General features: G+C 70.1%; 53 protein-coding genes and 1 tRNA gene (2 of these 54 cut by a window edge). 17 read left to right on the top strand and 37 right to left on the bottom strand.

The features are described from left to right. Both WFJ36_RS11085 and WFJ36_RS11090 read left to right on the top strand, forming a co-directional pair. Positions 1-223, top strand: partial view of a YihY/virulence factor BrkB family protein gene (locus tag WFJ36_RS11085; RefSeq protein ID WP_336643296.1) — the 3' end only. 983 nt of this gene lie to the left of the window's left edge; only the last 223 of its 1,206 coding nucleotides appear in the window; its start codon lies off the left edge, out of view; it ends in the stop codon at positions 221-223. Positions 224-232: 9 nt separating this feature from the next. Further along, entirely contained in the window at positions 233-1,072 is an 840-nt protein-coding gene (locus WFJ36_RS11090) for an exodeoxyribonuclease III (protein WP_025105653.1), read from the top strand. Here WFJ36_RS11090 and WFJ36_RS11095 read toward each other — a convergent pair. Then, positions 1,066-1,731: a DUF4166 domain-containing protein gene (locus WFJ36_RS11095; protein ID WP_292790006.1), complete on the bottom strand. Its 666-nt coding sequence runs from the start codon at positions 1,729-1,731 to the stop codon at positions 1,066-1,068. The two genes, WFJ36_RS11090 and WFJ36_RS11095, sit on opposite strands and share 7 nt — an antisense overlap. Positions 1,732-1,793: 62 nt before the next feature. On the opposite strand from WFJ36_RS11095, the gene trpS reads away from it, so the two are divergent. Next, entirely contained in the window at positions 1,794-2,798 is a 1,005-nt protein-coding gene (gene trpS, locus WFJ36_RS11100) for a tryptophan--tRNA ligase (RefSeq protein WP_336643297.1), read from the top strand. 26 nt (positions 2,799-2,824) lie between these two features. Continuing rightward, the gene (locus WFJ36_RS11105; protein WP_292790010.1) at positions 2,825-3,466 is read left to right on the top strand and encodes a hypothetical protein; all 642 of its coding nucleotides are present in this window, start codon (positions 2,825-2,827) and stop codon (positions 3,464-3,466) included. A 21-nt stretch (positions 3,467-3,487) separates the two neighbouring features. Here the strand turns inward: WFJ36_RS11105 and pth are convergent, their stop codons facing one another. Together pth and WFJ36_RS11115 are read right to left on the bottom strand one after the other, a co-directional pair. Beyond that, complete coding sequence (gene pth, locus WFJ36_RS11110; protein WP_025105649.1) at positions 3,488-4,069, bottom strand: aminoacyl-tRNA hydrolase; 582 nt, start codon at positions 4,067-4,069, stop codon at positions 3,488-3,490. Between the two features lie 96 nt (positions 4,070-4,165). Further along, positions 4,166-4,783, bottom strand: a complete 618-nt coding sequence (locus WFJ36_RS11115) for a 50S ribosomal protein L25/general stress protein Ctc (RefSeq protein ID WP_292790012.1) — start codon at positions 4,781-4,783, stop codon at positions 4,166-4,168. Between the two features lie 225 nt (positions 4,784-5,008). Here WFJ36_RS11115 and WFJ36_RS11120 point away from each other — a divergent pair, with 225 nt between their 5' ends. Further along, positions 5,009-5,134, top strand: coding sequence for a hypothetical protein (locus WFJ36_RS11120; protein WP_255218687.1), 126 nt, complete (start codon positions 5,009-5,011; stop codon positions 5,132-5,134). On the opposite strand, the gene WFJ36_RS11125 is transcribed toward WFJ36_RS11120, so the two are convergent. Then, positions 5,119-5,643: a gluconokinase gene (locus WFJ36_RS11125; protein WP_071329649.1), complete on the bottom strand. Its 525-nt coding sequence runs from the start codon at positions 5,641-5,643 to the stop codon at positions 5,119-5,121. The two genes, WFJ36_RS11120 and WFJ36_RS11125, sit on opposite strands and share 16 nt — an antisense overlap. A gap of 19 nt (positions 5,644-5,662) precedes the next feature. Then, the gene (locus WFJ36_RS11130; protein WP_336643298.1) at positions 5,663-6,721 is read right to left on the bottom strand and encodes a D-2-hydroxyacid dehydrogenase; all 1,059 of its coding nucleotides are present in this window, start codon (positions 6,719-6,721) and stop codon (positions 5,663-5,665) included. A gap of 163 nt (positions 6,722-6,884) precedes the next feature. Between WFJ36_RS11130 and gndA the strand changes: the two genes are divergently transcribed. Continuing rightward, positions 6,885-8,339 (top strand): NADP-dependent phosphogluconate dehydrogenase, encoded by a 1,455-nt coding sequence (gene gndA / locus WFJ36_RS11135; protein ID WP_071329647.1) that lies wholly within the window; start codon positions 6,885-6,887, stop codon positions 8,337-8,339. 51 nt (positions 8,340-8,390) lie between these two features. Here the strand turns inward: gndA and WFJ36_RS11140 are convergent, their stop codons facing one another. After that, positions 8,391-9,641 carry an FAD-binding oxidoreductase gene (locus tag WFJ36_RS11140; protein WP_336643299.1) on the bottom strand — a complete coding sequence of 417 codons (1,251 nt, stop codon included), beginning with the start codon at positions 9,639-9,641 and terminating at the stop codon, positions 8,391-8,393. 103 nt (positions 9,642-9,744) lie between these two features. Here WFJ36_RS11140 and WFJ36_RS11145 point away from each other — a divergent pair, with 103 nt between their 5' ends. Further along, positions 9,745-10,473: a response regulator transcription factor gene (locus tag WFJ36_RS11145; protein WP_025105641.1), complete on the top strand. Its 729-nt coding sequence runs from the start codon at positions 9,745-9,747 to the stop codon at positions 10,471-10,473. Between the two features lie 26 nt (positions 10,474-10,499). Continuing rightward, on the top strand, positions 10,500-11,990 hold the full coding sequence (locus WFJ36_RS11150) for a sensor histidine kinase (protein ID WP_336643300.1): 1,491 nt from the start codon (positions 10,500-10,502) through the stop codon (positions 11,988-11,990). A 658-nt stretch (positions 11,991-12,648) separates the two neighbouring features. Here the strand turns inward: WFJ36_RS11150 and WFJ36_RS11155 are convergent. The 6 genes from WFJ36_RS11155 to WFJ36_RS11180 form a co-directional block, all read right to left on the bottom strand. After that, positions 12,649-14,223 (bottom strand): FAD-dependent oxidoreductase, encoded by a 1,575-nt coding sequence (locus WFJ36_RS11155; protein ID WP_336643301.1) that lies wholly within the window; start codon positions 14,221-14,223, stop codon positions 12,649-12,651. Further along, a complete protein-coding gene (locus WFJ36_RS11160; RefSeq protein ID WP_336643302.1) occupies positions 14,220-15,113 on the bottom strand; it encodes an FAD:protein FMN transferase in 894 nt (297 codons plus the stop codon). Before WFJ36_RS11160 ends, WFJ36_RS11155 begins: the two co-directional genes overlap by 4 nt. 15 nt (positions 15,114-15,128) lie before the next feature. Continuing rightward, positions 15,129-15,605: an FMN-binding protein gene (locus WFJ36_RS11165; protein ID WP_071329730.1), complete on the bottom strand. Its 477-nt coding sequence runs from the start codon at positions 15,603-15,605 to the stop codon at positions 15,129-15,131. 92 nt (positions 15,606-15,697) lie between these two features. Next, positions 15,698-16,732 (bottom strand): ribose-phosphate diphosphokinase, encoded by a 1,035-nt coding sequence (locus WFJ36_RS11170; protein WP_071329643.1) that lies wholly within the window; start codon positions 16,730-16,732, stop codon positions 15,698-15,700. A 7-nt stretch (positions 16,733-16,739) separates the two neighbouring features. Beyond that, complete coding sequence (gene glmU, locus WFJ36_RS11175) at positions 16,740-18,170, bottom strand: bifunctional UDP-N-acetylglucosamine diphosphorylase/glucosamine-1-phosphate N-acetyltransferase GlmU (RefSeq protein WP_292790029.1); 1,431 nt, start codon at positions 18,168-18,170, stop codon at positions 16,740-16,742. Position 18,171: 1 nt separating this feature from the next. Continuing rightward, positions 18,172-18,243 (bottom strand) — tRNA-Gln (locus WFJ36_RS11180). A gap of 56 nt (positions 18,244-18,299) precedes the next feature. Here WFJ36_RS11180 and WFJ36_RS11185 point away from each other — a divergent pair. Next, on the top strand, positions 18,300-18,875 hold the full coding sequence (locus WFJ36_RS11185) for a GNAT family N-acetyltransferase (RefSeq protein ID WP_336643303.1): 576 nt from the start codon (positions 18,300-18,302) through the stop codon (positions 18,873-18,875). Further along, entirely contained in the window at positions 18,872-19,366 is a 495-nt protein-coding gene (locus tag WFJ36_RS11190; protein ID WP_025105633.1) for a MarR family winged helix-turn-helix transcriptional regulator, read from the top strand. The genes WFJ36_RS11185 and WFJ36_RS11190 overlap by 4 nt, the downstream gene beginning before the upstream one ends. Before the next feature lie 183 nt (positions 19,367-19,549). Here the strand turns inward: WFJ36_RS11190 and WFJ36_RS11195 are convergent, their stop codons facing one another. After that, a complete protein-coding gene (locus WFJ36_RS11195) occupies positions 19,550-20,020 on the bottom strand; it encodes an RrF2 family transcriptional regulator (RefSeq protein ID WP_071329640.1) in 471 nt (156 codons plus the stop codon). A 63-nt stretch (positions 20,021-20,083) separates the two neighbouring features. Here WFJ36_RS11195 and WFJ36_RS11200 point away from each other — a divergent pair, with 63 nt between their 5' ends. Both WFJ36_RS11200 and WFJ36_RS11205 read left to right on the top strand, forming a co-directional pair. Next, positions 20,084-20,833: an SDR family oxidoreductase gene (locus WFJ36_RS11200; RefSeq protein ID WP_336643304.1), complete on the top strand. Its 750-nt coding sequence runs from the start codon at positions 20,084-20,086 to the stop codon at positions 20,831-20,833. 344 nt (positions 20,834-21,177) lie between these two features. Further along, the gene (locus WFJ36_RS11205; RefSeq protein ID WP_336643305.1) at positions 21,178-22,101 is read left to right on the top strand and encodes a pseudouridine synthase; all 924 of its coding nucleotides are present in this window, start codon (positions 21,178-21,180) and stop codon (positions 22,099-22,101) included. Between the two features lie 6 nt (positions 22,102-22,107). Here the strand turns inward: WFJ36_RS11205 and WFJ36_RS11210 are convergent, their stop codons facing one another. The 3 genes from WFJ36_RS11210 to WFJ36_RS11220 form a co-directional block, all read right to left on the bottom strand. Then, the gene (locus WFJ36_RS11210; protein WP_021198776.1) at positions 22,108-22,767 is read right to left on the bottom strand and encodes a methionine ABC transporter permease; all 660 of its coding nucleotides are present in this window, start codon (positions 22,765-22,767) and stop codon (positions 22,108-22,110) included. After that, complete coding sequence (locus tag WFJ36_RS11215) at positions 22,767-23,810, bottom strand: methionine ABC transporter ATP-binding protein (RefSeq protein WP_071329637.1); 1,044 nt, start codon at positions 23,808-23,810, stop codon at positions 22,767-22,769. Before WFJ36_RS11215 ends, WFJ36_RS11210 begins: the two co-directional genes overlap by 1 nt. A gap of 98 nt (positions 23,811-23,908) precedes the next feature. Continuing rightward, the gene (locus WFJ36_RS11220; protein WP_071329636.1) at positions 23,909-24,814 is read right to left on the bottom strand and encodes a MetQ/NlpA family ABC transporter substrate-binding protein; all 906 of its coding nucleotides are present in this window, start codon (positions 24,812-24,814) and stop codon (positions 23,909-23,911) included. A 263-nt stretch (positions 24,815-25,077) separates the two neighbouring features. On the opposite strand from WFJ36_RS11220, the gene WFJ36_RS11225 reads away from it, so the two are divergent. Then, a complete protein-coding gene (locus WFJ36_RS11225) occupies positions 25,078-25,707 on the top strand; it encodes a hypothetical protein (RefSeq protein WP_336643306.1) in 630 nt (209 codons plus the stop codon). 108 nt (positions 25,708-25,815) lie between these two features. Here WFJ36_RS11225 and WFJ36_RS11230 read toward each other — a convergent pair whose 3' ends face one another. From WFJ36_RS11230 to WFJ36_RS11240, 3 genes are read right to left on the bottom strand one after another with little or no spacing between them, the layout of a single operon-like run. Further along, entirely contained in the window at positions 25,816-27,600 is a 1,785-nt protein-coding gene (locus WFJ36_RS11230; RefSeq protein ID WP_336643307.1) for a Na+/H+ antiporter, read from the bottom strand. Positions 27,601-27,639: 39 nt separating this feature from the next. Continuing rightward, on the bottom strand, positions 27,640-29,490 hold the full coding sequence (locus tag WFJ36_RS11235; protein WP_336643308.1) for an ABC-F family ATP-binding cassette domain-containing protein: 1,851 nt from the start codon (positions 29,488-29,490) through the stop codon (positions 27,640-27,642). A 42-nt stretch (positions 29,491-29,532) separates the two neighbouring features. Next, on the bottom strand, positions 29,533-30,297 hold the full coding sequence (locus WFJ36_RS11240) for an alpha/beta fold hydrolase (RefSeq protein WP_336643309.1): 765 nt from the start codon (positions 30,295-30,297) through the stop codon (positions 29,533-29,535). A gap of 102 nt (positions 30,298-30,399) precedes the next feature. Between WFJ36_RS11240 and WFJ36_RS11245 the strand changes: the two genes are divergently transcribed. Both WFJ36_RS11245 and WFJ36_RS11250 read left to right on the top strand, forming a co-directional pair. Further along, positions 30,400-31,758: an HNH endonuclease signature motif containing protein gene (locus tag WFJ36_RS11245; protein ID WP_336643310.1), complete on the top strand. Its 1,359-nt coding sequence runs from the start codon at positions 30,400-30,402 to the stop codon at positions 31,756-31,758. A gap of 269 nt (positions 31,759-32,027) precedes the next feature. Beyond that, positions 32,028-33,248 carry a Cmx/CmrA family chloramphenicol efflux MFS transporter gene (locus WFJ36_RS11250; protein ID WP_336643311.1) on the top strand — a complete coding sequence of 407 codons (1,221 nt, stop codon included), beginning with the start codon at positions 32,028-32,030 and terminating at the stop codon, positions 33,246-33,248. A 114-nt stretch (positions 33,249-33,362) separates the two neighbouring features. Here WFJ36_RS11250 and WFJ36_RS11255 read toward each other — a convergent pair whose 3' ends face one another. From WFJ36_RS11255 to rsmA, 7 genes are all read right to left on the bottom strand, one after another. Beyond that, entirely contained in the window at positions 33,363-34,481 is a 1,119-nt protein-coding gene (locus tag WFJ36_RS11255; RefSeq protein ID WP_292790046.1) for a substrate-binding domain-containing protein, read from the bottom strand. A 59-nt stretch (positions 34,482-34,540) separates the two neighbouring features. Then, on the bottom strand, positions 34,541-35,911 hold the full coding sequence (gene mmsB / locus WFJ36_RS11260) for a multiple monosaccharide ABC transporter permease (RefSeq protein ID WP_071329629.1): 1,371 nt from the start codon (positions 35,909-35,911) through the stop codon (positions 34,541-34,543). After that, on the bottom strand, positions 35,908-37,521 hold the full coding sequence (mmsA, locus tag WFJ36_RS11265) for a multiple monosaccharide ABC transporter ATP-binding protein (RefSeq protein WP_442927854.1): 1,614 nt from the start codon (positions 37,519-37,521) through the stop codon (positions 35,908-35,910). The genes mmsB and mmsA overlap by 4 nt, the downstream gene beginning before the upstream one ends. A 60-nt stretch (positions 37,522-37,581) precedes the next feature. Beyond that, positions 37,582-38,595 carry a LacI family DNA-binding transcriptional regulator gene (locus tag WFJ36_RS11270; RefSeq protein ID WP_083391805.1) on the bottom strand — a complete coding sequence of 338 codons (1,014 nt, stop codon included), beginning with the start codon at positions 38,593-38,595 and terminating at the stop codon, positions 37,582-37,584. Positions 38,596-38,715: 120 nt separating this feature from the next. Continuing rightward, positions 38,716-39,648, bottom strand: coding sequence for a 4-(cytidine 5'-diphospho)-2-C-methyl-D-erythritol kinase (locus WFJ36_RS11275; RefSeq protein WP_336643312.1), 933 nt, complete (start codon positions 39,646-39,648; stop codon positions 38,716-38,718). Between the two features lie 7 nt (positions 39,649-39,655). After that, the gene (mgrA, locus tag WFJ36_RS11280) at positions 39,656-40,723 is read right to left on the bottom strand and encodes an L-glyceraldehyde 3-phosphate reductase (RefSeq protein ID WP_060922917.1); all 1,068 of its coding nucleotides are present in this window, start codon (positions 40,721-40,723) and stop codon (positions 39,656-39,658) included. Positions 40,724-40,732: 9 nt separating this feature from the next. Next, positions 40,733-41,602 (bottom strand): 16S rRNA (adenine(1518)-N(6)/adenine(1519)-N(6))-dimethyltransferase RsmA, encoded by an 870-nt coding sequence (gene rsmA / locus WFJ36_RS11285; protein WP_071329626.1) that lies wholly within the window; start codon positions 41,600-41,602, stop codon positions 40,733-40,735. 27 nt (positions 41,603-41,629) lie between these two features. Here rsmA and WFJ36_RS11290 point away from each other — a divergent pair, with 27 nt between their 5' ends. Continuing rightward, positions 41,630-42,898, top strand: a complete 1,269-nt coding sequence (locus WFJ36_RS11290; protein WP_292790054.1) for an MFS transporter — start codon at positions 41,630-41,632, stop codon at positions 42,896-42,898. Here WFJ36_RS11290 and WFJ36_RS11295 read toward each other — a convergent pair. From WFJ36_RS11295 to rsmI, 10 genes are all read right to left on the bottom strand, one after another. Beyond that, positions 42,895-43,773: a TatD family hydrolase gene (locus WFJ36_RS11295; RefSeq protein ID WP_071329624.1), complete on the bottom strand. Its 879-nt coding sequence runs from the start codon at positions 43,771-43,773 to the stop codon at positions 42,895-42,897. The two genes, WFJ36_RS11290 and WFJ36_RS11295, sit on opposite strands and share 4 nt — an antisense overlap. A 17-nt stretch (positions 43,774-43,790) precedes the next feature. Beyond that, positions 43,791-45,368 (bottom strand): methionine--tRNA ligase, encoded by a 1,578-nt coding sequence (gene metG, locus WFJ36_RS11300; RefSeq protein WP_292790056.1) that lies wholly within the window; start codon positions 45,366-45,368, stop codon positions 43,791-43,793. A 49-nt stretch (positions 45,369-45,417) separates the two neighbouring features. Beyond that, positions 45,418-46,587, bottom strand: a complete 1,170-nt coding sequence (locus tag WFJ36_RS11305; protein ID WP_102209046.1) for a glycoside hydrolase family 1 protein — start codon at positions 46,585-46,587, stop codon at positions 45,418-45,420. Positions 46,588-46,626: 39 nt separating this feature from the next. After that, complete coding sequence (locus WFJ36_RS11310; protein WP_071329621.1) at positions 46,627-48,327, bottom strand: ABC transporter ATP-binding protein; 1,701 nt, start codon at positions 48,325-48,327, stop codon at positions 46,627-46,629. A 5-nt stretch (positions 48,328-48,332) separates the two neighbouring features. Beyond that, entirely contained in the window at positions 48,333-49,265 is a 933-nt protein-coding gene (locus WFJ36_RS11315) for an ABC transporter permease (protein WP_025105609.1), read from the bottom strand. Continuing rightward, on the bottom strand, positions 49,262-50,242 hold the full coding sequence (locus tag WFJ36_RS11320) for an ABC transporter permease (RefSeq protein ID WP_071329619.1): 981 nt from the start codon (positions 50,240-50,242) through the stop codon (positions 49,262-49,264). Before WFJ36_RS11320 ends, WFJ36_RS11315 begins: the two co-directional genes overlap by 4 nt. Continuing rightward, positions 50,239-51,903 (bottom strand): ABC transporter substrate-binding protein, encoded by a 1,665-nt coding sequence (locus WFJ36_RS11325; protein WP_071329618.1) that lies wholly within the window; start codon positions 51,901-51,903, stop codon positions 50,239-50,241. Before WFJ36_RS11325 ends, WFJ36_RS11320 begins: the two co-directional genes overlap by 4 nt. Before the next feature lie 156 nt (positions 51,904-52,059). After that, positions 52,060-53,154, bottom strand: a complete 1,095-nt coding sequence (locus WFJ36_RS11330) for a LacI family DNA-binding transcriptional regulator (protein WP_083391804.1) — start codon at positions 53,152-53,154, stop codon at positions 52,060-52,062. Between the two features lie 192 nt (positions 53,155-53,346). After that, entirely contained in the window at positions 53,347-54,003 is a 657-nt protein-coding gene (locus WFJ36_RS11335; protein ID WP_292790065.1) for a class I SAM-dependent DNA methyltransferase, read from the bottom strand. Positions 54,004-54,056: 53 nt separating this feature from the next. After that, entirely contained in the window at positions 54,057-54,878 is an 822-nt protein-coding gene (gene rsmI, locus WFJ36_RS11340; RefSeq protein WP_292790067.1) for a 16S rRNA (cytidine(1402)-2'-O)-methyltransferase, read from the bottom strand. A gap of 83 nt (positions 54,879-54,961) precedes the next feature. Between rsmI and WFJ36_RS11345 the strand changes: the two genes are divergently transcribed. After that, the gene (locus WFJ36_RS11345) at positions 54,962-56,515 is read left to right on the top strand and encodes a dolichyl-phosphate-mannose--protein mannosyltransferase (protein ID WP_292790069.1); all 1,554 of its coding nucleotides are present in this window, start codon (positions 54,962-54,964) and stop codon (positions 56,513-56,515) included. 34 nt (positions 56,516-56,549) lie between these two features. Here WFJ36_RS11345 and WFJ36_RS11350 read toward each other — a convergent pair whose 3' ends face one another. Further along, positions 56,550-56,731, bottom strand: the 3' portion of a protein-coding gene (locus tag WFJ36_RS11350; protein ID WP_025105602.1) for an Lrp/AsnC family transcriptional regulator. The gene runs 298 nt beyond the window's last position; only the last 182 of its 480 coding nucleotides appear in the window; its start codon lies off the right edge, out of view; it ends in the stop codon at positions 56,550-56,552.

Consider the following 56,731-nt stretch of genomic DNA (forward strand, 5'->3'; position numbering starts at 1 on the left):
CTCCGCCGCACGGATCCGACTGCGCGACGCCCGGGCCGCGCGCGACGAGGCCCCGTGGTACCGGAGCTGGGCCGCCGGGCACGCCGTCCGCGTGGCGGAGGACGAGGTCGCACGGTTGGAGGCCTCCGCTCCCCCGCCCGCACCGCCGACCTCCCCTCTCGCGCAGCGCCTGCTCTCCGAGCTCGACCGCCGTCAGAACCGCGATGTCGGCGGTGCTCGTTAGGCTGGAGGAATGCCTCACCTGCGTATCGCCTCGGTCAACGTCAACGGGATCCGGGCGGCCGCCCGCAACGGGATGAGCACGTGGCTGGACGCCGCGGACATCGACATCCTCACCCTCCAGGAGGTACGCGGGCAGGACGAGCACATCGAGGCCGCCCTCCCCGGCTGGACCTTCGTGCACGACGAGGCCACGGCCAAGGGGCGCGCGGGCGTCGCGATCGCCAGCCGCCTCCCCGCGCTCGCCTCGCGGGCGGACTTCGGCCCGGAGGACTTCGACTCCAAGGGCCGCTGGATCGAGGCCGACTTCCTGATCGGCGACCGTCCGCTCACCGTCGTCAGCGCCTATGTGCACTCCGGCGAGGCCGACACCCCGAAGCAGGACGAGAAGTGGAAGTTCCTCGACGCGTTCGAGGCTCGACTGGCGAGCCTGAACACCGACGGCGCCCTCGCCCTCGTCACCGGCGACCTCAACGTGGGGCACCGAGAGCTCGACATCAAGAACTGGCGCGGCAACCGCACCAAGGCCGGCTTCCTGCCGCGCGAGCGCGCCTACTTTGATCGCTTCCTCGGTGAGGCGGGGACGTCGGTCACCGGCGTCGACGGCTCGGTCGGCACGGGCCTGGGCTGGGTCGACGTCGGACGCCGTTTCCACGGCGAGGTGGACGGGCCCTACACCTGGTGGTCCATGCGCGGGAAGGCCTTCGACAACGACTCGGGCTGGCGCATCGACTACCACCTGGCCACGCCCGCTCTCGCCGAGCGCGTGCAGGCGTATCACGTGGCCCGTGCGGCCGCGTACGACCAGCGCTGGAGCGACCACGCTCCGGTCGTCGTCGACTACACCTACTGACCCGGTTCCGGCCGCTCGGAGGGCGACGGCGGCGACTCCCGGTACCATCCGCGGTACTCCAGCACGGTGCCGAGCACCGGGTTCACGGCGCGCATGTCGATCGTGCGCCGGCGGTGCTCGGCGTCCCAGCCGTCGACGAGGTCCACGCACACGCCGAGCGGTCTCGGCAGAGCGAACCGCCGCCCGAACAGCCGCAGGGCGACCCGGACGGTGCGCATCCGCAGGAAGCCCTCCGCCGTCACACTGCACTCCTCGATGAGCTCCACGCGGCCGCGGGCGCCGAGGAGATTCCGCACCAGCCCCGGCCGCACGCTCACCGTCAGCCGGTCCACGATCCGTGCGGTCCGCCCGGGGAAGAGGAACTCGCGCGTGGAGTCCAGCGTCGCGCGGCCCGTCGCCGCGCGCCCGGTCGTCGTGCGCAGCACGAACGGCACGTCCCGCCCTGATGTCGGCACCAGCAGGCCCGGTCCCACGATCGGACGCGCGAGGGCCGCCCAGTGGCCGAACCGGCTCCCCGCGACCGCGAACACCCCCTCCGCATGCCCCGTCGAGACGGGAGCACGGTACTGCGCGAGGATCTCTGGATGGAGACGCTCCGCCTCCGCGCCGAGCGCGTCGAGGAACACCTGTCCGCGTCTCAGGGGCATGCCGTCCGTCATGACGTCAGCGTAGGGGATGCGACGGCGCCGGGCACCGCGGCGCGGGCGCATAGGATTGACGGGTGAACAAGCCTCGCCTCTACTCCGGAATGCAGCCCTCCGCCGACTCCCTCCAGATCGGCAACTACATCGGCGCGCTCCTGCAGTGGCGGGAGCTCCAGACCTCGTACGACGCGTTCTTCTCCGTCGTCGACCTGCACGCCCTCACGGTCGCCCAGAACCCGGACGAACTGCGCGAGAAGACCCGTCGCACCGCTGCGCAGTACATCGCCGCGGGCATCGAGCCGTCGCAGTCGACGCTGTACGTGCAGTCGCACGTCCGTGCGCACGCCGAACTCGCCTGGATCCTCAGCACGATCACCGGCTTCGGCGAGGCCGGACGGATGACCCAGTTCAAGGACAAGTCGGCCCGCTACGGCGCCGACGCGACCAGCGTCGGCCTCTTCACCTACCCGGTGCTCATGGCGGCCGACATCCTGCTGTACCAGACCGATGTCGTGCCGGTCGGCGACGACCAGAAGCAGCACGTCGAGCTCACCCGCGACCTCGCAGAGCGCTTCAACTCGCGGTTCGGCGAGACCTTCACGGTGCCCGTCCCGGTCATCCAGAAGGAGACGGCGCGCATCTACGACCTGCAGAACCCGACGGCCAAGATGTCGAAGTCGGCCGAGAGCGACGCCGGCGTGCTGTGGATGCTCGACGACCCGGCGAAGTCGGCGAAGAAGATCATGCGCGCGGTGACCGACAACGAGGGCACCGTACGGTTCGATCGCGAGGCCAAGCCGGGCGTCTCGAACCTCCTGACCATCTACGCCGCGCTGACCGGACGTCAGATCCCCGCGATCGAGGACGAGTACGCGGGCCGCGGCTACGGCGACTTCAAGAAGGGCCTCGCCGAGGTCGTCGTCGAGGAGTTCGCTCCGGTGCGCAGCCGCGCCCTCGAGCTCCTCGACGACCCGGCAGAGCTGGACCGGATCCTCGCCGAGAACGCCGCCCGCGCCGACGCCGTGGCCGACCGCACGCTGTCCGACGTGTACGACCGCGTCGGACTGCTGCGCCGAGTGTGAGCCGCGGCCGACTCTAGGATGACATCGTGACCGATCCGCAGCTGCCCCCTCCGCCCGGCACCGTGCCGCCCCTGCCTCCGGCGACCTCGGTCCCGCAGGAGCCGGCGCCCGGCGCGATCCCGCCGCCCGCGTATCCGTCGGCGCCGCCGGCCGCTCCGGCACCGTACCAACCCGCCGGCGGGTACGGTCAGCCGGCACCCCCTGCCGCGCCGCCCGGGGCGTATCAGGTGCCTGTGGGCGGCTACGCGACACCGTCCGGCTCCTACACCGCACCGGATGCCGCGCCGAAGCCCTCAGGGTTCCTCGGCCTGCTGGCTCTGGGCCTCTCGATCCTCGCGGCCGTGGTCATGCCGATCATCGGCGGCGTCAGCGCGTTCGAGGTGGGCCGCCGCATCCCGCAGGGCATCAGCGGCTCCACGGGAGATCTCGGGTTCCTGTCCCCCGCGCGTGATCAGGTGCTGTGGACGGAGCTGTCCTTCTGGGCCGGGACGGTGCTCGGCATCGCCGCGATCGTGCTGGGGATCATCGCGATCCGCAGGAAGCAGGGGCGCGGAGCGGGCATCGCCGCGCTCATCGTCGCCGTCCTCGGCGCGATCATCTTCTTCGTCGCCGTCTTCACCGCTTTCGCCGTCGGCGGCGCGACGGGGTACGCCGCCTTCACGACCTGACGCGCGGCGCGCGCCGGAACCTCAGCGAGGGGCGTGGTGCTTCTGCTGCGCGGCGAGCAGCCCTTCGTCGACGAGGAGCTCGACCGCATCCGCCGCGTCCCCCACGAGCAGCGGCAAGTTGGCGCGCTCGTCCTTGCCGAACGGGGAGAGCACCCAGTCGGCGGGGTCCTGACGCCCCACCGGGCGACCGATGCCGACGCGCACCCGGGGGAAGTCCGGGCTCGTGAGCGCTCGTGCGATGTCGCGGACGCCATTGTGGCCGCCGTGGCCTCCCCCGGTCTTGAGCTTGACCGTGTCGAACGGGATGTCCAGCTCGTCGTGCACGACGACGACGTGATCGAGGGGGACGGAGTAGAACCGGGCGAGCGCCGCGACGGGCGTGCCCGAGACGTTCATGAACGTGTTCGGCTTCGCGAGCACGAGCTTGTCGGCGCCGGGGCGGAGCCAGGTCTCCACGACACGCGCGCCGCCCTTGTGCTCCCGGAAGCTCTCGCCGCGCCGAGCCGCGAGCTCGTCGACGACCATCTGGCCGATGTTGTGGCGGGTCGCCTCATAGCGGGGCCCGGGGTTGCCGAGACCGACCACAAGCCAGGTCGCTGCCATTCCTCGTCCTCTCTCGCCGGAGCCGTCACCCCGGTCAGGATACGACGGAGGGGACGCGATCCGATCGCGTCCCCTCCGTGATGAAGCAGGCGGAGATCACTCCGCGGCGGCCTCCTCGGACGCCTCGGCGGCACCCTCGGCGGACTCGCCCTCGGACTCCTCGTCCTCGACCGGAGCGGCCGGGACGGAGATGGCGACCACGAGGACCTCGGCGTCGGTGAGGAGCGTCGAGCCCTTCGGGAGGGTGACGTCGGCGGCGGTGATGTGCGCGCCCTCCTCGAGACCGTCGACCGAGACCTCGATGTTCTCGGGGATGTGCGTGGCCTCGGCCTCGACCTGGATGGTCGTGGCGTCGAGGTTGACGATGGTGCCGGGAGCCGGCTCGCCGGTCACGACGACGGGGACGTCGATGGCGACCTTCTCGCCCTTCTTCACGACCAGGAGGTCGATGTGCTCGATGATCTGGTGCACCGGGTCCTTCTGCACGTCCTTGACGAGCGCGAGCTGCGAGGTGCCCTCGATGTCGAGGTCGAGCAGCGCGTTGGCGCGACGGATGATCAGGGAGACCTGGTGACCCGGCAGCGCGACGTGCACGGGCTCGGTGCCGTGGCCGTAGATGACCGCGGGGATCTTGCCGGCGGCGCGCAGACGACGGGCGAAGCCCTTGCCGAAGCTGCTGCGCAGCTCGGCGTGGACCGTGGTGTCTTCAGACATGAGGTTCTCCTTCGGGGCACGCAGCGAAGGCGCCGCGCGGTGGTCTTGTAATTGTGGACTCGAACGCGGACGCGTGAGGAAAGCCACCGGGCTTGCTTCGCCGCGTCGATCACGGACGTTCGCGCACGCGCAGAAGCGTCCCTCGCCGAGGTACGACTCCATGGTACCGGATGACCCGATAGGCTGAGGACACCGGTCCCCTCTGCAGAAATTCGGAGTACCCCCATGCTCGACGCCGCGTTCCTCTCTCACGTCCTCCTCTGGGTGATCGGCGCCATGTCGCTGTGCGCCGCCGTCGCCACCGGGGCCGCCCTGTTCTCCCTCGGCCGCTCGGGCTACCGCAAGGACTGAGGCTCCCCCGGCGTTCCCGTCACCGCGGTGAGCGCCTTCCGGATCGCCGTCACTTCCTGCGCCAGCGGGAGCGCGGCATCGACCCGGACCCCGGACTCGTCGCCCGTCAGGGGCTCCCACGCCTCGAGCTGGGAATCGAGCAGCGAGGCCGGCATGAAGTGATCGGGCCGATCGCCGAGCCGTCGTGCGAGCGTCTCCCGCGCCACGCCGAGCTCGACGAAGACGGCCTCCGGCGCTTCCGCCCTGATGGCATCCCGGTAGCGCCGCCGCAGCGCGGAGCACGCGACGACGATGTGCGTCTCGGCGGCGAGGGTCCGTCCGACCACCCGCAGCCACGGCATCCGGTCGTCGTCGTCGAGGGCGATGCCCGCCGCCATCTTCTCGACGTTGGTCAGCGGATGCAGGTCGTCCCCATCCACGAAACGGGCCCCGAGGTCCTCGGCCAGCGCGGCCCCCACCGTCGACTTCCCGGAGCCGCTCGGCCCCATCACGACGATGCGCACGCTCATGCCGTCCTGCCGTCGATCCTCAGTAGAACTCGACCGTGTCGACCACGGCACGCAACTCGCGTCCGTCGAGCAGCCGGGTGGCGTTCTCGGCGAATCGCCGCGCGATGCGCTCCTCCTCCTTCGAGCTGAGCGCCGCGGTGTGCGGGCTGACGAGGACGCGGGGATGCGCCCACAGCGGGGACTCGGCGGGCAGCGGCTCCTGCTCGAACACATCCAGACCGGCGAAGCCGACGCGGCCGTCGTCGAGCGCGGAGAGCAACGCCGTCTCGTCGACCACGCTGCCGCGCCCGACGTTGGTGAGGATGACCCCGGGCTTCACCGCCCGCAGGACCTCCTCGCCGATGAGGTGCCTGGTCTGCTCCGTGCCGGGCAGCGTGACGACGATCGCGTCGACCTCCCCCACCGCGTCCACGAGTTCGTCCAGCGCGATGAGGCGATCGACGCCCTCGACCGGGCGGCCGGAGCGGCTGGTTCCCCACACCCGGGTGCCGAGAGCGTGGAACCGGCGGGCGCACTCCGCGCCGATGCCGCCGAGTCCGACGACCAGCACGGTCATCTCGTCGAGCTGGCGCATCTCCCAGCGATCGGGCCAGACGCGCCGATCCTGGTCCGTCCGCAGGCGCGGAAGGTCCTTCGCTCCGGCGAGCACAGCGAAGAGGGCGAACTCGGCGAGGGTGCCGCCGTGGACGCCGGCACTGGTGGTGAAGACGATGCGGTCGAGATCGGCCCGGTCGAGCCCCGCCGCCTTCACGGTGCTGCCACCGCCGGCCGCCGTGGTCATGACCCACCGCAGCCGCGGATTCGCGGACACCGTCCGCGCCAGCGCGTCGGGGTCGACGTCGGGAATGCCGAAGAGGACGTCGGCCGAGTCGACGAGGTCGTCGAACGCCCGCTGCTGCTCCGGCGTGCGCGCGAAGTCAGGATCGCCCGACCAGTCGGCCGGGCCGCGCATGGGAGGCACCAGGGCTGCGTCGTGGATGACCTCGAGCCGCGGCTCGAGCTCCTCGATGAGCCGGCACAGCTCCTCCGCCAACGGCACCGCGACGACGGCGCGGACCTTCTTCTCGGACTCCGTCACGACCGACTCCCTCCAGCTCCTGTGCTCCCTTCAGCGTAGAGGCCCGCGGGCTCGCGACTGTCGGGCACCGCGGACGATGACGGCCCTGCGTCACGGGTGCGCCTCGATCCACCGCACAGCGATACGCTGAAGACAACCCTTCTTCACGATCGAGGAGCCTTCCGTGCCCGAAGCATCAGCGAACATCGGAGTCGTCGGACTCGCCGTCATGGGGTCGAACCTCGCCCGCAACCTCGCGAGCCGCGAGGGCAACACCGTGGCGATCTTCAACCGCAGCTACGAGAAGACGCAGACCCTCCTCGACGAGCATCCCGAGGCGGGCTTCCTCCCGGCGAAGACCTACCAGGAGTTCGCCGACTCGCTGCAGAAGCCGCGTACCGCGATCATCATGGTCAAGGCCGGAGCCCCGACCGACGCCGTGATCGACTCCCTCGTCGAGGTCTTCGAGCCGGGCGACATCATCGTCGACGGCGGCAACGCCTACTTCCCGGACACTATCCGCCGTGAGAAGGCCGTCCGCGAGACCGGGATCAACTTCGTCGGCGCCGGCATCTCCGGCGGCGAGGAGGGCGCCCTCACCGGCCCCTCGATCATGCCGGGCGGCTCGGACGAGTCCTGGATCACGCTCGGACCCATCCTGAAGTCCATCGCCGCGATCGCCGAGGGCGAGCCCTGCGTGACGCACGTCGGCCACGACGGTGCCGGCCACTTCGTCAAGATGGTGCACAACGGCATCGAGTACGCCGACATGCAGCTCATCGCCGAGGCGTACGACCTCATCCGGCGCGGCACCGGCAAGACGCCCGCGGAGATCGCCGAGATCTTCGCCGAGTGGAACCGGGGCGAGCTGGAGTCGTACCTCATCGAGATCACCGCCGAGGTGCTGCGGCAGGTCGACGCGTCCACCGGCAAGCCGCTCGTCGACGTCATCCTGGACCAGGCCGGCGCGAAGGGCACCGGTGCCTGGACCGTGCAGACCGCGCTCTCGCTCGGCGTGCCGGTATCGGGGATCGCCGAGGCGACGTTCGCCCGCTCCCTCTCCTCGCACCCCGAGCAGCGCGCGGTCGCCGCCACGCTTCCTGGCCCGGACGAGGAGTTCACGGTCCCGGCCGACGAGGTCGACGCCTTCGTCGAGGACGTCCGCCTCGCGCTCTACGCCTCCAAGATCGTCGCCTACTCTCAGGGCTTCGACGAGATCCGCGCCGGTGCCGCCGAGTACGGCTGGAACATCGATCTCGGTGCGATCTCCAAGATCTGGCGCGGCGGCTGCATCATCCGTGCACAGTTCCTGAACCGGATCGCAGACGCCTATGCCGAGACGCCCGACCTGCCCGTGCTGATGACGGCTCCGTACTTCGCCGAGGCGCTCACCCGCGGCCAGGCGGCGTGGCGTCGCGTGGTGGTCACGGCGGCGCAGTCCGGCATCCCGGCCCCGGCGTTCTCGTCGTCGCTGTCGTACTACGACGGCATCCGCGCCGACCGCCTCCCGGCCGCTCTCGTGCAGGGCCAGCGGGACTTCTTCGGTGCGCACACCTACAAGCGCATCGACAAGGAGGGCACCTTCCACACGCTGTGGTCCGGCGATCGCTCTGAGATCGAGGCCGAAGACACGCACTGACCTCGGGTCCACGAAGGGCCGGGCACCGCAGGGTGCCCGGCCCTTCGTGCGTCAGACGAGGATGTTGTGGTTGCGGCGGAACACGTTCTGCGGGTCCCACTGCGCCTTCACCGCCCGCAGACGCGCGTAGCCGTCGCCGTCGTACATCCCGGACACCGCGTCCGGTCGCTCGCGGTCGACGAAGTTGCTGTACTCGGCGAGGCGGCGCCCGACGATCCGCTGCGCGTCGGCGGCGGCCTTCTCACGCTGCTGCTCGTCGAGCATACCGGGGACGTCGAAGGCACCGGCCATGACGAACCACGTGGCGCTGCGCGCCGGGAAGGCCGTCTCCTCCTGCGGCACGTCGCCGAACGCCCCGCCGAGGGACCGGAGGAAGACGACCGAGGCGGGGAACTCCCGCCGATAGGCCACCAGCCGATCGATCGTCTCATCATCGAGGTCGGCGACGAGACCGTTCCCGCCGAGGAACCCGGGAGGAGCAGGAGCCTCGCCGCCCTCGGGCTGCGGCATCTCCATCAGGACGTCCCGGTAGGCGGGCTCGGTGATCTCCGTCGTGACACCGTCGAGCGCGGTGATCGGCGCGAGCTCCACACGCAGCGCCTCCGGGTCGGGCCCGGCCCACACGGCGGTCAGCCGGGCACCGGCCGGAGCGCTCGGGTCCATGGGCGGCACGTCCATGTACGTGACGGTCAGCTCGCGCGGGGCATCGCGGAGGAGTTCGCGCGCGGCCCGGAGCACGGCCGTCGCGTCGCCGTCGACGACGGACTCGGCCAGTGCGATCCCCGGCAGGCGATGCGCCTCGAAGTCGAAACGGGTGACGATGCCGAAGTTGCCACCACCGCCGCGCAGCGCCCAGAACAGGTCGGGATGCTGCGTGGCCGACACCTCCACCACGTCTCCGCTCGCGGTGACGACCTGGGCGCCGACGAGCTGATCGACGGCGAGGCCCCAGGCGCGCACCATCCAGCCGACGCCGCCGCCGAGGGTGAGACCGCCGACGCCGACGCTGGCCGTGTCGCCGGAGCTCAGCGCGAGGCCGTGGCCGGCGAGGGCTGTCGCGACATCGCCCCAGACGGCACCGCCGCCGATGCGCACGGCCGTGCCGTCGACCTCGATCGAGGAGAGCTCCCCGAGTTCGAGGCGCAGACCGGGAGCGGGGGCGTGGGACCAGGGACCGTGGCCGCCGGAGACAACGGTCAGGGGGACAGCCTCCTGCGCGGCGGCGCGGACGAGCGCGGCGACCTCGGAGACGGTGGAGGGACGGTGGACGGTGGGCTGTGCGGATTCGACGTGGTCGATCATGAGCACACGGTAGACCCGGGGTCGGACATCTTGCACCCCATCTCCCAGAGAACCCATAGCCCGCTCCATAGAAATCACATAGGAAGTTCCGCAGAATAGAGGCATGACCAGCGACCTGCCCGAACTGCGCCGCCCCGACGGCTCCCCTCTGCGCATCCTCGCCGTGGACGACGAGCAGATGCTCACCGATCTGCTCGCCATGGCCCTGCGCATGGAGGGGTGGGAGGTGCGCACCGCGTCCTCCGGCCTCGAGGCGATCCAGGTCGCGAAGGAGTTCGAGCCGGACGCCCTCGTGCTCGACATCATGATGCCCGACCTCGACGGGATGGCCGTGCTCAAGCGCCTCCGCGAAGCGGGCAATCTCGTCCCCGTCCTCTTCCTCACGGCGAAGGATGCCGTGGGCGACCGCGTCGCCGGGCTCACCGCCGGGGGCGACGACTACGTGACCAAGCCCTTCAGCCTGGAGGAGGTGATCGCCCGGCTCCGCGCGATCATCCGGCGCACCGGACACGCCAGCGCCGACGACGGGCAGTCGATCCTCCGGGTCGCCGATCTCACGCTCAACGAGGACAGCCACGAGGTCGTCCGGGACGGCGTGGAGATCGAGCTGACCGCGACCGAGTTCGAGTTGCTGCGCTACCTCATGCGCAACGAGCGCCGGGTGCTGTCCAAGGCGCAGATCCTGGACCGCGTCTGGAGCTACGACTTCGGCGGCAAGTCGTCGGTCGTGGAGCTCTACATCTCCTACCTCCGGAAGAAGATCGACGCCGGGCGCACGCCCCTCCTGCACACCGTGCGCGGCGTCGGCTACATGATCAAGGCCCCGCAGTGAGCGGAGCGACGGTGACGCGACGGCCCATGAGCCTGCAGACGCGGCTGATGACCGCGGTGATCGGGTTCGTGTCGCTGATCCTCGTCATCGTCGCCGTCATCACCAGCGCCACCCTCGGCAGCACGCTGGAGGACCAGCTCGACAACAAGGTGAAGAGCTACGCAGCGACGATCCGGGACGGGATCGTGGAGCGGGTCGCGCCCTCTGAGGCGACCGTCGACAACATCCTCCCCCTCCTCAACACCCGCGTCCCCGGGCTGCTGCTCTCGCTCGGGAGCCCCGTGGCCGGACCGAGCGGCGTCACGTTCCAGGAGAGCCGTGGGGCGTTGAACAGCACTCCGCAGTCGCTCACCCCCGAGCAGTTGCAGAGGTTGTACGGCACGGTCGCGCTCGGCACCCCTGCCACGGTCTCGTTCGACGACCTCGGCTCGTATCGGGTCGTCGCGACCACCGCGAGCAACGGCGTCGTCGTCGTCACGGGACTCCCCCGCGACGAGATCCAGCATCAGCTCACGCAGCTCCTCACCGTGATCCTGCTCGCGACGGTGGGCGGCCTGATCCTCCTCGCCCTCACCACGGCGGTCACGATCCGGGTCGGGCTGCGGCCGCTGCGGGCGGTCGCGGCGACCGCGACGAGGGTGGCCAATCAGCAGCTCGACCGCGGCGAGGTCAGCATCACCGAACGCGTGCCGGCGAGCGAGGCCGATCCGCGAACGGAGACCGGGCTCGTCGGCGCCGCACTCAACAAGCTCCTCGACCACGTGGACACGTCCCTCTCGGCGCGGCAGAAGAACGAGGAGCAGATGCGCCGGTTCGTCGCCGACGCGAGCCATGAGCTGCGTACGCCCCTGGCCTCGATCCGCGGGTACTCGGAGCTCTCGCTGCGGGCGCTGCGTCAGGCACCGGAGGCGACGAAGGAAGACGCGGTCATCGAGGGCACGACCTCCTCCTTGGAGCGCATCCAGGCGCAGTCGCTGCGGATGACACGGCTCGTGGAGGACCTCCTGCTCCTCGCCCGTCTCGACGAGGGACGCGAACTCGTGTACGGCACGGTCGACCTCGCCCAGCTCGCCCTCGAGGGCCTCTCGGATGCGCGGCCGACGGCGGTCGATCATCACTGGAACATCGAGGTGCCGGACGAGCCGGTCACCGTCGTCGGGGATGCCGGGCGGCTGCATCAGGTCGTCGCGAACCTGCTGGCCAATGCCAGGACCCACACCCCCGCGGGGACCACGGTGACGCTGAGCGTGGCCCGGGAGGGCGACGAGGCCGTGCTCCGCGTGCACGACGACGGCCCGGGGATCGATCCCGCCCTCCGCGACGAGCTCTTCGCCCGTTTCGCCCGCGGGGACAGCTCCCGCGCCCGGCAGACCGGAGGGACCGGGCTCGGTCTCGCGATCGTCAAGGCCATCGTGGAGGGCCACCACGGCCGGATCTCGGTCGAGAGCGAGCCCGGCGACACGACCTTCACCGTCCGTATCCCGCTGACTCCTCCCGGCGAGACCCCTGACGCCTGACCCCGGTCTCCGTCCTTTCTGTCGCACACCCGCACGACCCGAACCCGTCCGCACGACCTGAACCCGTCCGCACGACCTGAACCCGTCCGCACGACCGATCCATCCATCCCCTCGTGCACCCGTCCCCGGGTCGTGCAGGTGTCTCCGGTCGACGTCCGAGGTCGAAACCGCACCGTGCACACCCGCACGACCCGACCCCACCCGCACGACCGATCCGTCGATCCCGTCTCGCATCCGTCCCCCGGTCGTGCATGAGTCCCGCCTGGTCTCCGCGGTCGAGACCAGTCCGCGCCCACCTGAACGACCCGAACCGGTCCGCACAACCGATCCGTCCGTCCCCTCGTCCATCTGTCCCCCGGCCGTGCAAGTGTCCCCCGGTCGTGCAAGTGTCCCCCGGTCGTGCAAGTGTCCCCCGGTCGTGCAAGTGTCCCCCGGTCGTGCAAGTGTCCCCCGGTCGTGCAAGTGGCCCCCCGGCGGTGCATCCGTCCCCGGTCGTGCGGGCCCATCTGACCGGACTTCACATAATCCCGTCGGACTGTCCCGTCTGCACGATCCGGGCGCGGATGCACGATGAGACCGGGGATTCCATCGTGCGGGTGTCGCGGGGTCGTGCAGGTGTCGCAACGTCCCCGGGCCGACGGACGGAAGACGATCCGCGTCAGTAGCCGGCGAAGGCGTCCGTGGTGAGGGAACGGGCCTTCTGCAGCGCGGGCGCGAGGTCGGCGATGAGCCGCGGCGGGCCGGAGATGAAGGCGTGCCGCGCCGGGAGGTCCTCCACCGCGCGCTCCAGGGTCTCCGCGTCCAGGCGGGCCCCCTGCGCCCAGGTCCAGTGCGCGGGAAGATCGTCCGGCTCGTCGCGGGTGAACACCACCGTGCGCACCCCCGTCGCGGCGAGCTCGTCCCGGAAGGCGAGCTCGTCCGCCGAGGACGCCACGTAGACGAGGACGATGTCGCGCCGCTCCCCTGTCGCCTGGAGCTGCCGGAGCTGCGATACGAACGGCGTCACACCGATGCCCGCCGCCACCATGAGCACCGGCTGCTCGCCGCGCGGGAGGATGAAGTCGCCCCAGGTTCCGGTCACCGCGAAGGTCGCCCCGGGCTCGGCTGCCGCGAGAGCCCGCTTGTAGCTCGACGGGTGCTGCTGGTCACCGTTCTTGTACGCGATGCGAAGGGTCGGCAGATCGGCCGGAGCGGACACGATGCTGAACTCGCGGCGCGTCCCCCGCGCGTCAGGGCGCCGATGCGGGACATCGAGCTCGAGGTACTGCCCGGGGAGGAACCGCACGCGGCCCTTCGCCCGGAACGTGAGCTCCTGCGCGGTCGGCGTCACGAAGGCACGGCGCTCCAGGACCAGACGCACGGACCCGCGGAGCGCGAACGCGAAGGCCACGAGGTTCCCGATGAGGAGGGCGCGCTCCTGCCCGAGCGTAAACAGACCGGCCACCGAGATCGGCCACCCCGCGAGCACGCCCACCACGGCGGCGACGACGAGCTGCTGCCGACGACGGGGCGGGAGCGTCAGCGGCTCCGACAGCATGAACGCCCCGAGGAAGAGGAACGGCGACTGAAGCACCGCGAACGACAGCGCCGTCACGACGTCGAACGAGACGCCGAACTGCACGGCCTGCACCGCCTGCCGCACGATCGAGGTGGCGACGGCGATGACGAGGAAGAGCAGGACGACCCCGACCTTCTCCGTACGCCACAGCACGGCGAGCCCGAGGAGGACGACGGGGATCACGAGAACCGGGGTGCCGACCCACCACGACGAGGAGGTGCCGAGCCAGCTGAACGCGTCGAACGCCCCCAGGATCGATACGACCGCAGCACCGAACGCCGCCGGGTTGAAGATGTGCCGCCCCCGCCACGCGATGAGGTACTTGGATACGCTGGCCACCGCGCCCGCGATCGCGAGGCCGAGCAACGCCGACGGCTCGATGCCGGGACGCAGCACGAACAGCAGGATGAGGGCGGTGACGAGCGAGGACTCCACCCGCCAGGGCAGGCGGAGGAGGCGCTGCGCGACCGCGTCCACGGCGGAGATCACGACGGCGAGCACGAGGAAGGAGGCCACCAGCTCCCCCGGCGTCGGAGACACGATCACTCCGAACAGGGAGAGCACGAGCGCGATGAGGGCCAGTGCCGTCAGCGCGAACAGCACGAGGCGGTACATCGACAGCGCGCCGAGGACGGCGAGGACGCGCTGGCGGGTGGCGGCGAAGGCGGTGGTCATGGTGTCGTGTCTCCCCCGGTTCCAGCGGCAGCGGCGGGTGCCGCGGTGAAGAGCTCGGCGCGGCAGCCGGGCGAGCGCTGCACACGGCCGTCGGTGGTCATGCGCACCCACTCGACGCCCCAGCGGACGGCCAGCTCCGGGCCGCCGTCGAAGAACAGCGCGGTGGCCACGGCGTCGGCGGTCATCGCCTCCGGGGCGAGAGCCCACGTCGCGGCCCAGGTGCGGATCGGGCGTCCTGTCCGCGCGTCGAGCACATGATGGAGACCGTCTCCCCATGCCCGTCGGTTGATGGCCGAGGCGCACAGCGCACCATCAGCGACCTCGACAACACCGATCGCCTTCCGCGCATCGAACGGGTGCTCGAGCGCGATGCGCACGCTGGCCCCTCGAACGCGGATGTCTCCACCGGCGTCCACGACCACGTCCCCGGGGAGGTCAGCCAGCACCACCATCACACGATCGACGAGGCGTCCCTTGCCGAGAGCGCCGACATCGAGCAGAGCGGGCGCAGAGGCGTCGATCGCCCCGGCGGACCACATGAGCCGCGAGGTCCAGGTCGCCGGAGCGGCGCGGGGATCGCCGGCCTGCAGCGAGTAGGTGGCGTCGTAGCCGAGGGCGACAAGGCTGTCGGCGACCAGCGGATTCACCGCACCGGCCGTGGCGGCGTCGAGCTCGCGATAGGCATCGAGCATCGGTCCCGCGTCCGGCGAGGACAGGCGACCGCCGGAGCGTCCGAGACGAGCCACGTCGGAGTCGTCTCGGAACCGCGACCAGGTGCGATCGAACCGCTCGATCTCGGCCGTCACGGCCGCGCGGACGTCATCCGTGAGCGGGGCGCCGGTCTCGATCTCCCACCCGGTGCCGATCGCCTCGAATCGCCACTGCCCCATGAGGACGCCTCGCGCCTAGGCGGCGGCCTGCTCCTTGATGGAGGCCACGGCGTCGTTGAAGCCGCCGCTCGTGAGCGAGGATCCCGCGACACGGCTGACGTTCAGCTCGTCGATCGGCTTCCCCACGACCTCGTCGGCGATTCCGTCGATGAACTCTCCCTGGTACCGCTCGGTCTCCGGGGCCTTCGGGTCGCCCGTGACCTCGACCTCCGTCACGACGCCGTCGGCGAGGGTGAGGGTGACGGTGATCTCCTCCACCGTCTCCGGGGTCTGGTACGAGCCGTCGGCGGTGTAGGTGCCGTCGGCGTAGGTGCCGGAGGCGTCTCCACCGGTCGACGAGGACGAGGTGCTCGACCCCGCGGTCTCGTCGGCGCCGTTCGAGGTGTCGGTGGCGTCGCCGGTCGACGAGCACCCGGCGAGGACGAAGAGCCCTGCGACCCCGAGGAGGGCGGTGCCCGTGCGGACAGAGGTCGGAACGGTCGTGCGGATCATGGGGTCCTCCGTGGTCGTCATCGGTCGACTCTTCCGTCGATGACTCGACCGTAAGCACCCCGGCTATGCACGGGCTGTGCCGTCCCGATGAGTTACGCGTCCCCGCCGAACATGCTCGTGACGGAGCCGTCCTCGAAGACCTCGTGGATCGCCCGGGCCAGCAGCGGCGCGATGGGCAGCACCGTGAGGTTCTCCCAGCGACGCGATGCGGACAGCGGGATGGTGTCCGTGACCACGACCTCGTCGATCGCCGCGTCCTGCAGCCGCTCGGAGGCCGGGTCGCTGAAGATCGCGTGGGTCGCCGCGACGATCACGCGGTGCGCGCCGTTCGCCTTGAGCGCCTGCGCGGCCTTGACGATCGTGCCGCCGGTGTCGATCATGTCGTCGACGAGGAGACAGGTGCGTCCCTCGACGGTGCCGACGATCTCGTGCACGGAGACCTGGTTGGCGACCTTCGGGTCGCGGCGCTTGTGGATGATCGCGAGCGGGGCTCCGAGGCTGTCCGACCAGGTGTCGGCCACACGCACGCGGCCCATGTCCGGGGAGACGACCGTGAGGATCTCCCGGTCTTCCGGGGTGAGGGTGCGCTCGAAGTGGTCCAGGAGCACCGGCTTGGCGAACAGGTGGTCGACGGGGCCGTCGAAGAAGCCCTGGATCTGGGCGGCGTGCAGGTCGACGCTCATCACGCGGTCGGCGCCGGCCGTCTTCAGCAGATCGGCGACGAGACGGGCGCTGATGGGCTCGCGGCCGCGGCCCTTCTTGTCCTGACGCGAATACGGATAGTACGGCGCGACGACGGTGATCCGCTTGGCCGAGGCGCGCTTGGCGGCGTCGATCATGATGAGCGTCTCCATGAGCCACTCGTTGACCGGCTCGCCGAACGTCTGCACGAGGAAGAGGTCGCAGCCACGGATCGAGACCTCGAAGCGGGCGTAGATCTCGCCCGAGGCGAAGGTGCGGTGCTCGACCGGAGCGATCTCGGTACCGAGCGAGGTGGCGACGGCCGCCGTCAGCTCGGGATGCGATCGGCCACCGGCGATGACCAGACGCTTCTTCGTCTTGGCGACGAGGCCGGGGGCCACGCCGTTGTCGCGATCCAGGTCGACCGTCTTCTTCTTCCGGGCCATGCTCCGCCTATTCCGCCGAATTCTCCCGGGCCGCGGCATCCGCCGCGCCCGTCCCTGCTCTGTTCTTCTCGACCCACCCCTCGATGTTCCGCTGGGGGGCCACGCTCATGGCCAGGGCACCGGCCGGGACGTCCTTGCGGACGACGGCGCCGGCGCCGGTCTTCGCACCAGGACCAAGCCTAACGGGCGCGACCAGCACCGTGTGCGAGCCGGTGTGCACCTCGTCGCCGATCTCCGTGCGGTGCTTGTTGACGTCGTCGTAGTTCGCCGTGATGGTGCTCGCGCCGAGGTTCACGCCACGGCCGATCGTCGCATCGCCCACGTACGACAGGTGCGGCACCTTGCTGCCCTCGCCGATCTCGGCGTTCTTCGTCTCGACGTAGGCGCCGATCTTGCCCTTCGGGCCGAGCACGGTGCCGGCGCGGAGGTAGGAGAAGGGGCCGACGGTCGCCTCGGCGCCGATCACGGCCAGGGTCGCATCGGTCCGGCGGACGACCGCGTCCTCCCCGACCTCGCAGTCGACGAGCGTCGTGTCCGGTCCGATCGTCGCGCCCGTGGCGATCGTCGTCGCGCGCAGGATCTGCGTGTTCGGGAGGATCGTGACGTCGGGGGCGAGCGTGGCGTCGTCGTCGATCCACGTCGTGGCCGGGTCGACGATGGTGACGCCCTCGAGCTGCCAGCGGCGCACGATGCGGGCGTTCAGGCGACGGCCGACCTCGGCAAGCTGGGCGCGGTCGTTGACCCCGAACGTGACCTCGACGTCGGACACGATCGACGCCGCGACTCGGTCGCCGTCCTGGCGCACGAGGCCGGGCACGTCCGTGAGGTACATCTCGCCCTGCGCGTTGTCGACACCGATCTTGGGCAGGTAGGTGCGCAGCGTGGCGGCCCGGAACACGTACATGCCGGCGTTGATCTCACTGACCGCCGCCTCCTCCGCCGTCGCGTCCTTCTGCTCGACGATGCGGTCCACGGTGCCGTCCGCATCGCGGATGACCCGGCCGTACCCGGTGGGGTCGTCGACGAGAGCGGTCATGATGGTCGCCGGCGCTCCGGAGGCGCGGTGCTCGGCGAGGAACGTCGAGAGCGTCTCGGCGTCGGCGAGCGGGCAGTCGCCGGAGAGCACGAGCACGTCGCCGTCGAAGTCTGCGGGCAGCGCGTCCACCGCGACCTGGACGGCGCGGCCGGTGCCCGGAACCTCGTCCTGGTCGATGAAGACGGCGTCCGGGTAGTCCTCGCGCAGCGCGGAGACGACCTGATCGCGCTCGTGCCGCACGACGACCTCGATGTGCGACGGGTGCAGCCGAGTGGCCGTCGTGAGCACGTGTCCGACGAGAGGGCGCCCGCTGATCCGGTGCAGCACCTTCGGCAGGCGCGACTTCATACGCGTGCCTTGGCCTGCAGCGAGGACGACGACGGCGAGGGTGTTCTCAGTCATGCTCCGCCGCCAGGACTCGAACCTAGACCTCACAGCTCCAAAGGCTGTCGTGCTGCCATTACACCACGGCGGACCGCGGTGCCCCGGGGCACCGCCCGATAAGTCTGCCACGTCCTCGCCCGTCTTCCTGTGCGTGAGGCGCACGCCGGGCGGGCTCGTCATCCGCGCGAAACACGGCTCTGCGATGCTGGGACGATGAGCCTCGTGATCGACCGTGTCACCGTCGCCACCCCCGAGATCGCGGCCTTCATCGCCGCACACCACGCAGAGATGGACGGCACCGCTCCACCCGAGAGCCAGCATGCGCTTCCGCTCGACCGGCTGCTGAGTCCCCGCATCCGGTTTTTCACGGGACGCGTCGACGGACGGATCGCCGCGACGGGCGCCCTCGCTGTCGTCGAGGACGGCCACGAGGAACTGAAGTCGATGCGCACCGATCCCGCCTTCCGCGGACGCGGGTTCGGGCGGACGATGCTCGGTCATCTCCTCGACGACGCCGGCGCGCGGGGCGTCCGGCGGCTCTCACTCGAGACCGGCCGCGACCCCTTCTTCGCCCCCGCGCGCGCGATGTACGCCGCTGCCGGGTTCCGCGAGGGCGCCCCGTTCGGCTCCTACCTCCCCGACCCGCACAGCGCGTTCCTCACGATGCTCCTCCCCGCGTCCTCCGCGGCCACGACGCCGCCGCACGCGATAATGAACGGATGAGCGAGGCGGATGAGGTCGATCGGATCGTCGGCGCGTGGAACACGCAGCGCCCCGACCTCGACTTCTCCCCCCTCGAGGTGCTGTCCCGCATGGACCGCCTCTCCCGACACCTCGACCGCGCCCGCCGCGAGGTGTTCCGCCGGAGCGACCTCGAGCCGTGGGAGTGGGACGTGCTGTCGGCGCTGCGCCGGGCAGGATCCCCCTTCCAGCTCTCCCCCAAGCAGCTCCTGCAGCAGACCCTCGTGTCGAGCGGCACGATGACCAACCGCATCGACCGTCTCGTCGGCCGTCGCTTCGTGCGCCGGGAAGCCGACCCCGCGGACGGCCGCAGCGTGCTCGTGACTCTGACCGACGACGGCCGGGTCCGGGTGGACGCCGCGATCACCCGGCTCGTGGACGCCGAGGCCGACCTCCTGCGCGCGCTCTCCCGCGCTGACCGCGACCGGCTGGCCGCCCTGCTGCGGAAACTGAGCCTCAGCTTCGACACCTGACCCGGACCCGGTGTGGTTCGGTCCGGTCCGGTGTGGTTCGTTCCGTCCGACCTGTCCGGTCTGTTCCGCCTGCACGATCCGTGCACGGCTGCCCGGGAGAAGTGGTCACCCCGTCGTGCATTCGGACCCGGGTCGTGCAGGCGTCGCAGGACCGATCCGACACGAGTCGTGCGATCGGGGAGGTCAGGGACCGAGGAGGAGGCGCCGGTTCTTGGCGGGGACGGTGTCCGGGAGCGCGCCGACGACCTCGGCGATCGACACCGCCTCCAGAGAAGCCCGCCAGGCCTCGTGGGCACGGCGCATCACGACGGCGAGTCCACACGGCGCGGTGCAGTCCTCCGGACGGGCGGCTCCTCTCCCCTGCTGACGGAGCTCACGGCAGACGTAGGGGTCGGCGGCGCCGTCGACCGCCGTGACGAGATCGAGGATGGTGATGCTCTCGGGGTCTCTCGCCAGGCGGAAGCCGCCGCGTGGCCCCGTGCTCCCGGTGAGGATTCCGGCGCGGACGAGCTTCGCGAGCTGCTTCGAGAGGTACGGCCCCGGTACGCCGAAGTGCTCGGCGAGCTGCGCGCCGGACACCGTCGACCCCGCGGGGAGCTGAGCGATCACCGCGACGGTGTGCAGCACCCATTCCGAGGTCTCGGGGAGTTTCACTTGCCCATCGTATCGGGACCGCCTTATTGTGGACACACAATATCCATGATTGAAGGAGCGGGCATGCGCATCGCGGTCGCAGGAGGAACGGGACGGATCGGGCGGCTGGTCGTCGAAGAGGCCCGGCGGCGGGGGCATGATGCGCTCTCGCTCAGCCGCAGCGAGGGCGTCGATCTGACCACGGGCGAAGGCCTCGCCGCCGTGCTCCGCGGGGTGGATGCGGTCGTGGACGCGACGAACCCGCCCGTATCCGACGTCGCCGATGCTGAGCGGGTGTTCACCACGCTCAGCCGCACGCTGCTCGCCGCCGAGGACGAAGCCGGGGTCGGCCACCACGTGGCGCTCTCGATCGCGGCGCTCGATCGCGTGCGCGGCAATCCGCACTATGCGGGCAAGCGCGCCCAGGAGCGAGAGGTCACGCGCGGCGCGGTGCCGTTCACCATCGTGCGGGCGACACAGTTCCACGACTTCCCCGCGATGATCGCCGAGTGGAGCATCGAGGACGGCGAAGGCGTCGTGCCCCCTCTGCTGCTGCAGCCCATCGCGCCGGCGGACGTGGCCGCCGCCCTCGTCGACGCAGCGGAGTCGCCGGCGCTCGGCGGCTCGTTCGACATCGTCGGCCCCCGCACGGAGGACGCCGTCGACATGGCGCGCCGCACTCTCGCCGCCTGGGGCCGCGACCTTCCGCTGCGCGCCGCGTGGAAGGGTGCCGCACTCGGCGTCGAGTTCGCGGGCGAGGTGCTGCTCCCCGGCGACGACGCGCGCACGGCGCCGACGACGTTCGACGACTGGCTCGCCGCCGAAACCCGCTGACACCCCGACCGGTTCCGGGCTGCCAGTCCGATCTCGCCGGTCCGGATGCACGACCAGGGTCCGGTCGTGGGGTGAGAACCACGGAATGATCGTGCAGGCGCAACCGGATCGTGCAACGGAGACGGACAGCGACCCTGTCTCCCGTCTGGCCCCCTCCGTTACGGATGCACGACCAGGGTCCGGTCGTGGGACGAGACCCCCGGAATGATCGTGCAGGCGCAACCGGATCGTGCAACGGAGACGGAAACGAGTGGCGGCCGCGGCCCACGGACCCTGCCCGAGCGGTCGCCTAGGCTGGAAGCACCCGGTCGCAGCCCCGCGACCCCTGCTCCGAAGGCCGAGACATGGGCATGCCCTCCCCGCTTCCCGTGCGCGACGGCGTCGGTGCGACCCGGCTGCACGTGCCGTTGACGGGTGCATGGCCCACCGTCGCCGCCTACATGGTCGAACGGTTCTTCCACCTCGATCCGGAGCGACTGCTCGTGCGCTTCGACCGCGGGGAGATCGTCGCGCGCGACGGCCGGCCGCTCTCCCGGGACACGCCACTCGGCGCCGAGGAGTTCGTCTGGTATTACCGGGAGCCTCCGGTCGAGAAGGAGATCCCGTTCGCCGAGGAGATCCTGCACCAGGACGAGCACCTGGTGGTCGTGGACAAGCCGCACTTCCTCCCCACCACGCCGGGCGGCAAGTACCTGCAGAACTCCGCCCTCGTCCGGCTGCGCAACCGCCTGGGCAACCCGGATCTCACGCCCATCCACCGCCTCGACCGGGCCACGGCGGGGCTGCTGATGTTCTCCGCCCGCCCTGCCACCCGCGGCGCCTACCAGCTGCTGTTCGAGGACCGCCGCGTGGAGAAGGTCTACGAGGCCGTCTCCGCGCGCCCGGCGGACTGGGATCCGTCGCGATTCCCGCTCGTCTACCGCAACCGGATCGAGAAGCTCCGCGGTCAGGTGTGCGTGCAGGTGGATGAGGACGGCGAGCCGAACTCCGAGACGCTCATCGAGGTCATCGCCGCCGACGACCGCGTCGTGCACACGCTTCTCCGTCCGCACAGCGGGAAGATGCACCAGCTCCGCGTGCACCTCGCCGCGCTCGGCCTCGGCATCCTGCACGACGGCTTCTACCCCGTGCTGCAGCCGGAGCAGCCGGACGACTTCACCCGCCCGCTCCAGCTCCTCGCCCGCGAGCTCCGGTTCGCCGATCCGCTGAGCGGGCAGGAGCGCACGTTCACCACGCGCCGGAGCCTGCAGGAGGCCCCGGCACGCTGATCGACCTCAGCGGCGCATGACCTTCCGCGCGAGTCGGGTGCCGAGCGTCTGAGCCACGTGCACGAACACGACGATGAGCAGCACGGCGGCCCACATCACGACCGGCTCGAACTGACGTCGGCCGTACGTCAACGCGAAGTTTCCGAGACCGCCCGCGCCGATGTAACCGGCCATTGCCGTCATGTCGATCAGCGCCACGATCACGAACGTGTATCCCAGGATCAGGGGTCCGAGCGCCTCGGGGATCACCACTGTGAAGAGGGTTCGCCACGGTCCGGCTCCCATCGCACGCGCGGCTTCGATGACTCCCGGCGAGACACCGACCAGATGCTGCTCGACGATCCGGCCGATGGCGAACATCGACGCCACCACCAGGGCGACGATGGCAGCGTTCGTGCCGATGCCGCTCCCCACGATGAATCGGGAGAACGGGATCAGGACGGTGATGAGGATCACGAAGGGGATCGGGCGGAAGAAGTTGATGAAGAGGTTCAGGACGGCGGAGACAGCCCGGTTCTGCAGCATGCCGCCCGGCCGGGTGAGATACAGCCCGACTCCGATCAGGCCTCCCAGCAGACCACCCAGCACCAGTGTCAGCGACACCATGTAAAGCGTCTCGACGGCAGCCGTCCAGAACTCAGGGCCCAACTCGATCAGACGATCCATCAGCGCACCTCCTCGTGGTCGATGTCCGTCACTTCGATGCGCTCCGAGATCCGTGCAAGCGTCGCATCGATGCGAGCGTCGTCCCCGCGGATCGCGAGCGTCAAGTGACCAAAGGCCCTGCCGCGGATGTCATTGATACCGCCGAAGACGAGCTCGAACTCCAATCCGACCTCGGCCAGCTCCAGGAAGACCTGCGCCTGGGACGGGCCGCCGTCGCGGAAGGAGAACGTCACGAGTCGTCCCTGATGCCGGTCACGCAGGACAGCACGCTCGGCCGGGGAGGGAACGCCCTTGACGACCGTACCGACGAATCGCTGCGACGCGGCATGCTGCGGGTTGGAGAAGACCTCGAACACATCTCCCTGCTCGATCACCCGCCCACGGTCCATGACGGCGACCTTGGTCGCGAGCGTCTGGATGACGTCCATCTCGTGGGTGATGACGACGATCGTGACGCCCTGCTCCTCATTGACGCGCTTGAGCAGGGAGAGGACCTCATGTGTCGTCTCCGGGTCTAGCGCACTGGTCGCTTCGTCGGCGAGGAGGATCGCCGGCCTGGTCGCGAGCGCCCGCGCGATCCCGACGCGCTGCTTCTGCCCTCCCGACAGGTGCTCGGGGTACGACCGTGCCTTGTCGCTCAGCCCCACAAAAGACAGCATCTCGGTCACGCGCGCGTCGATGTCGGCCTTCGACCATCCCGCGAGCTTCAGCGGATACGCGATGTTCGCCCGCACGCTTTTCGAGGAGAACAGGTTGAACTGCTGGAAGATCATGCCGATCCCGCTCCGCACTCGCCGGAGCTCACGCTCGCTGAGTGCCGTGATCTCGACTCCGTCGACGGTGATGCGGCCCGCGGAGGCCGGCTCCAACGCGTTGATGAGCCGCACCAGGGTGGACTTCCCCGCACCCGAATAGCCGATGATTCCGAAGACATCTCCCTGCTCGATCTGCAGAGACACATCGTCGACGGCGGTGATCTGCGTGCCGGATGCGGACGGCGAGGGGTAGCTCTTCGACACGTGCTCGAGGGAGACGATCGGCATAGGTTCTCCGGTCTTGAGGGAGGAAAGGGCGGGGTCGGCCTGAAGACGACGAATCGGGCGACGCGTCCGCGTCGCCCGATTCTCTCAGGTGAACCTGATCAACCGTTCGCAGCGACGTCCTTCTGGACGTCCTTCAGCAGCGAGGCCAGCTCATCTGCCGGCGTCTGCAGAGTGACACCGGTTCCTCCGGACGACTTCGCCAGCCCCTCCTGCACAGCTTCGTCGGTCTGGAAGATCTCGACGAGCTTGAGGTAGGTCTCGTTGTCGACGTCCTCGGCGCGAGACGCGAAGATGTTCACGTACTGGAGCGCGCTGGGGTCCTCCGGGTCGTCAGTGAAGAGTGCATCGTCGAACGAGAGACCGGCGTCCTCGACGAAGTCGTTGTTGATGATGGCAGCAGCGACGTCGGGCAGAGCCTCCGGAGTGAGTGCGGCCTCCAGCGCGGTGACCTTCACTGTCGACTTGTTCTCGTCCACATCTGCGAGATCGGAGAAGGCCGTGCCGCCGTCCTTGAGCTCGACGAGGCCAGCGGCCTGGAGCACGAGAAGCGCGCGGGCCTGGTTGGAGGCGTCGTCAGGAACCGCGACGGTCTCCCCCTCAGGAATGTCCTCGACCGAGTCGTACTTCGTCGAGTAGAGACCCAGCGGGTAGATCTGCGTCGAACCGATCGCCGCGAGGTCATCCCCCGAGGCCTCGTTGTACTGCGCCAAATACACGATGTGCTGGAACTGGTTGAGGTCGATCTCCCCCTCGCTCAGTGCCGGGTTGGGCAGCTCGTACGAGCCGAAGTCGACGAGTTCGACAGTGATGCCGGCGTCGGCCGCCGCGTCCACGAAAGCGGGCCACTGCGGGTCGCTCTCGCCGACGACACCGATCTTGACGGTCTTGTCCTCGGAGCCGCCGTCGCCGGAGCCCGCGTCGGACGAGGTGGCGCACCCGGCGAGGGCGACGAACAGCGGGACCACGGCGAGCGCGGCGAGGGCGGAGGTGGTGCGGCGGGACATGAGCAGGGTTCCTTCCTGGCGGGACTCGACAACGTTAGGCAGGAGGGCGCGCTGTCGCGGAATCGGGATGTCACACGGCGTCACAGCCGTGCGGGACCCTCCGTTGCTCGTGTGCATAGAACCGCCCGTAGCGCAGTCCCTACGGCGCCGGATCGTGTAAGACAAGGAAACAATCTTCGCTGGAAGTCGGTGCACGTGTTGGGCTCAACGCGCTCATCTGAGCGAAGGCGCCGTCTGGCGCCGCAGCAACGACCGGAGAAATCATGAACAGACACCAGAAAGCCGCAATCGCGGTCGCCGCAGCCGCGGCACTTTCCTTCTCCCTCACGTCAACCGCGTATGCGGCTGCCGAAGAGAAGCCTTCGTATGCGTCATCCACGATCGTCGTGTCAGACGTACGAACTGGAGAGATCGTCTACCAGCAGACGGACCAGATACCGGTTGATGAGGGCACCACTACAGCCACGATCGAGACGCGAGTTCCTTCTCCTCACGTTCCGGTAAACCCCGGCGTCGTGGCTCCACGCTCCTCGGTGGGCGGTAACTACGACAACGGATCGATCAAGTCGTCCATCACGATCACCTACAGTCTGAATAGCAGGGGCGATCAGATCCGGACGGAGAAGGTCACCGGTCGATGGACGCCAGATCCCGGGTTCGCCCTCCAGGGTCGAAAGGTAGAGATTTACAGCGGCGGAGGCTCACCGTCCATCATCAAGAAGGCCCCGCCGGCGAACACCTACAGTTACAACACGGGGTGGGGCTTCCAGACCAAGCCGCCACAGAACTCGCTCACTTCTCCCCGGGTGCTCGCCGAGGTGAAGTTCAAGCTCTCGGGAACCGGGAGCGCATGGTTGAAGTTGACACACTGGGTCGATCTTTCAGGCGTGTAACCGTTGCTATCACGGCGGGGCCGGTCGCAAGCATGCGCCCGGCCCCGTTCCGCAATTCCTGTCTGACCGGTAAGGGAACGACGAGATCGTCACAGCCGCCCGGGCCGGTCAGTCGAACTCTTCGATCCCCTGCAGACGCACCTGCTCCAGGTCGAGACGGGCGGAGATCCGGCGGACCACCATGTCGTCCACGGTGCCGGCGCCGCGGAGCCCGAGCAGCACCTCGCGCTTGCGGTCGAGCAGCGCGAGCTTGAGCCGGGTGTGCTCCTCGTGCCGCACGAGCGGTGAGCGCTGGGCGAGGTCGACGTCGGCGGAGGTCGCGATCATCTGCAGCGTCGTGCCGTCCGTCGTCTCGGGGTCGGGGGCGGTCCCTGCCGACACCGCGACGTCCCCCGCGTCTGCGTCCTCGTCCTCGCGACGGGGCGCCTCTCCCCCGGTGCCGTAGGGATCGGGCTCGCCGAGCATCTCGTCCAGCGCGTCGGCCTCGGCGTCGATGAGCGCCTGCTCCCGCGCGAGCGTCCGGGCGTTCGCGAACTCCAGCGCCTGGTACCCCTCGGCGCGCACCCGGTCGCGCACCTCCTGGCCGATGCCGTGCTCCGCGGCGAGGTCGTCGAGCGCGGCCAGGGCCGCACCCGAGATCGCCCGCTCCGCGAGCTCGTACTCCTCGTCCTCGGCATGGTCGACCGGGAATCGCGCCCACCGCACGAGCGCGGGGAGGAGAGGCGCCTGCACGAGGAGGCTGAGCAGGATCACCCCGGCGGTCACGAAGACGATCTCGTCGCGCCCGCCCACCGTGCTCCCTGCGGACACACCGGTCGGCACCGACAGCGCGATCGCCAGCGACACGGCGCCGCGCATGCCGGCGACCGTGGACACGAGTCGGGCACGGGAGCGGGTGCCGCGCGGCGGGCGTTCGGCCGGACGGCGCTGGAACAGCACGTTGAGGAGCTGGAACACGTACCGCACGGCGAAGAGCGTCGCCCACACGGCGAGCGTCACGAGCACCAGGCGGCCGATGGCGGCGGCGGAGATCTCGTGCGCGACGAACTGCACCTCGAGGCCGATGAGCACGAACAGCGCCCCGTTCAGCAGGAAGACGCCGAACGGCCAGGCCGCGTCGGCCTGCCGGCGCGAGGCCGCCGTCGTCACGCGCGGCGACACCCAGGCGACGATGAGTCCGGCCACGACCACGGCGAGCACGCCGGACGCGTGGACGAGCTCGGCGAGCAGGAACGCGGAGAACGGCACGAGCAGCAGGGTGACGTTGATGACGATGGTGGAGGAGATGCGGCGCAGCAGCAGCGTGGCCAGGGCCGCGACCACGATCCCCGCGGCGATCCCGCCCACGTACGACACCAGCACGTCCCAGGTGACCGAGAGCGGCGTGACCTGGCCGCCCAGCGCGAGGGACACCGCGATGGCGTAGAGCACGAGCGCGGTGCCGTCGTTGGTCAGGCTCTCGGCCTTGAGCTTCATGAACATCCGACGAGGCAGCAGTCGGCCGAGGGCGGCGACGGCCGTGGCGTCGGGCGGCGCGACCGCGGCCCCCAGGATGAGGGCGATCTCCCAGGGCATGCCGAAGAGCACGCCGATGCCGGCCACCGCGAACGCGGAGGCGACGACGAGGAGCGTGCTCATCGGCACGATGTAGCGGAAGTCGCGGCGGATCGACCGCAGCGATGTCGTCAGGCTCTCCCATAACAGCATCACCGGAAGGAACAGCAGCAGCACGGTCTCCGGCGGCAGCTGGACCTCGCGCAGCGGCGGGATGAAGCCCAGCAGCAGTCCGAGGATGACGAGGACGAGGGGCAGCGCGAGACGCACGCGCGGCGCGATCAGGGTTCCGACGAGGATCGTGAGTCCGAGCAGGACGGTTACTTCGAGGCCTTCCATCGCTACTCCCAACAGTCGTGGGAGAAGGATATTCCTCCGTCAGCCGATCTGCTCCGTGAGTTCGAACCAGCGCAGCTCCAGCTCCTCGATCTCGGCCTCCTGCGCGGTGATCGCCTTCATGCGCTCGCCGAGGCCCGCATAGTCGGACTGGTCGTGGTCGGCGAGGGCGTGCTTGGCCGCGTCGACCTGCTGCGTGAGCTTCTGGATGCGACGCTCGAGCGCGGCGGCTTCCTTCTGCGCCGCCCGGAGAGCCGCGCCGTCGAGACCGCTCGCTACGGGGGCCGACGCCGCCGTCGAGGTCGCCGGGGCACTCTCGACGCGCTGCCGCAGCCGAAGGTACTCGTCGACGCCGCCCGGGAGATGCCGCAGGCGCCCCGCGCCGTCGGGACCGGGAAGGATCGCGTACTGCTGATCCGTCACCCGCTCCAGGAAGTACCGGTCGTGGCTCACGACGAGGAGGGTGCCCGACCAGGAGTCGAGGAGGTCCTCGATCGCGGCGAGCATGTCGGTGTCCATGTCGTTCGTGGGCTCGTCGAGGATGAGCACGTTCGGCTGGTCGAGCAGCACGAGCAGCAGCTGCAACCGGCGCTGCTGACCGCCGGAGAGATCCTTCACCGGAGTGGAGAGCTGGGCGGACGAGAACCCGAGCCGCTCCAGGAGCTGTCCTGGTGTGAGGTCCTGCGCCTTCGACCCGGCACCGAGCGTGTAGGACGTGCGCAGACCGGAGATCACCACGCGCACGGGGTCGTTCCAATGCGGCAGGAGTTCGTCGAGGCGCTGCGTGAGCGTACGGACCTGCACGGTCTTCCCGCGCTTGATCCGCCCCTCCGTGGGCTCGACCGTGCCGGAGATGAGCCCCAGGAGCGTGGACTTCCCGGCACCGTTCACGCCGAGGATCCCCGTGCGCTCGCCCGGGGCGATCCGCCACTCCACGTCCTTGAGCACGGTCTTCCCGCCGGCTCCTGATCCCGTCGAAGTCTGGGTCCCTGAGCTTGCCGAAGGGTACGTCACCCCCACATCGAGCAGGTCGACGACGTCCTTGCCCAGCCGCGAGACGGCGAGCGACTGCAGCGAGACCTTGTCGCGGATCTCGGGCACGTCGGCGATGAGCTCGTTGGCCGCATCGATGCGGAACTTGGGTTTGCTGGTGCGGGCCGGGGCACCGCGGCGCAGCCAGGCGAGCTCCTTGCGGGCGAGGTTCTGCCGCTTCGCCTCGGTCGCCGCCGCCATGCGGTCGCGCTCGACCCGCTGCAGGATGTACGCCGCATAGCCGCCTTCGAAGGGCTCCACGATGCGGTCGTGCACCTCCCACGTCTCGGTGCAGATCTCGTCGAGGAACCACCGGTCGTGGGTCACGACGAGGAGGGCTCCGGCGTTCGCGGGCCAGCGCTTCTTGAGGTGTCCGGCGAGCCAGGTGATCGCCTCGACGTCGAGGTGGTTCGTCGGCTCGTCGAGAGCGATGACGTCCCAGTCACCGGTGAGCAGCTTCGCGAGGGACACGCGGCGGCGCTGTCCGCCGGAGAGGGAGCCGATCTGCGCGTCCCAGGGAAGATCGGTCAGCAGCCCCTCGATCACGTCGCGGACGCGGGCATCCCCGGCCCATTCGTGCTCGGCCATGTCTCCGACCACGGCGGCGCCGATCGTGATGTCGTCGGGGAGGGTGTCGGCCTGGTCCAGCACGCCGATGCGGGTGCCGCCGCGGACGGTGACCCGGCCGGAGTCCGGCTCCTTCGTGCCGGCGAGCATGCCGAGAAGGCTCGACTTGCCGTCGCCGTTCCGGCCGACGATGCCGATGCGGTCACCCTCCTCGATGCCGAGGGTCACGGCGTCGAAGACGACGCGGGTCGGGTATTCGAGGTGCAGGGCTTCGGCCCCGAGAAGATGTGCCATGTCCTCTCCAGGGTAGTCGCGCCGCGTCGGACGGTCTCCCGGTCAGACCAGCGACGGGGCGAAGAGCTCCGGCAGCGCGGCGGTGAAGACCTCGAAGTGGCTGTACCAGACGGTGTGGGCGGCTCCGGGGATGCTCCGCACCGTCACCCCGCCGTGCTCGAACCGCCGCGCGTCCTCGTCGGTGACCCAGGCGCTGGGTTCCGCGCGGACGACGATGGAGCCGGGGGCGGCGGTCCAATGACCATCTTCCCCGCAGGAGACGGAGGCCGCGGTCGGCGGATCGAAGCGCTCGGCCGCCCGCGCCTCGACCGTGGCGTCGTCGACGGAGTAGAACGGCCGGAGCTTGCGGAGTTCGGCGGGCGACATGCGCGCGCGGCGGTCGTGCTCGTACTGCGAGATGAGGGAGGCGCGGTTCTGGCCGCCCTGGAGGGCGAGCGGCGCGTCCACGTAGACGGCGAGGCCTGGGTCGAGGCGGGGCGCGGCGGCGGCGAGCACGGTGGCACCGAAGGAGTGCCCGACGGCGACGGCGAGCGGGGAGGCGGCCCCGTGCCCCGCTGCGGAACGTGCCCCCGGAAGGAGCGCCGTCTGCGCGAGCGTGGCGACGACGGCGTCGGCCGCCGTCTCGATCGTGAGCTCCGGATCACGCGGCGAGAGGCCGTGGCCGGGCAGATCGAGCGCGAGCACGCGGAAACCCCGTTCCACGAGCAGCGGGACCACGCGGTGCCAGCTCTCGGCGGACCCCATCATGCCGTGCAGCAGCACGGCGATGCGGTCGCCCTCCCCGGCTTCGATGACGTTCAGGAGCACGGAGCCAGTCAACCACGGTCGTTATCCTTTCGTGATACGACTTTCGGCCAGATTCCTTCGAATCTTCGTTCGAATGTCAGTGGTCGGTGATGGACTGACGTCATGCCCGCACTGCTCGACGCGACCGACTCCCAGATGGCGATTCTCGCCGATCTGGTGGAGGGGCTGGAGGCGGCGGAGAAGACGCTGAGCAGCATGCAGGCGGCCCGCGACGGACTGCTCGCGATGGCGGGGCGACTTGCGGTCGACATCGCTCGGCAGGCGCGTCATCCCGACGGCGGCGACATGGCGATCCGCACGGTCGCCGCGGAGATCGGGGCCGCACAGCGCGTCAGCGACCGCACCATCGAGCGGCGGATGTCCGATGCGTCCTGGCTGGTCGAACGGTTCCCCGCCGTCTGGGAGGCCCAGGGCGCCGGGCGCATCAGCGCCGCGCATGCGCGCGTGATCGTGGAGGCGGGGGCCCACCTCGACGACGCCGATGATCGTGCCCGGTTCGCCGAGGAGGCTGTCGAGGTCGCAGCGGTGGAGTCGCCCAACAGGGTGCGTCGCCAGGTGCGCCGACTGGCCGACCGGTTCCAGGAGCGGACGCTCGTCGAGCGACACCGTGACGCCAGGGAGCTGCGGCGGGTGTGGGTGACCGACCTCGATGACGGCATGGCCGAACTCGGCGCCCGCGGCCCGGCGGCGCTCGTGCACGGGATGTACGACCGGCTCTCCCAGATGGCGCAGGCCGTGCGGGAGGAGAACGCGCGGGCACGGCGCCCGGAGGCGGAGGAGAGCGTCCGCGACGACAGGACGGTGGATCAGCTGCGCACGGATCTGCTCACCGATCTCGTCCTGACCGGCGCTCCGGCGGGGCATGACTCGGAGGAAGGCCTGCTCTCCGAGCTTCGGGCGCGCGTCGAGGTCACCGTGCCGGTGCTGACGCTGATGCACGGCGAGCTGATGCACGGCGAGCAGGACGGGACGATGGACGGCGCTCCGATCCTCGCCGCCGAGCTCGACGGGATGATCCCGATCGATCCGGCCACGGCCCGGCGCCTCGCCGGCGCGGCGAGCGGCTGGGACCGGGTGCTCACCGACCCGATCAGCGGGGCACTGCTGGCCGTCGACCGGTATCGCCCGAGCGAAGACCTCCGCCGACACCTGCGGGCCCGCGATCAACGCTGCCGCTTCCCCGGCTGCGGCCTCGCGCCGCGGAAGTGCGACCTCGATCACAATCACGATGCGGCGCTCGGCGGCGAGACCGTGCACGACAACCTCGCGACCTTCTGCCGACGGCATCACATGCTCAAACACCACTCCCCATGGCACGTCGAGCAGGGGCCGGGCGGCGTTCTGGAGTGGACGAGCCCTACCGGCCGGACCTACATCGACCGACCGCCGCCTCCGCACACCGTGACCTTCGCCGAGGAACCTCCGTGGTCTTCGCCCGACGCCAGGACCACCACCGGCTGAACACGCGAGCGCACCGATCACGCCTGCACACCGATCACGCCTGCACACCGATCACGCAGGCACACCGGTCACGCAGGCACACCGGTCAGCCGTAGGGTGGAGGGCATGTCGAGTCCCGAATCAGACAGGTCGGGGGCTGCCGGTCACACCGTCAGCCCCGTGAACCGCTGATCCCTTCGTCCGTCCTGTCGGCGGGCGCGCGCCGGTGACCCGGGCGCTGACCGTGGTGACGAGAAGCACTCCTCTTCCCTCTCACTTCGGAGCACTCGATGCCTCTCCCCCTCTATGCCCTTGCCCTGGCGGTCTTCGTCATGGGCACCTCCGAGTTCATGCTCGCGGGACTCCTCCCCGCGATCGCGGACGACCTCGACGTCGCGGTCGGCACGGCCGGGCTTCTCACCTCGGGCTTCGCCGTCGGCATGGTCGTGGGCGCCCCCGCCCTGGCCGCCTTCGCGCGCGGCTGGCCGCCACGTCGCACGCTCATCGCCTGCCTCGTGCTCTTCGCCGGATGCCACGTCGTCGGCGCGGCCACCTCCGCATTCGAGCTCCTGCTCGTCACGCGCGTGCTCAGCGCCCTCGCGAACGCCGGCTTCCTCGCCGTCGCACTCCGCACGGTCGCTCTCCTCGTCCCCGGCGAACGCACCGGCCGCGGTCTCGCGGTGCTGCTCTCCGGCACGACGATCGCCACCGTGGTCGGCGTCCCGGCCGGGGCGGTGCTCGGCGCCGCGCTCAGCTGGCGCGCCACCTTCGCCGCCGTCGCACTCCTCTGTCTCCCCGCACTGCTCGGAATCCTCCGAGGCGTGCCGACGACGATCCGGGGCGCGGCGCACGTCCGACCCCGGTCGGTGCCAGGGTCGGCACCAGGCACGGCGCCGGCTCCGACACCGCTCCCCGGGCCCGCGCCGTCTCTGCGTGCGGAGCTCGCGCTCCTGAGGACACCGCGTCTCGCCGTCGCGATGAGCCTGGCGGCCCTGGTGAACGCGGGGACCTTCGCGGTCTTCACGTTCCTCGCGCCGGTCATCACCGAAGTCGCGGGCCTCCCCGACGCTGCGGTCCCCCTCGCGCTGGTCCTGTTCGGCTGCGGGTCGTTCCTCGGCGTGACCATCGCGGGTCGGTTCGCCGACCACCACGCCGGGATGCTGCTCGCGGTCGCCGGGCCACTTCTCCTGGGCGGCTGGATCCTGTGGGCGGCGGTCTTGCCCCGTCCCGTCGCCCTTCTCGCCCTTGTCTTCGTGCAGGGCGTGCTGTCCTTCGCGGTCGGCAGCACACTGATCGCCCGCGTGCTGAACGCCGCGTCCGGCGCCCCGACCATGGGAGGGTCCTACGCGACCGCGGCCCTGAACATCGGCGCCGTGATCGGGCCGGCGGCGGGAGCGTGGATCCTCGCGAGCGGGGCGGGCCCGCTCTCCCCCGTCGCCCTCGCGGCCACGCTGACGGCGGCGGCGCTCCTCCTCGCCCTGGCGATGCGGCGATGGCGGCCCGTCGGCTGACGGCAAGACGGGGACGCGCGGCAACGGCGACGAGCCGCCCGGACCCGAAGGTCCGGACGGCTCGTCGTGTCGTTGTCCGTCGTTCGCGGGGAACGGGGACGGTCTCGCTCGTCCTTACTCGTAGGACTTCACGATCTCGAGGAGGCTCGGGACGTTGGCGTAGGCCTCGGCCGCGTTCTCCTTGGTCACGATGACCGGCGGGAGCAGGTAGGCCGGGACGACCTTCTTGCCGTTGTCGTACTGGTCGGTGTCGTTGACGTCGACCTCGTCGCCCTTCTGAAGCTGACCGACCATCTTGATGGCCTGCTCCACGAGCAGCGTGGTGTCCTTGTTGATCGTGGAGTACTGCACGCCCTCCATGATCGACTTCACCGACTCGACCTCGGAGTCCTGACCGGTGACCACCGGGACGGGCTTGCCGGCCTGCTGCGCCGAAGTGATGATGGCGCGGGCGAGAGTGTCGTTCGGGGACAGGACGCCGTCGAGGGTCTCCGAGCCGTAGCTCGACGTGAGGATCGAATCCATGCGGCGCTGGGCGTTCTCCGGCTTCCAGCCCTCGGTCGCCGTCTGGGAGATCTCGGTCTGCCCGGAGACGACGTTCAGCGTGCCGTCGTCGATCTTCGGCTGCAGCACCTCCATCGCCCCGTTGAAGAACACCGCCGAGTTGGCGTCGTCCGGCGATCCCGAGAACAGCTCGATGTTGTAAGGCGCCTCGTGACCCGCGCGCTCCGCGAGGCCGTCGAGCAGCGCCTGGCCCTGGAGCTTGCCGACCTCGAAGTTGTCGAAGGCGACGTAGTAGTCCACGGCGTCGGTGTTCTCGATGAGACGGTCGTAGGCGATGACCGCGACACCGGCGTCGCGCGCGGCCTCCACCTGCGTGGTGAGCTGCTTGCCGTCCTTGGCGCCGATGATGATGACCTTGGCGCCGCCGGTGACCATCGCCTGGATCTGGTTCTGCTGCTCGGCGACCGTGTTGCTGGCGGGCGCGTACTGCACGTCCGCCTTGAAGCCGGCCTTCTCGAGGCCGTCGGTGAACAGCTGACCGGCCAGGACCCAGTTCTCCGAGGTCTTGTCCGGCAGAGCGACACCGATCGTGGAGCCGGCGTCGAAGCCCGAGGCGGTCTCCTCGCCCGACCCCGAACCCGAGTCACCGCCGCGCTCCGAGGAGCAGCCGGTGAGGGCGAATGCGCCCGCGACGACAAGCGCTGTCGCCGACAGAAGGATCTTCTTCATGTGATCTCTTTCTCTGGTGTGTGCAGGTCCCGTCGCGCCTGCGTTGCGCGACGCGGCCCTTACTTTCCGCGCGTCTCCTCGACGGCGGGGGCTTCGTACTTCTGACTGGTGGGGTAGTTCGTCTTCGTGGGATCGAACGTGTCGGTGGCCGGATCCTGCGTGCGGCCGAGACGGCGCGTGAGGAAGCCGATGATCGACGGACGACCCTGCTGCTTGTTCCACACGTCGACGCCGACGGCGAAGAGGAGCACGAGGCCCTTGATCATCGAGACGACGTCGGCACCGGCGCCGAGCAGCGCGAGTCCGTTGTTCAGGAACGCCATCACGAGACCACCGATGATCGACCCGATCACGGTGCCGATGCCGCCGGAGACGGCCGCGCCGCCGATGAAGACGGAGGCGATCGCGTCGAGCTCCCACCCGTTGCCGTCCTGCGGACCCGAGGCGGTCGCCCTGGCGACGTAGATCATGCCGGCGAGCGAGGCCAGGACCGACATGTTCATCATCACGAAGAAGTCGACCCAGCGGTCCTTCACGCCCGAGAGGCGCGCGGCCTGGCGGTTGCCGCCGACCGCGTAGATGTGACGGCCGAAGACGGTGTTGTTCGTGATGAACGAGTAGAGGATGACGAGAGCGAGGAGGATGACGCCCGAGATCGGGAAGCTCGTGCCCTCGCGCCCCGTGGCGAACAGCCAGCCGGCGACGAGGATGACGGCCGAGATGAGGACCACCTTCGTCACGCTCACCCACAGCGGCGCCATGTCGGAGCCCATCTTGCGCTGGATGCGCCGGGTGCGGATCTCCCAGAACACGATCCACGCGACGCCGGCGAGCGCCAGCAGCATGGTCGGGATGTTGAACGGAAGCGGCAGGGCGATCTCCGGCAGGTAGCCGGCGCCGATGATCTTGAAGCCCTCCGGCACGGGCACCGACTGCGAGTCGCCCACCGCCTGGTTCGCACCGCGGAAGAACAGCATGCCGGCCAACGTCACGATGAACGCCGGCACCCCGACGTAGGCGACCCAGAAGCCCTGCCAGGCGCCGACGAGCACGCCGACACCGAGACCGAGGAGGATGCCCAGCGGCCAGGGGAGGTTCCAGTCCTGCATGGCCTTCGCCACGACGATGCCCGTGAACGCGGCGACGGATCCGACCGAGAGGTCGATGTGCCCCATGATGATGACCATCACCATGCCGATGGCCAGGATCAGGATGTACGAGTACTGGTTGACGACGTTGATCAGGTTGCCGGAGGACAGCGTGAGACCGGTGCCCTTGAAGATCCACGTCAGCACCTGGAAGACGACGAGGATGACGACGAGGCTGCCGAGGATGCCGAACTGACGGAGGGTCGACTGCCCTCCCCCGAACATCTTCGTGATGTCCTTGAAGTGGAAGCCGCGCTTCGCGGTGGTCGAGTCGGTGGTCATGCGGATGCTTTCTGGGTCGCGGAGGTCATGCTGCGCATGAGGTCTTCGGGGGTCGCCTGGTCGGCCGGGATGCAGTCGGTGACCCGGCCTTCGAACACGGTGTAGATGCGGTCGGAGATGCCGAGCAGCTCAGGCAGCTCGCTGGAGATCACGATCACGCCCTTGCCCTGGGCGGCGAGCTCGTTGATGATCGCGTAGATCTCGTACTTGGCGCCGACGTCGATACCGCGCGTGGGCTCGTCAAGGATCAGCAGGTCGGGGTCCGTGAACATCCACTTCGCCAGCACGACCTTCTGCTGATTGCCGCCGGAGAGCTTGCCCACGCCCTCCTCGACCGATGGAGTCTTGATGCGCAGCGCCTTGCGATAGCGCTCCGCCACCGAGAACTCCTCGCGGGCGTCGACGACGCCGTTGTGCGCGATCTTGGAGAGCTTCGCCGCGACGATGGACCGCTTGATGGTGTCGAGCAGGTTGAGCCCGAGCACCTTGCGGTCCTCGCTCACGTAGGCGAGGCCGTGCTTGATCGCGGCGGCGACGTCGGGGAGCTCGATCTCCTGGCCGTCCTTCACGAGCGTGCCGGAGAGGAACGTGCCGTAGGAGCGGCCGAAGATGCTCATCGCGAGCTCAGTGCGGCCGGCCCCCATGAGCCCGGCGATACCCACCACCTCGCCGCGGCGGACGTTGATGCTCGACCCCTTCACGACCATGCGCTCCGGCACGGTCGGGTGCTGCACCCACCAGTCCTTGACCTCGAAGAACACCTCGCCGATCTCCGGCGTGCGGTCCGGGTAGCGGCTCTCCAGCGACCGGCCGACCATGCCGCGGATGATGCGGTCCTCGTTGATCTCGCCGCGGGAGATGTCCAGCGTCTCCACCGTGCGGCCGTCGCGGATGATCGTGATCTCGTCGGCGATCTGCTCGATCTCGTTGAGCTTGTGGCTGATCATGATCGACGCGATCCCCTTGGCCTTGAGCCCGAGGATGAGGTCGAGGAGGTGCTGCGAGTCGTTCTCGTTGAGCGCGGCGGTGGGCTCGTCGAGGATGAGCAGCTTGACGTCCTTGTTCAACGCCTTGGCGATCTCGATGAGCTGCTGCTTGCCGACGCCGAGGGTCTTGATCGGCACGTCCGGGTCCTCGTCCAGGCCGACGCGGGCGAGGAGCTCGATCGTGCGCTCCTTCTGCGCCTGCCAGTCGATGCGTCCGAAGCGACGGATCTCGTTGCCGAGGAAGATGTTCTCGGTGACGGACAGCTCCGGGATGAGCGCGAGCTCCTGGTGGATGATGACGATGCCCGCCTGCTCGCTGGCCGCGATGTCCTTGAAGCGCTGCTCCTGGCCGTACAGGAGGATCTCGCCGTCGTACGTGCCGTACGGGTACACCCCCGAGAGGACCTTCATCAGCGTCGACTTCCCGGCGCCGTTCTCGCCGCAGATCGCGTGGATCTCGCCGGCGCGGACGGTGATCGAGACGTCGGCGAGCGCCTTGACTCCCGGGAACTCCTTGGTGATGCGGCGCATCTCCAGGATCGGGCCTGACACGGTCGGCAACGTTGCTGTGATGCTCACGGATCTTCCTCGCGACGTGCGGTCACCTTCGATGTGACCGTTCACATCGGTATATCGTCGTCTTCCACGGGAGCGGTGTCAAGTCCGCGGCGTGTTTTCGTGTCGCTACCGTGATGCAGCGGATTCGCGCGCCCGAAGGAGGGTCTGCAGCGGGCCGAATGCGGGGGTCTCCTCGCCGCGGATCTCGGCGAGGAGGATGCGCACGGCGCGTCGTCCGAGCTCGGGGAAGTCCTGGTGCACCGTGCTCAGCGTCGGCGCCACGTGCGCCGCGACCGGGATGTCGTCGAACCCGATCACGCTCACGTCGTGCGGCACGCGCACTCCGGCATCGCGGAAGCCGTGCAGCAGCCCGATCGCCATGAGATCGTTCGCCGCGAACACCGCCGTGAAGTCGCGCCGCAGCGAGAGCTCCTTGCCGGCGAAGTAGCCGAAGTCGGCCGTCCAGTCCCCGCGGATCGGCGGGAACGTCGGCAGGTCGGCGTCGCGGAGCGCATCCAGATACCCGCGCATCCGGGACTCCGCCTCGATCCAGTCCTGCGGCCCGGCGAGGTGGAGGATGTCGCTGTGGCCCAGCGCGATCAGGTGCTCGGTCGCCGCCTTCGCCCCTGCCACCTGGTCGGCGGAGAGGCTGACGCCGTCTGAGCCGGAGGCGGTCTGCAGGGTCACGAAGGGCATCGTGACGTTCATGCCGCGCAGGACATGGAAGACCCGCACCTGCGGGGCGAGCACGACGATGCCGTCCACCTGCTCGCGCTCAAGCTGGCGCACGGCGTTGCCGATCGCCTCCGGAGTGGTCGCGGGGAGGTTGAGCGTGGAGACGGAGTACCCCTCCTCGCGCGCCGCGTCCTCGATGCCGGCGATGGACGACGTCGGCCCGAACTCGCCGATCGTCGCCGAGAGGATGCCGAGCACGTTCGACTTGCTCGTCACGAGCGCACGCGCCGCCAGATTGGGGCGGTAGTCGAGCACGGCGATCGCGTCGAGCACCTTCGCCTTGGTCTCCGGGCGGATGCTGGGATGGTCGTTGAGCACCCGGGAGACGGTCTGATGCGAGACGCCGGCGAGGCGGGCGACGTCGCGGATGCTCGGCATGCGGGCACGCTCGGAGGAGGTGGACATCCAGCCTCCTCGCGTGTGCACGGTCACATGACTACTTCATTATGTCTGCGATGACCCGCTGGATGCACCTCGACCGCGCGCACGCTCCTCGCCGCTCGGATGCGAGGGGAGCGGGCAGGTTCAGCCGATGATGCGGGCTCCGGGGACGGCGCCGTGCACGTGCAGCGGATCGAGGCCACCCTCGCGGAGGGCCATCTGCACCGCCTGCGCGGACTCGGGATCCGCGCAGAGGAGGGCCACGGTCGGCCCGGAACCGGACACGAGGCCGTGCAGCGCACCGGCCGCGATCCCGCGTTCGATGGTCTGCGCGAGATCCGGTCGCAGGTCGAGCGCGGCCGCCTGAAGGTCGTTGTGGAGTGCGTCGGCGAGCTGCCAGGCGTCTCCGGTGCGCAGCGCCTGCAGCACCGGGATCGGCACGTCCAGCGAGAGCGGCGGATCGTCGGCGAGCGCCCCCTCCTCCTCGCGCAGCTCGTCGAGCCGGGTATACACAGCGGGCGTGGACAGCCCCTCATCGCTGGTCACCAGCAGCCAGTCGAAGCGGCCGCGGGCGAGAGCCGGGTTCAGCTGATCGCCACGGCCGGTGCCGACGGCAGTGCCGCCATGCAGCGCGAAGGGGACATCGGCACCGAGCCGAGCGGCGAGATCGTGCAAGCGCGCCGCGGAGAGTCCCGTGCCCCAGAGGGCGTCGCAGGCGACCAGGGCGGCCGCGGCATCCGCGGAACCGCCGCCCATCCCACCGGCGACGGGAACGCTCTTGCGGATCTGCAGCGCCACCCCGCCGGGGTGATCCGTCGCCGTCGCCAGCAGCTTGGCGGCCCGCATCGCGAGATTCCGGTCGTCGAGCGGCACCGAGCCGTCGTCCTCCACCCCGGTCACCGCGATCGAGAAGTCGTCGGCGTCCCTGGCGATGACGTCCTCGTACAGCGACACCGCCTGGAAGACCGTCGCGAGGGCGTGGTAGCCGTCGTCATGGCGCCCGCCGACACCGAGGTAGACGTTGATCTTCCCCGGCGCGCGCACGTGCACGGACCCGGAGGACGCGGCGAGGCTCATGAGCGGATCACAGGTCCGACGAGGTCGCCCACAGGTTGACGTCGATGGCGCCCGCGAGCTCGTCGATGCGGCGGAGCTCCTCGTCGGTGAACGCGGGACCGTCGAGCGCGGCGAGGTTCTCGTCGAGCTGCTCCGTACGCGACGCGCCGATGAGCGCCGAGGCGACGACCGGGGTGCGCAGCGTCCACTGCAGCGCGAGCTGCGCGAGCGACTGCCCGCGACCCTGCGCGACCTCGTTCAGCGCACGGAGCGTCTCGACGGCCTCGTCGGTCAGCTTGCCCTTCGGCAGCGAACCCCGCTGCTGCGCGCGCTCGGCCGTGCCGTCGCCGAGGTACTTGTCGGTGAGGAGGCCCTGGGCGAGCGGGGTGAAGGCGATGGCGCCGAGGCCCGACTCCTCCAGGGTCTGCGTGAGGCCGTCCTCGATCCAGCGGTTCAGGATCGAGTAGGCCGGCTGGTGGATGACGAGCGGCGTCCCCAGCTCCTTCGCCACGGCCACGGCCTCGGCCGTGCGCTCCGCGCTGTAGGAGGAGATGCCGACGTACAGCGCCTTGCCCTGGCGGACCAGGGTGTCCAGCGCCCCGACGGTCTCGGCGATCGGGGTGACCGGGTCGACGCGGTGCGAGTAGAAGATGTCGACGTAGTCCAGCCCCATGCGGGTGAGCGACTGCTCGGCGCTCGCGAGGATGTACTTCCGGCTCGCGTAGTCGCCGTACGGTCCGGGCCACATGTCCCAGCCGGCCTTCGACGAGATGATCAGCTCGTCGCGGTAGGGACGCAGGTCCTCGGCGAAGATGCGGCCGAAGTTCTTCTCGGCCGAGCCGTACGGCGGGCCGTAGTTGTTCGCCAGGTCGAAGTGCGTGATCCCGTTGTCGAACGCGTGACGCAGGAGCGCCCGCTGGTTGTCGAGCGGGATGTTGTCGCCGAAGTTCCACCAGAGCCCGAGCGAGATCGGGGGCAGGTACAGGCCGGAGGCGCCGACCTGACGGTAGGCGAACCGTCCGTAGCGGCCCTCGTCGGCAGCGTACGGGCGGTGCAGTTCGGGGACGTCGGGGCGGAAGCGGGGGGAGTCGGTCACCGTGCCAGATTAGCCGCTGACGCCCGAACCCTCGATCGCCGTTGCGTGCTGGGCGATCCGCTGGTAGTCGTCGACCGTGAGGTCCTCCCCGCGGGCGGTCGGAGCGACGCCGGCGGCGGTCAGCACCTCGGTCGCCGCGGCGGAGCTGCCGAAGAGGCCGGAGAGGGCCTGTCGCAGCATCTTGCGTCGCTGGTTGAAGGCCGCGTCGACGATGGCGAATGTGCGCCGGCGCTCCTCGATCGGGCCGCGCTCGCCCTCGGAGCGGTCGAAGCCGACGAGGAGGCTGTCCACGTTCGGCACCGGCCAGAAGACCTGGCGGGAGACGTTGCCGGTGAGCTTCCAGTCGCCGTACCAGGCGGCCTTGACGCTGGGCGAGCCGTAGATCTTCGAGCCCGGCTTCGCGGCGAGGCGCTCGGCCACCTCCGCCTGCACCATCACGACGCCCCGCTGCAGGTAGGGGAAGGTCTCCAGGAAGTGCAGCAGGACGGGCACGGACACGTTGTACGGCAGGTTCGCGACGAGGACGGTCGGCTCCCCCGGCAGCTCCGTGACGCGGAGCGCATCGGCGTCGACCACCGTCAGCATCCCCTCCGGCACGCCGTGCTCGGCCGCGGTCTGCGGCAGGCGGGCGGCCAGGCGGTGGTCGATCTCCACGGCGGTGACCGCGGCTCCCGCCTCGAGGATCGCGAGGGTCAGCGACCCGAGTCCCGGTCCGACCTCGACCACCCGCTCCCCCGCCTGCACGCGGGCGGCCTGGACGATCTTGCGGACGGTGTTCGCGTCGACGACGAAGTTCTGTCCGAGCTTCTTGGTGGGGGTGACATCGAGCTCGGCGGCCAGACGGCGGATCTCGGTGGCCCCGAGCAAGGTGACGGTCATGCACCCATTCTCCCGTATCCTTCGGGGGTGCCCTCCCTCGGTGAACTGATCGCTCCGCGGCGCCTGGGCAGGGATTTCCGCTGGCTGCTCGCGTCGTCGTGGACGAGCAACATCGGAGACGGTGTGGCGCTGGCCGCCGCTCCCCTGCTCATCGCGTCGATGACGTCGTCGCCGATCCTCGTGGCCTCCGGCGCCATCCTGCAGTTCCTGCCATGGCTGCTCTTCGGCCTGCACGCGGGGGCCATCGCCGACCGCTTCGATCGACGCCGCCTAGTGATGACCGCCAACGCCGTGCGCGCCGTCGTGCTCGCCGCGCTCTGCGTGTTCCTCGTGACGGGAACCGCGAACATCGGGATCGTCCTCGCCGTCGCGTTCCTCTACGGCACCGCCGAGGTCTTCGTCGACACCGCGGGGAGCACATTGCTGCCGATGCTCGTGAAGCCGGCCGACCTCGGCATCGGGAACGCGCGCCTGCAGGCCGGCTACCTCGTCGCCAACCAGTTCGCCGGGCCGCCGCTGGGCGCGTTCCTCTTCGCGGCCGGGAGCGCATGGCCGTTCCTCGTCGAGGTGCTGTGCGTGACGCTCGCGATCGTCCTCATCTCCCGCATGGCCCGCACGCCCGTCCCGCCGCGGGAGACCGAGACCCACCCGCCGGTGCACACCGACATCGCGGAGGGTCTGCGCTGGCTGTGGCGCAATCCGCCGGTGCGCATGCTCGTGCTCATCATCCTCGTCTTCAACGTGACCTGGGCCGCGCCGTGGGGCGTGCTCGTGCTCTACGCCACCGAGCACCTGCAGATGGGGCCCGTGGGCTACGGCGCGCTCACCACGGCGTCCGCGGCGGGCGGCATCCTCGCGACGCTGAGCTTCGGCTGGCTGGAACGGCACGTGTCGTTCGCGACCCTGATGCGTGTCGTCCTCTCCCTCGAGGTGCTCATGCACCTCGCGTTCGCGCTGACCACCACGGGCACGGTGGCCCTCGTCATCATGTTCTTCTTCGGGGCGTACGCCTTCGTGTGGGGCACGATCTCCACGACCGTCCGGCAGCGGCTCGTCCCCGCTTCCCTGCAGGGGCGCGTCGCCTCGGTCAACATGGTCGGCGTCTTCGGCGGCATGATCGTCGGCCAGGCCCTCGGCGGCGTCATCGCGCAGACCTGGGGCCTGACCGCGCCCTGGTGGTTCGCGTTCGGCGGGGCGGCGATCACCCTCGTGCTGGTGTGGAAGCCCATCTCGCACATCGTCAGTGCCAAGCCGGTCGCCGAGACGGGACCGGGGGACGTCGACCCGGAGGGTTAGTCGGCGAACGAGCCGTAGACCCGGACGGTGTTCTCGGCGAGCTGCGCGGCGAGCTCGTCCACGTCCAGGTCGAGCTCGGCGGCCAGGAAGCGCACCGTGAGCGGCACGAGGTACGGCGCGTTCGGGCGGCCCCGCAGCGGGACCGGCGTGAGGAACGGCGCGTCCGTCTCGACGAGGAGGCGGTCCAGCGGGGTGACCTTCAGCGCGTCGCGCAGGTTCTGCGCGTTCTTGAACGTCACGTTCCCGGCGAACGACAGGTAGTACCCGGCGTCGGCGCACACCCGGGCCATCGCCTCGTCGCCGGAGAAGCAGTGGAACACGGTGCGCTCGGGGGCCCCGACCCGCGTCAGCGTCTCCAGCACGGCCTCGTGCGCATCCCGGTCGTGGATCTGCATCGCGATGCCGTGCTTCTTGGCGAGCGCGATGTGCGCCTCGAACGAGGCGAACTGCGGCGCACGGCGCTCCGGTCCGGTGCGGAAGAAGTCGAGCCCGGTCTCGCCGATCGCGCGCGTGCGCGGATGCGCGGCGAGCTCGTCGATCACGGCGAGCGCCTCGTCGAGGCGCCCCTCCTCGGCGTACGTCGGGGCGTCGTTCGGGTGGATGGCGACCGCGGCGAGGACCCGGGGGTCGGACGCGGCGGCCTCGACCGCCCAGCGGGACGACTCGATGTCTCCGGACGCCTGGACGACGCCGATGACGCCGACGGCCTCCGCCCGGTCGAGCTGGGTCTTGAGCGTCAAGGGCTGGTCACCATCGGCGATCTCGAGGTGCGCGTGGTTGTCGTAGACGGGCACCGCGAGGGGTTCCGGGGCCGCCGGATAGGTCCGGTCCTTGCGCCCGTCGCCCGAGCGCTCGCGCACGTAGGTCTCCGCCATGGTGTCCTGCCCGGATGTCAGGCCGTGGACTCCACGCGCGGGAACAGCGGCGCGAGGCCGTTGACGCTCGTGCCCGGCTTCAGCACACCCCAGGCACCCGCCTCGCGGATCGGCTGGTCCTGCAGCCGCCCCAGGGTCTCCGCGGCACCGAGCGCGATCCACAGCTTCTCGGTCGACTGCGGCATCACCGGCGACAGCAGCACGGCGAGCGCGCGCAGCCCCTCGGCGCACGTGTAGAGCACGGTACCCAGACGCTCGCGCTGGTCCTCGTCGCGGGCGAGCGCCCACGGCTCGTTCTCGGTGATGTACCCGTTGAGCGCGTCGACGATGGTCCAGATCGCGGAGATCGCCTCGTCGATGCGGAACTGGCCGATCGCCGCGTCCGCCTTCGTCGCGGCGTCCGAGACGATCCGCTGGATCGCGAGGTCGGCCTCGGTGTACTCGGCCGCCGGCGGCACGATGCCCTCGAAGTACTTCTCGATCATGGCGGTCGTGCGCGAGGCGAGGTTGCCGAAGCCGTTCGCGAGCTCGGCCTGGTACCGCGCGGAGAGGTCCTCCCAGGAGAACGAGCCGTCCTGACCGAACGCGATCGCGGACAGGAAGTAGAAGCGGTAGGCGTCGGAGCCGAAGACGTCGGTGATCTCGGTCGGCGCGATGCCGGTGAGCTTCGACTTCGACATCTTCTCGCCGCCCACGAGCAGCCAGCCGTGCGCGAAGACGCCCTTCGGGACGTCGAGCCCCGCCGCCATCAGCAGCGCCGGCCAGATCACGGCGTGGAAGCGCAGGATGTCCTTGCCGACGACGTGGTACGCGGGCCAGCGGCGCGCGAAGGTCTCCTCGTCGGAGCCGTAGCCGACGGCCGTGGCGTAGTTGAGCAGCGCGTCGACCCACACGTAGATGACGTGCGACTCGTCCCACGGCAGCGGGATGCCCCAGTCGAAGGTCGAGCGGGAGATCGAGAGGTCCTTGAGGCCCTGGCTCACGAACGAGACGACCTCGTTGCGCGCCGAGTCGGGCCGCACGAAGTCGGGCTCGGTCTTGTAGAGCTCGAGCAGGCGGTCCTGGAACTCGCTGAGCTTGAAGAAGTAGTTCTTCTCCTGCAGCAGCTCCAGCGGCTTGGAGTGGATGGCGCAGACCTTCAGCCCCTCAAAGGGACCCGTGCCGTCGACGATCTCGGACTCCGGCTTGAACTCCTCGCAGCCCACACAGTAGAGCGCCTCGTACTCGCCCGCGTAGATGTAGCCGCGGTCGTAGAGCCGCTGGAAGAACGTCTGCACGTTGGTCTCGTGCCGCTCCTGCGTGGTGCGGATGAAGTCGTCGTTCGCGACGTCGAGGGTCTTCAGCAGCGGGAACCAGCTCTCGCTGACGAGCTTGTCGACCCACTCCTGCGGGGTGACGCCGTTGGCGGCCGCGGCCCGCAGCATCTTCTGACCGTGCTCGTCGGTGCCCGTCAGCATCCAGGTGTCGTCGCCCGCCTGGCGGTGCCACCGTGCGAGCGTGTCGACGGCCACCGTCGTGTACCCGTGACCGATGTGCGGCACATCGGAGGGGTAGTAGATGGGCGTGGTGATGTAGAAGGAGTCGCCAGCGGGCATGGGGACAATTCTAGGTGCCCCCATGCCCGTGGTTACGCCGTGCGGCTCGTCAGAGCCCATTGCGGCGGGCGACCTCGCCGAGCCAGGCCAGCGAGGGCTTCGGGAACCGCTCGAAGGTCTCGTGGTCGAAGCCGATGAGACCGAACGTCGGCCGGAATCCACTCGCCCATTCGTAGTTGTCCAGCGCACTCCAGTGCTGGTAGGCGCGGACCTCGATGCCGTCGCTGATGGCGCGGTGCAGCCCCTCCAGTGCGCCCTGCGTGTAGGCGATGCGGCGGGTGTCGTCGGCCGTGGCGATGCCGTTCTCCGTGACGAGCACGGGGACGCCGCCGCTGCGCTCCCACGCGCTGCGCACGCCCAGCTCGAGTGCCTCGGGGAAGAACTCCCAGCCCGTGAGCGTCGTCTCCACGTCCGGCGACACCGGCAGTGGCCCCTCCGGACCGATGAACGTGCGGGTGTAGGCCTGCACGCCCACGAAGTCATCTCCGGCGGACTGCTCCAGGTACCAGTGGTCGCGCGGGTCGCCGTACGTCGCGAGCATCTCGTCGGCGCCGGGCTCGCCGGTGGAGTGGAAGGCCTGGGTGGCGATCGTCCAGCCCGCCTGCACTCCGGGCACCGTGTGCAGGATCTCGGACGCCCGCCGGTGGGCCGTCAGCAGGGTGTCCGCGACACCGAGGTCCGGATTCGGCAGGCCGTAGGCGACGAGGTTCGCCGCGTCCTCTCCCCCGGCGAGCATCGCCGCGATGTTCGGCTCGTTGATCGTGCACACGTAGCGCACGCCGTCGAGGATCGGCAGCACGGTCTCCACGTAGCGGGAGAACAGGTCCACCGCGTCGTCGGCACGCCAGAAGCCGTCCTTCTGGAACCACTGCGGCACCGTGAAGTGCATGAGGGTGACCGTCGGGTCCAGCCCGTTCTCCCTGGCGGTGTCGATCATCCGGCGGTAGTGGTCGAGCATCGCCCGCGATACGAACCCGCGCTCCGGCTCGATCCGCGCCCACTCGACCGAGAACCGGTAGGAGTTCAGCCCGGCCTCGGCGAGCAGCCGCATGTCCTCCGGGTAGCGGTGGAAATGGTCGGCGGCGTCACCGGAGGGCTCGACCATGGGCGAGTCGGGGGCGTGTTCCATCGCCCACCAGTTGCTCGTGGTGTTGTTGCCCTCCACCTGATGGGCGGCGGTCGCGGCGCCCCAGAGGAAGCCGTCGGGGAATGCGAGCACGGATGCGCTCCTCTCTCTTTCTTGCAGTCGTTCGGCGCGTCAGCGGGCGCGGGCGGGGTTCGGCACGGCGTCGAGTAGTTCGACCGTGTACGGGTCCTCCGGATGCTGCAGCACCTGGGAGGTCTCGCCCCGCTCGACGACGCGGCCGCTGTTGAGCACGAGGATGTTCTCGGTGACGAGCCGCGCGCTCAGCAGATCGTGGGTGATGTAGAGCATGCTGATGCCCCACCGTTCGCGGAGGTCCTCCAGCAGCGCAAGCACGCCGGCGCGGAGCGACACGTCGAGCATCGACACCGGCTCGTCCGCGATGAGCACCTGCGGGTCGCTCGCGAGCGCCCTGGCGATCACCACGCGCTGCCGCTGCCCGCCGGAGAGCTGGTGCGGCAGCTTGGCGGCGAACTGCTCGACGGGCGTCAGGCCCACCGTCTCCAGCAGTTCGAGCACCCGGGCCCTGGCCTCCGCTCCGCGCAGCCTCGTGTAGTTCACGACCGGACGGGTCAGCGCGTACTCGACGGTGTGCAGCGGGTTCAGGGCCGCGTACGGATCCTGGAACACCATCTGCACGTCCTTGCGGAGGTCGCGGAGTCCTCGGCGCTTCAAGGACGCCACATCGGTGTCGCCGAAGCGGATGCGGCCGGAGGTCGGCTTCTCGACGCCGGTGAGCATCTTCGCGATCGTCGACTTGCCCGAGCCGGAGGCACCGACCAGCGCCAGCGCCTCCCCCGGCTCCAGGCGGAAGGACACGTCGTCGACCGCGACGACCGAGTCCTGACCGCGGCGCGGTGCCGGATAGCGCTTGGTCACGCCCTCCACCACGATCGCGGCGTCGGCCCGCCGGGCGTCCCGCGGCGACACGGTCGGCAGGGTCTCGGTGACGTCCGTACGGCTGCGTCCCTCCCGGCGACGGGTGCCGAGATCGACGAACCCGGGGATCTCGATCTTCTCGGCGCGCGGGTCGGCGTAGTGGCTCAGCAGCATCCGGGTGTACTCGTCCTGCGGGCGGTGCAGGATGTCCTGGCTGCGGGCGTCCTCCACGATGCGGCCCTCGTGCATGACCATCACCCGGTCGGTCGCCTCGAGGACGATCCCGAGGTCGTGGCTGATGAGGATCGCCGTGAAGCGCTCGGACCGCTGCAGCTCCTGGATCGTGTCCATGACCGCGTGCTGGACGAGCACGTCGAGCGCGGTGGTCGGCTCGTCGAACACCATCAGCTGGGGCTCGAGCGAGAGGGCGAGGGCGATCGAGGCGCGCTGCCGCATGCCGCCGGAGAGCTCCCCGGGGTACCGGTCGAGCACCTCCGGCTTCAGCCCCACCTTGCCGACGAGCTCCCGCGCCCTGGCCTGGCGCTGCTCGGCGGGCACATGACCGTGCGCGGCGAAGATGTCGCGGAAGTGGTTGCCCACGGTCCGCACAGGGTTCAGCGCGTTCATGCCGGACTGCAGCACCATCGCGAAGCCGCCCTGGCGCTGACGCCGCAGCTCCTCGGCATCGAGCTCGCGGATGTCGCGGCCGTCGAAGAGGATGCGTCCGCCGCTGATGCGCGCCGGCGGCTTCTGCAGCCGCGTCAGCGCGAAGCCCAGCGTGGACTTGCCCGACCCGGACTCGCCGACGAGCCCGACGAACTCGCCGCGCCGCAGCGCGAACGACACGTCGCGCACCGCCGGCACCGGTTCCTGCCCCGGGGAGGCGTACTCCACGGACAGCGACTGGACGTCGAGGAGGATGTCGTCGTGCTCCATGGCGCTCATCGGCCCTTCCCTTCGCGCAGGCGCGGATTGGAGATGCCGTCCACGCCGAAGTTGATGAGTGTGAGGCTGAGGGCGAGCAGCGCGATGCACAGACCGGGCGCGAACAGCAGCAGCCACTGTCCGGTGAGCAGGGAGTTGGAGTTCTGCGCCCAGTAGAGCATCGTGCCCCAGCTGACGATGCTGGAGTCGCCGAGGCCGAGGAACTCCAGCCCCGCCTCGGCGAGGATCGCCGCCGTCGCCGCCCCGAAGAGGGTGCCGGCGATGATCGACGTCATGTTCGGCAGTATCTCGCGGAAGACGATCCGCGCCCTGCTGTCGCCGGAGAACTGCGCCGAGGTGACGAAGTCGTTGCCGCGGAGGGACTGGGTCTGGCTGCGCAGCACGCGCGCACCCCACGCCCAGCCGGTCACGACGATCACGGCGATGATCATGAGGATGCCGCCGTTCTGCAGGTAGGCCGCGATCACGATCATCAGCGGCAGGCCGGGGATCACGAGGAACAGGTTGACGATGAACCCGACGACCTCGCCCGCGAACCCGCGCATGTAGCCCCAGCTCAGACCGATCAGCACGGCCACGATCGTGGAGAGCAGCCCGGCCGCGAAACCAACGAGGAGGCTGACCTGGGCGCCGTAGATGAGCTGGCTGAGCACGTCCTCCCCGGCCGCGGTCGTGCCGAGCCAGTGCTCCCACGAGGCGTCGGCGTTGCGCGGAAACCCGTTCTCCTTCGGCCCGTACGGAGCCAGGAGCGGGGCGAACACGGCGACGAGCACGAAGAACGCGAGGAGGCAGAGGCCGATGCGGGCCTTGCCGTTGGACCACAGGGTGCCGACCATCCGGCCGAAGGCGCGCCAGGGGCTGGGCGCCGCGATGCGGGCGGTGGGGACCTTGACGGTCACGGTGCTGGGGGTGGGGTTCGGGGTCGTCATCGGCGAGTCCTCGGGTCGAGAACCCCGTAGAGGATGTCCACGAGGAAGTTGGCGATGAGCACGCTCACGGTGATCATCAGGAAGAGCGCCTGCATGAGCGGGTAGTCCTGCCCGATCACGGCGTTGAAGAGCAGGTAGCCGATGCCCGGGTATCCGAACACCTGCTCGACGAGGATCGAGCCGCCCACCACGCCGCCGAGCGTGAGCCCGAAGCCGGTCAGGTTCGGCAGGATCGCGTTGCGGGCCGCGTAACGGAGGGCGATCGTGCGACCGCGGAGGCCGTTCGCCTCGCCGAAGGTGATGTAGTCCTCGCCGAGCGTGTTGATCATCGCGTTGCGCATGCCGATGATCCAGCCGCCGAGGGAGGTGAGCAGGATCGTCAGCGCCGGAAGGAACGCGTGCCGGACGAGGTCGACGATGAAGTCCCCGGTGAACCCCGGGGTGGTCGTCGCCGAGTAGGCGCCGGTGGTCGGGAACCAGTGCAGCACGTAGCCCAGGAAGAACAGCAGCAGCAGCGCCGTCCAGAAGTACGGGAACGTGCTGAGGAACGACCCGGTCAGGGTGGGCAGCGAATCCAGCCAGGTGCCGCGCCGCCAGGCGGCCATCACGCCGATGAGCGTGCCGATCACGAAGGCGAGGATCGTGACGATGCCGACGAGGCCGAGCGTGTAGGGCAACGCGGTGGAGACCATGCTCGACACGGTCTGCGGGTAGAACGTGTACGAGACGCCGAAGTCGAGCCGGACGACCTGGCCGAGGTAGGCCACGTACTGGTCCCACATCGAACCGGTCGGCACTCCGAGCTGCGCCTCGATCGCGGCGCGCGTGGCGTCCGAGACCGGACCGTTCTGGGAGAGCTTCGCGATCGCCGCGTCGGCGGGAGAGCCGGGCATGAGTCGCGGGAGGAAGAAGTTCAGGGTGATCGCGGCCCACAGGGTGAGCACGAACAGGCCGATCTTCTGGAGGACGTACTTCACTGGTCCCCTCCGTCCGTGCGCTTCAGGTGGGTGAAGATGCCCAGCGGCGCCGAGTCGTAATTCTGCGGGATCATGTACGGATCGTCCGCGGAGGGCCAGCCGGTGAACTTCGCGTCGTTGAACAGGCCCCAGATCCCGCCGTAGTAGAGGCCGATCACGGGGACCTCCTCGTACACGATGCTCTGCAGCTCGTGCACGATCTCGGTCTGGCGGTCGGGGTCGATCGTGGCGCGGTACTCCTCCAGCAGGGCGTCGGCCTCCGGGGAGCGGTAGCGCTCGAAGTTGTTGGTCGTGACCTCGCCGGCCGGCACGTAGAAGTCGCTGGAGAGCAGGCTGTTGTAGGCCTGGTACACGTCGCCGTTGCCCATGCCGCCGATCGCCATCTCGAAGTCGCCGGTGCCGATCGCGCTCTGATACCCGGCGGGCTGCGGGAGCTTGAGCGACACCGTGACGCCGACGTCCGCGAGCTGGCGCTGCACGGTCTGGGCGGCGCGCGTCCAGTCGGAGTAGCCGTTGGCGGTGGTCAGCGAGAAGGCGAGCTGCTCCCCGTCCTCGCCGACGAGCCGGTCACCCTGGAGGGTGTACCCGGACTCGGCGAACGCCGCCAGCGCGGCGTCGCGGTCCTGGGCGAGCATGCCCTGGTCCGGGATCTCCGGGTCGAGGTACTTCTCCTGGTTGGGCAGGATGAGGCCGGTCTGCCCGGCGGGCTGCATATAGCCCTCCGAGGCGGTCTCCGCGATCTCCTCCCGGTCGAGCGCGAGCGCGATGCCGCGACGGACGTTCACGTCGTCGAAGGGAGCGACCTCGAGGTTGGGCACGAGCGAGATGACGCCGCCCGGCGGGAACCACCAGGTGTTGTCGGGACTCGCCGCCCCCCAGGTGCCCTCGACGTCGGAGATGAAGGAGTAGGCCCAGTCGTAGCCGCGGGTCACGGTGTCGAGCTGGGTGTTCGTGGCCGGGAGGATGATGTGCTCGATCTCGATCTTGTCCGCCTGCCAGTAGTCCGGGTTGCGGTCCATCGAGTACTGCTGGTCGTTGTAGTTGCCGAGCACGAACGGCCCGGTGCCCACCGGCTCCTCGTTGCGCCAGGTGGCCGGGTCCTCCACGTCGGCCCACAGGTGCTCGGGCACGATCATGGTCTGCCCGAGGATCGAGAGCGACGGCGCGTCCTCGCCCTGGAGGTGGAACACCACGTCGTCGCCGTCGACCTCGATGCGGTCGATGTGCTGCCACGCGCCCTTGATGTCGAGCGAGGGCTCGTCCTTGATGAGCTGGAACGTGAAGGCCACATCCTCCGGGGTGAGGGGCTCGCCGTCGCTCCACTCCACGCCGTCGCGGACCGTCATCACGATGGTGCGGGCATCCGGCTGGGTCCACTCGGACGCGAGCCACGGGGTGAGCTCGCCGTCGAGCGGGTTCACCAGGATGAGCGGCTCGTAGATCCACCGCGAGGCGGTCCGGGTGTTCGTGAGGTAGGGGTTGAAGTTCTGCGTGAAGAACGGGTTGCCCTTGTCGGCGTTGATGAGCATCGTGTCGTCGCCGATCGAGGGGTCGGGCTGCGAGCTGATCTGGATGCTGCAGCCGCTGAGCGCGACCGCTGCGGCCGCGAGCCCCACGACGGCGGCGCGGCGCCAGCGTCGGAAGGTGTGCGTCTCTGCCACTGGATGACCTCATGTCGTCTCTGTCATGAAGGGCGCCCCGGGGGGTGGGGAGTCCTGCCGGCCGAAGCCGTACACCAGATTGTAAGCGCATACATTTTGAATCGGCAACCCCGTGGTGAGCCCGGGGGTCCTCCGGGGCGGCGCGGCCGCGGCGACTCAGGAGGGGCGCGTGGAGCTCTCGCGGAGGAGGATCTGGAGCGGCAGCCGCGTGGTGAGCGGCGGGGCGTCCGGCTGCTCCAGCCGTCGCGCGAGCACCTGCACGGCCGCGCGTCCGAGCTCGATCATCGGCTGCCGGATCGTGGTCAGCGGGGGCGACACCAGCGTCGCCGCCTCGATGCCGTCGAACCCCGTGACGAGGACGTCGTCGGGCACCCGCACGCCCGCGCCCCGGAACACGTCCATGGCGCCGAGGGCCATCTGGTCGTTGGCGGCGATGAGAGCGGCGGGCACGCCGTCGTGCGCGAACTCCGCCCCCGCCCGACGCCCGGAGGCGCGGGTGAAGTCACCCCGGAGCATGCGCACCGCCGCCGGATCGCGCCCCGCCGCGGCGAGCGCGGTCGACACGCCCTCCCACCGCTGCTCGGCGTCGGGCGAGTCGGCCGGGCCCGCGAGGAACGCGATCTCCCCCTCCCCGACCTGGGACAGCACGTGGCGGGTCAGCTCCCCCATCGCCTCGACGTTGCTCACCGTGACGTGATCGTAGGCATCGCCCCGCGGCGGTCCGGACAGCACGACCACCGGGATGCGGCGGGCCAGCCGGGCGAGCACGTCGTCCGGCACGCTGCGGGCGAGCACCATGAGCCCGTCCACGCGGCCGGCCATGTCGCGGACGGTGGAGCGGTCGGGATCGTCGCGGCCGACGCCCACCATGAGCACGAACCCCTGCTTCCATGCCTCCAGCTCGGCGCCGCGGAGGACTTCATCGAGGAACAGCATCGACGAGTGCGGCGGGTCCTGGTCCTCCGACACGACGGTGAACGGCGGGCGGGCGGCGGCGGACAGCACGTCGAGGGGCGGAGCGTCCTCGGCGGCGTCGAATCCCGGGAAGTACAGCCCCAGCACCCCGGTCCGGCGCTCCGCGAGACCTCGCGCGCTCCCGCTGGGGACGTATCCCAGCGCGGAGACCGCGTCGAGCACCCGCTCGCGGGTCACCGGACGAACGGCCTCCGGCGAGCGCAGCACCCGCGACACGGTCGCGATCGACACTCCGGCGCGGTCGGCGACGTCATACACCGTCGCGGCCTTGCTCACACGGACTCCTCTCGTCGCGGTCCTGGTCCTGGTCCTGGTCCTGTCAGCGTAGGACAGTCTCCCCCTCCCCCTCCCCTCCCCTCCCCTCCGCCCCTCCCGCGCGCCGGCGCAGATTCGCGTCGGTGTCGCAGGAATAGAGTCAGTCTCTGCGAGACGGTGCGGATCTGCGAGGGTGTGCCTGGACAGGGCAGGTCAGGGGCGGAGGGCGCGGAGGGCTCCGTGGGGGCGAGAGCTGATCTCGCCGGGTTCGCGCTCGCGGGTCTCGGACCACTGCAGTTCGAGACCGGCCGCGGCGAGCAGCGGGGACAGGGCCTCGGCCGTCCAGAAGAACGCGGGGGCGACGGCATGCGGGAAGACCGCCCGAGGTTCGCCGACGAAGAAGCCGAGGAGCAGGCTCCCACCGGGGGCGAGCACCCGGGCGAACTCGGCGAACACGTCCGGCAGCTCGGTCGGAGGCGTGTGGATCACGGAGTACCACGCGAGGACCCCGCCGACCGTGCCCGATGCCTGCGGCAGCGTCCGGAACGACCCGTGATGGAACGAGAGGTGCGGATACCGCGCCCGCGCCCCGTGGATGAACGCCGCGGAGAGGTCGATCCCCTCGACGTCCCGCCCGGTTCCGAACTCTGCGCCCTCATCCCCGTGCAGGAAGGCCGTCCAGTGACCGGGGCCGCATCCCGCATCGAGCAGTCGCCCCGGGGTCTCATCGCGCCAGCGCCGGATGAGCTCGCGGTCGCGCGGATCCATCAGCCCCAGGTCTCCCGCGACCTCCCGGTACTCCGCGGCCCTCGCATCGTAGGCGCGCGCGACCGAGTCCTGTCCCGCGGCAGGTCGCAGATCCGGGCTCATGTCGCAGCCGTCCCGCGCCTCCCTGCGACCCCGGGGCGAATCTGCGACGGGAGTCACCGTGACCGCGCCGCGAGGGCCGCCTGATACAGCTCCCGGGAGGACAAGCCCGTCAGGGCCGCGACCTCGGAGGCCGCCTCCTTCAGGCGGGTGCCGTCCGCGACCAGGGCCTGCACCTGGGCGAGGGCGTCCTCCGGAGAGGCCTCCCGCCGCGGCGCCCCCTCGACGACCACCACGATCTCGCCCTTCACCCCGTCAGCGGCCCAGGCGGCGAGCTCGGACGCGGTGCCACGACGCACCTCCTCGTACAGCTTGGTCAGCTCCCGGCACACGGCGATCCGGCGGTCCGCACCGAAAGCGGCCCCCATGTCGGTGAGAGTCGTCGCCAGGCGCGAGGGCGACTCGAAGAACACCATCGTGCGGGGCTCGGTGGCGAGGGCGGAGAGGGTCGCCCGGCGCTCCCCCGGCTTCCTCGGCAGGAACCCCTCGAAAGTGAAGCGGTCCGTCGGCAGCCCCGAGATCGCCAGGGCCATGAGCACTGCGCTGGGCCCCGGGATCGCGGTCACCGTGACCCCCTGCGCCACCGCCTCGGCGACGAGGCCGTACCCCGGGTCGCTCACGGTCGGCATGCCCGCATCGCTCAGCACCACGAGGTCGGTCTCCGCGGCGAGCGCGGCCAGTTCCGCGGCCTTCTGCTTCTCGTTGTGGTCGTGGAGCGCGATCAAGCGGGGCCGGTTGTCGATCGCGAGGGCCTGCAGGAGGCGCTGCGTCGTGCGGGTGTCCTCCGCGACGACGATCTCCGCGTTCTCCAGCACCTCCACGAGGCGCCGCGACGCATCGCCCAGGTTTCCGATCGGGGTCGCGGCGAGGATGATCACCCGCCCAGCTTAGGCGTGGACCCGCAGCGACCCGGGGGCCGGCATACCGGGAGCACAGGGCGGAGTGTGTCTAGACTGGACCGGTGACCGCGCCCGAGCCCCTCCTGCCTCTCCCCGAGGAGCGCCTCACGCGCTACGAGCGGCTCCGCGACCGCGTGCTGCACGCGCCGGACTGGGGCCGGGCGATCGGCTGGCTGGCCCCGCTGCTGGTCACCGCTCTCGCGGCGGTGCTGCGCCTGGCGAACGTCGGGCACCCACACCAGCTCGCCTTCGACGAGACCTACTACGTCAAGGACGCCTGGTCGCTGTGGAGCCTCGGGTACGAGGGGGTGTGGGGCGAGAACGCGAACGACGCCTTCGTCACCCTGCAGGAGCTCCCGCTGACGAACAAGGGCGCCTTCATCGTGCACCCGCCGCTCGGGAAGTGGCTCATCGCGCTCGGCATGGCCATCGGCGGCCCGGACAACAGCGCCGGCTGGCGTCTGGCGACCGCCGTCCTCGGCGCGGGATCGGTGCTGCTGGTCTTCCTCATCGCCCGGCGCCTGACCGGCTCGGTCGTGGCGGCGACGGTGGCCGGGACGCTCCTCGCGATCGACGGCCTCAGCATCGTGATGAGCCGGATCGCGCTGCTCGACGGCATCCTCACCTTCTTCGTGCTGCTGGGCGTGCTGTTCGTTCTCATCGACCGCCAGCGCACGATCCCGCTGCTCGAACGCCGGGACCCCGACGACGAGCACCCGCTGTGGGGACCGATCCTCTGGCGCCGTCCCTGGCTCGTCGCCGCGGGGCTCGCACTCGGCGCCGCCTCGGCGGTGAAGTGGTCGGGGCTGTACGTGCTCGCGGGCTTCGGACTCTACGTCGTCATCACCGACGCCCTCGCCCGGCGCCGCGGCGGGGTCGTGGTGTGGCCGGCGTCCGCGGTCTTCCGGCAGGGGCCGGTGTCGTTCGTCCTCCTCGTCTTCCCCGCTCTCGCGGTGTACCTCGCGAGCTGGACCGGGTGGCTAGTGACGGCGAACGGCTACGACCGCGGCAGCGACCCGAACCCGCTTATCGCCCTGTGGAACTACCACGAGGCCATGCTCGGGTTCCACGTGGGCCTCACCCGCGGGCACCCGTACGCGAGCCCGGCGTGGGAGTGGCCCTTCCTGCTCCGCCCGACCGCGGTGTGGGTCGACAGCGACCCCACCGGCTGCGGCGTCGACCACTGCATCGGCGTGATCTCGGCGATCCCCAACCCGCTCATCTGGTACGGCGGCGTCGCGGCCAGCGTGTACCTGCTCTACCGCCTCATCCGCGGCTGGATCACGCGGCAGCCGGTCGGCCCGGCGCTCAGCCTCCCGCTCGTGGGGCTCGCGGTGACCTACCTGCCCTGGCTCATGTTCCCCGACCGGACGATCTTCCAGTTCTACACGGTCGTGATGATGCCGTTCCTCGTGCTCGCGCTCACCGCCACGCTGCGGATCATCGCCGGGCGCCGGGGGGATCCGCTCCCGCGCCGGCAGTCGGGAGAGCGCACCGTCCTGATCTACCTCGGCGTCGTCGTCCTGGTGTCGGCGTTCTTCCTGCCGCTGTGGACGGGGACGAGCGTTCCCTACGACTTCTGGCGCCTGCACAACTGGCTGCCCGGCTGGGTCTGACCGGCGGGCTGGCCGGCCACAGCGCGGCCCCGGGTCAGGAGACCTCGTCGGCCACGTGCTCCACGAGCGGGAGGACGCGACCGGAGAGATGCGTGCGCATCGCGATGGAGGACGCGGTCCGCGCGACCCCCGGCACAAGGGCCACCCGGTCCAGCACCTCCTGCAGCCGCGTCGCATCGCGGGCGACGAGCCGGAGCTGCATGTCGCTCGCGCCGG

It is taken from the genome of Microbacterium sp. MMO-113 (assembly GCF_037148555.1).
In the GTDB taxonomy this organism is placed as follows: Bacteria; Actinomycetota; Actinomycetes; order Actinomycetales; family Microbacteriaceae; genus Microbacterium.

Coding starts and splice junctions, on each gene's coding strand:
- WFJ36_RS11090 (WP_025105653.1), top strand. CDS start 233: ATGCCTCACCTGCGTATCGCCTCGGTCAACGTCAACGGGATCCGGGCG.
- WFJ36_RS11095 (WP_292790006.1), bottom strand. CDS start 1,731: ATGACGGACGGCATGCCCCTGAGACGCGGACAGGTGTTCCTCGACGCG.
- pth (WP_025105649.1), bottom strand. CDS start 4,069: ATGGCAGCGACCTGGCTTGTGGTCGGTCTCGGCAACCCCGGGCCCCGC.
- WFJ36_RS11115 (WP_292790012.1), bottom strand. CDS start 4,783: ATGTCTGAAGACACCACGGTCCACGCCGAGCTGCGCAGCAGCTTCGGC.
- WFJ36_RS11120 (WP_255218687.1), top strand. CDS start 5,009: ATGCTCGACGCCGCGTTCCTCTCTCACGTCCTCCTCTGGGTGATCGGC.
- WFJ36_RS11125 (WP_071329649.1), bottom strand. CDS start 5,643: ATGAGCGTGCGCATCGTCGTGATGGGGCCGAGCGGCTCCGGGAAGTCG.
- WFJ36_RS11140 (WP_336643299.1), bottom strand. CDS start 9,641: ATGATCGACCACGTCGAATCCGCACAGCCCACCGTCCACCGTCCCTCC.
- WFJ36_RS11145 (WP_025105641.1), top strand. CDS start 9,745: ATGACCAGCGACCTGCCCGAACTGCGCCGCCCCGACGGCTCCCCTCTG.
- WFJ36_RS11150 (WP_336643300.1), top strand. CDS start 10,500: ATGAGCCTGCAGACGCGGCTGATGACCGCGGTGATCGGGTTCGTGTCG.
- WFJ36_RS11155 (WP_336643301.1), bottom strand. CDS start 14,223: ATGACCACCGCCTTCGCCGCCACCCGCCAGCGCGTCCTCGCCGTCCTC.
- WFJ36_RS11160 (WP_336643302.1), bottom strand. CDS start 15,113: ATGGGGCAGTGGCGATTCGAGGCGATCGGCACCGGGTGGGAGATCGAG.
- WFJ36_RS11165 (WP_071329730.1), bottom strand. CDS start 15,605: ATGATCCGCACGACCGTTCCGACCTCTGTCCGCACGGGCACCGCCCTC.
- WFJ36_RS11170 (WP_071329643.1), bottom strand. CDS start 16,732: ATGGCCCGGAAGAAGAAGACGGTCGACCTGGATCGCGACAACGGCGTG.
- glmU (WP_292790029.1), bottom strand. CDS start 18,170: ATGACTGAGAACACCCTCGCCGTCGTCGTCCTCGCTGCAGGCCAAGGC.
- WFJ36_RS11190 (WP_025105633.1), top strand. CDS start 18,872: ATGAGCGAGGCGGATGAGGTCGATCGGATCGTCGGCGCGTGGAACACG.
- WFJ36_RS11200 (WP_336643304.1), top strand. CDS start 20,084: ATGCGCATCGCGGTCGCAGGAGGAACGGGACGGATCGGGCGGCTGGTC.
- WFJ36_RS11205 (WP_336643305.1), top strand. CDS start 21,178: ATGGGCATGCCCTCCCCGCTTCCCGTGCGCGACGGCGTCGGTGCGACC.
- WFJ36_RS11210 (WP_021198776.1), bottom strand. CDS start 22,767: ATGGATCGTCTGATCGAGTTGGGCCCTGAGTTCTGGACGGCTGCCGTC.
- WFJ36_RS11215 (WP_071329637.1), bottom strand. CDS start 23,810: ATGCCGATCGTCTCCCTCGAGCACGTGTCGAAGAGCTACCCCTCGCCG.
- WFJ36_RS11220 (WP_071329636.1), bottom strand. CDS start 24,814: ATGTCCCGCCGCACCACCTCCGCCCTCGCCGCGCTCGCCGTGGTCCCG.
- WFJ36_RS11225 (WP_336643306.1), top strand. CDS start 25,078: ATGAACAGACACCAGAAAGCCGCAATCGCGGTCGCCGCAGCCGCGGCA.
- WFJ36_RS11230 (WP_336643307.1), bottom strand. CDS start 27,600: ATGGAAGGCCTCGAAGTAACCGTCCTGCTCGGACTCACGATCCTCGTC.
- WFJ36_RS11235 (WP_336643308.1), bottom strand. CDS start 29,490: ATGGCACATCTTCTCGGGGCCGAAGCCCTGCACCTCGAATACCCGACC.
- WFJ36_RS11245 (WP_336643310.1), top strand. CDS start 30,400: ATGCCCGCACTGCTCGACGCGACCGACTCCCAGATGGCGATTCTCGCC.
- WFJ36_RS11250 (WP_336643311.1), top strand. CDS start 32,028: ATGCCTCTCCCCCTCTATGCCCTTGCCCTGGCGGTCTTCGTCATGGGC.
- WFJ36_RS11255 (WP_292790046.1), bottom strand. CDS start 34,481: ATGAAGAAGATCCTTCTGTCGGCGACAGCGCTTGTCGTCGCGGGCGCA.
- mmsB (WP_071329629.1), bottom strand. CDS start 35,911: ATGACCACCGACTCGACCACCGCGAAGCGCGGCTTCCACTTCAAGGAC.
- WFJ36_RS11270 (WP_083391805.1), bottom strand. CDS start 38,595: ATGTCCACCTCCTCCGAGCGTGCCCGCATGCCGAGCATCCGCGACGTC.
- WFJ36_RS11275 (WP_336643312.1), bottom strand. CDS start 39,648: ATGAGCCTCGCCGCGTCCTCCGGGTCCGTGCACGTGCGCGCGCCGGGG.
- rsmA (WP_071329626.1), bottom strand. CDS start 41,602: ATGACCGTCACCTTGCTCGGGGCCACCGAGATCCGCCGTCTGGCCGCC.
- WFJ36_RS11295 (WP_071329624.1), bottom strand. CDS start 43,773: ATGGCGGAGACCTACGTGCGCGAGCGCTCGGGCGACGGGCGCAAGGAC.
- metG (WP_292790056.1), bottom strand. CDS start 45,368: ATGCCCGCTGGCGACTCCTTCTACATCACCACGCCCATCTACTACCCC.
- WFJ36_RS11310 (WP_071329621.1), bottom strand. CDS start 48,327: ATGGAGCACGACGACATCCTCCTCGACGTCCAGTCGCTGTCCGTGGAG.
- WFJ36_RS11315 (WP_025105609.1), bottom strand. CDS start 49,265: ATGACGACCCCGAACCCCACCCCCAGCACCGTGACCGTCAAGGTCCCC.
- WFJ36_RS11335 (WP_292790065.1), bottom strand. CDS start 54,003: ATGAGCCCGGATCTGCGACCTGCCGCGGGACAGGACTCGGTCGCGCGC.